We start from the raw sequence: 57,671 nt of genomic DNA on the forward strand, positions 1-57,671 counted from the left end.
AGTCCGGGCCGTCGAGGATAAGCTGGTTCCAACGCGGGGCGATCAGCGTGCCGGGCGTGTAGATGTAGTAGCGGTAGGTGTCCTCGGTCATTTCCGAGATCACCGGCAGCGTTTTCAGCGTATCGTAATCGTCGGGTATGCGGTCTACGGTTGCGGTGGTGAACAGGTATTCCCCACGCCGTGGACCATCCGCCTGCCGCTCGATCGTCAAGCTTGTGCCGGGAAGAATCCACTTGTCCCGCAAGGCCCCGTTCTCGACCGTTTCCGCCGCGCCTGCGCCAACGCCGGGGATTTCGACCAGTTCGGGCAAGTGGATGCGGCTCAGGATCTCTTGCAACTGCAACACAAGCTCGATGACGGATTGTTCACGGTTGGAGGCGGAAATCTGGGAAAGGTCGAGCGTCTGTGCGGCTTTCTCGAACAATGCCCGGACCTTGGCGACGTTTTCCTCCTCCTCCGGGCTCATCCACAGGCTGTGCCGCGCCAGATAGCGGTCACGGGTGGCGAACCAAAGCTCGTTGGCCTCGGCCATGATCACGAGGAAGCTGCTCAGCGTCGCCCTTGGGCTGCGCGTATCGGGCGGTGAAATGGGGTTATGGACAATGCTGTCGAGTCTGCTGCGCAGAGCCTGGCTCTGCTCAGACCGGTCATGGATCATCCGGACAAGACTCGACCATGTGGTGGTGGCATTTTCTTCACCGGACGCGGCCAGGACGGGAGGATCGCCCGAACCGGCGCTCTGTGCGTGCGCGATGACGGGAGCCTGCATGCAGGTCAGCAACAGGATGGCAGCAAGCGCGGAAAACAGGTGCGTCCGGCGGGACCATAGCGCCGACATCATTCGCCAGCCTGCAAAAACACATTTCATCCTTGGTCCTCGTTTACTTGGAATGACCCGTTTTGCCGCAGGATATAGGCCCTGTCGTCATTCCCGTTGATAGGTCGCGATCCGATTGACAAAGAGACTGAGCCTTACACTTTGTTGCAGGGATCGAACAGAGCGTTGCACCGGTCATTGCCGGTTCGACACGAACCGCGCAGACCAGGCGTCGACACTGAACCAACCTTCGATGGACCGGCAGAAATTCACTGTCACATGGGGCTGCGCGAACGCCTGAGAATGACGCATCCGGTCAAAAACAGCCACATTGTTCTATTTTCGTGACAAGTGAAGTCGAGATTTGCGTCAGCTACACGCTCTTACAGTGGCGCTTCTTTTGCATATCATGATCACGGCAAGCGTCGCGCTAAATGGAGCCGGCAAAACAGTCCGTAGCCCCAACGAATACCGCGACTTCGACGGAAATAGCCAAGAACGAAGGAATATCCATGCTTTCATCCCTTCTGACCCGGTTGGCTCCGGCCGAGGCGCTGCGGACGCGTGCGGGCGGCCATGTCCGGGTCACAAATCTGGAGCTGTTCTTCGACCTGGTCTATGTCTTCTCGATCATCCAGCTGTCGCATTTCCTGCTGGAGCATCAGACATGGACCGGCGCGCTTCAGGCCGCAACGATCTTTGCCGCCGTTTGGTGGGCATGGAATTACACCGCCTGGGCCACGAACTGGATTGATCCCGATCATACCGCCGGACGGTTTCTGATGATCGCGCTGATGGGCTGCGCGATCCTGATGGCCATCGCCATTCCTCATGCCTTCGACGGGCGGGCGGGTCTGTTTGTGGGTGCCTACGTCATCATGGCATTGGTTCGCGCGGGCTATATGGCGGCTATCTTTCGGGGCCAACAGATGGGGAAGAACTATGCCCAACTGTGCGCATGGAGCGCGTTGTCCGGTCTGTTCTGGGTTGCCGGTGCGTTGGTCCCTGCCCTGCGACTGGAGCTTTGGATCGTTGCGGTGCTGATCGACTACGGCGCACCCTATGTCGGGTTCTGGCTGCCGCGCGTCGGGGCGACGCCGATGGAAAGCTGGCCTCTGGCCGGGTTGCATCTGTTGGAACGCAACCAGCAGGTTTTCATCATCTCGCTTGGGGAATCCATTCTTCTGCTGGGCGGGACGCTTGTCGGTGCGGCGCTGTTGGGGTCGACCCTGCTTGCTGCCGCTCTCGGCTTTGGCATCATCGTGACGCTGTGGTGGCTTTATTTCGTGCATACGACGAACACGGGCGAACACGCCTTCGAACGCGGCGGTGATCACACGAAACTCGCCCGCAGCGGTCTTGCCTATGCGCACGGCATCATGGTGGCAGGGGCCATCGTCGTCGCTGTCGCAATCGAGGAGATCATCGCGCATCCATCCGACCCCGCGCACCTGCCCACGATCCTTGTCGCGGTCTTCGGTCCCGCAATCTATCTGGCGGGCAGCGCGCTTTTCTATCGCACGATGGCGGAACGTATCCCGCTTGCCTATCTCGGTGGCTTAGCGGCGCTCATCATCGTTGGTTGGGTGGTCCACACATCCCACGCCTCGGGCCTTGTTCTGGGCGCGGGTGTGCTGGCCGTCATGATCGGACTGACAATCATGGCCGCACGCGAACCCCGTCCGTGAGACGAATTGGAAACCACCCCACGCGCCAGTTCTCGGAAGTCGCAAAGACCGGCGCGCTGCTTGCAGCCATCGTGTTGCACAACCTGATCTATCCGCTGTCGACCGGCGGCGGGGTCGGTCCGCTGATTTTCTATGCCGTCTATGCCTCGATCTTCGTCGCCGGAACATGGGCTTTGACCGCTGATGCCCGCTGGCGGGTCGCGGCGCTCGGCTCCGGCGTGGCCGTCTTTGCCGCCGGGGTGGTCAATTCCTATGCCGGGTCAAGCGGCGTGGCCCTTGCCGTCTATCTGACCTCCATCGCGTATCACGCCGTCATGATTGTCGTGCTCGTGCGCTATACCTTTACCGCGCGCACCGTGATGACCGAGGTGATCCTCGCCGCGACATCGCTTTACCTTGTGCTGGGGTCGATATTCGCCGCCGTGTTCGGCCTGGTCCTGTGGCTGGAGCCGGGCGCTTTCATCGCCTCGTCCGGGGCCGAGGTGCAATGGCAGCAGCTTCTCTACTACAGCTACGTCACGCTGACGACGCTGGGATATGGCGACATCGTGCCCGTCGGCTTTTACGCGCAGGCATTTGCAGCCTTCGAAGCGATCATCGGCACGCTTTATACCGTCATCCTGCTGTCGCGTCTGGTCGGACTGCACGCCTCATCGCAGCAGGTCACCTGAAGGGGTTGCAGGACGATTTCATCGAACGACACCTGCTTTGGAAAGGCAGGCCAAAACGGGGTCTCGCGGTGCCATTCGCCCCTGACCCCTTCTATATCTCGTAACCCTAAGAAAGGACGTTTCCATGCGAACTCCCCTCATCCTTCTCGCAGCAGCCGGCTTCATGGCTTCTGCAACCTCAGCGATGGCAGAACCCACTGTCGAATGCGTTTCACATAACCATAACTACAACGAATGCAAAGCCGGGCCGTTGAAAAGCCCCGTTCTCATTCGGCAGACGTCCAATTCGACCTGCATCATGAACCGGACGTGGGGCTTTAATTCCAAGACACGCCATATCTGGGTTGGAGATGGTTGCAGCGGTATCTTTGCCGACAACCACGGCTATCACCACGGAAAGACCAACACATCGGATCAAGGTGCCCGTCACTATGATAGGCACGGACACGACAATGGTGCGGCCGTCGGCGCGCTTTTGGGTGAGGTAATCATCGGCGCGATTCTGGATGATGGGAAAAAACACCATCACAAGCACCATAGCAGCAACCGTTACCCTTCAGACGGACCGGGCTTTACGGTGCCGAACGACTATAATGGCTGTCACGACATGGGTTGCCTGGTTGATCGGCCAGACTGATCTTGAAAGACCTTTGACAGAAGATCAGGGGTCCGGATCGAGATAAGGTCCAGTCCCGGGCAGGCACATGGGCGCTCTGCGCGCTATGTTCGGGACGGACCGGCAAACCTCTCAGCCATGTATTCATCCATCAGCGTACTCAACCAGTCCGCAAACGCGCTGATCATCGGGCTGGCGCTTGGTCTCTCCGGCGAGACAACGGCAATCGGCATGGCTGCGGTGCGCTGGTCCGACATGACTTCGACCAGCGAGCCGTCCTGAAGCATCAACTGCACGTCATATGCGGGTATCTGGATGAGGCCCATTCCGGCCTTGCAGCACGCGATAAAAAGCTCGGCGCTGTTCACGCTGACCAGGCACCTCATCCGGATCGACGATTCAACACCGTTCTCGACAATCGTCCACGGTTGGTCCCGGCTGGCACGCCGCGAGGAATATCCAACCGTGATATGCCGATGCAGGTCATCCACGGTCTGCGGCACTCCGTAGCGTTGCAGATAGGCAGGGCTGGCACAGTTGAGCATTTCAAGCTCGCCGATCTTGCGTGACATCAGGTTGGAGTCCTTTTGCCGGCCCACCCGGACGACGCAATCGAACCCCTCGCCCAACAGATCGACGGGGCGGTCGGTCGAGACCAGATCGAGTTCGATATCCGGATATCGCGCGAAGAAATCCGGCAGCGCCGGAGCAACGATGTGGTGCGCGATCCGGCTGGGCAGGCTGACGCGCAGCGCCCCCCTGGGTGCCGGACCATCCCGTGCGAACATCTGCTGCATGGATTCCGCTTCGCAGATCAGGGCGATACATCGCTCGCGGAACGCGTGCCCGTCCGGTGTCAAGGATACCTGGCGCGTCGAGCGTTGGATCAGGCGCGTGCCCAGTTCATCTTCGAGATCCTGAATCAGCTTGGACACCGATGAACGCGCTATTTGAAGCGAGGCCGCAGCCTCGCTGAAATTCAGGGTATCCGCCACCCTCACGAATGCCCGCAGGTTCAGAAGTCTGTCCATCGGGTCCCCATTGTTCGATCATTCCGACAAGAGTTGCCGATTTTGTGGCGCGAACGTCCCTCGTAAACCACAGGTTGCAATGTCACAATGACCAATGTGTTCGTGAAGGACATGATCCGCTTGTGCTGCTGGACGCCTGAACAGCGACGCGATGCGCGTCGATGAAACAGCCCGACCGCAATTGATGAAGGCGGGTGCGATTGAGGGATCGAGGGCACGGGATGCCCAGACTGCCAGAGGTGACCCACGCGACCAATGACGAAAGGCGTCAGATGTCGGCCCTGCCCGGACAGTGTTTTCGGAAAAGCCAATTTTGATTGCTCTTGAATGAGAGCCGTTCGACGAGGTTTCGGACATCGAAATTTCGATCGAATGGAAACAACTGAATAACGAGGATACGAATAATGATGAAATTGGTTGCCATCACGGCAATTCTTGCGCTTCCATTGGCTTTAAGTGCCTGCGACGAGATCAACGAGTGGGAGGCAGAGATAGACGCGGAACAGCAGGCCGCAGATCTCAAAAAATGCAACAGCCAGGGCTTCGTAACCGGAACCAACGCAATGGCAACGTGCATGGCCACCATATCGAATGAACGCCAGGCCGCACAGGCGCGTGCCGAGGCAAGCTATCAGGCATCCGAAGCCAGAAAAAAGGCCAAGAAGAAAACGGATATTTCGCGCGTTCCCGCGTCGACGCGACCAACCGCTGAAAGCATGGGTGTTGATCCCGGAACAGCGAATATGACCAGATGCTCGGATGGCGCATTGCGTGAAGACTGTAGCTTCGCTCCGCTCGGTTATTAAAGCATCGGATGGGACCAATCGAATTTAGCGATGTGCCGGACCTTTTCGGCAGGTCGTCAATTCGCTCCCGGAACCTTCGGGGTTCAAATCGTTTTCTTCGGGTCCACCCCGACACAGACGCGGCAACAAAAGCGGATGACGGCATGACGACCAGCGACCAAATACCGATGACAGCAAAAAACCGGCGGGGGCCGTTGCGGCAATACACCGTCACCGCGCTGGCTCTTTGCCTGTTGGCGCTGATTGTCCTGCCGGGGTTTGCCTTCGCGCAGAATGCTACCGGGGTTACGCGGGAGACCGTCAAGATAGGGCTTTACGAAAGCCCGCCCTTCGTGATGGCAGGCTCCGCCGAAAACCCAAGCGGCATGGCGGTCGACCTTTGGGAGAAGCTCGCCGAAGGCCTTGAGATCACGTCCGACTATACCGTCTATCCATCAATGTCCGAACTGAGGAAGGCGACGCAGCGCGGCGACGTTGGTGTCGCCGTCACGAATATGACCGTGACCCATGAACGCGCGAAAACCGTCGATTTCACCCATCCGTGGTTCGACGGGGGCATGAGGATCCTGACGAACCAGACAGCCGATACCGGTCTGGCCGCAGTTATCCGGGGCTTGTCGTCGGCGGGACACCTCAAGGCCTATGGCTGGCTGGCCCTTGTGATCGTCCTGTCCACGCTGGGACTAACGTTCTTCGACCGCCGTTTCGATCCCGAGTTTCCCAAGCGGTGGCGCGACGGGGTCGCCAACAGCTTTCACAACGTGATGTCCGTGGTCACCTCGGGGCGTATTCCGTCGCGCAAGAACCTGTTCGGCTGGGTCGGACGCATCTGGTCCGCGATCTGGCTGGTCTGCGGGATCGGCGTGCTTGCCTATGTCACGTCCACCGTGACCAGCGTGATGACCACGCTTGCCATCACCGGAACGATCACCGGGCCGGGTGACCTTCCCGGCCTGACGGTGGGTGTTTTCGAAGGCACCGTGGAGGAAGAATTTGCCGGGACCATGGGGCTGGACGCGCGTTCCTATCCGGGGATCGAGGCCGCGGTCAAGGCGCTTGATGCTGGCACGATTTCAGCGATCATCGGCGATGCACCGGTTCTGGAATACTTCGTCAAGATCAACCCCGGTCTGGGTCTGGACGTCGTTGGCCCGATATTCGAGCCGGACAAATACGCATTTGCATTGGAGCCGGGCAGCCCCTTGCGAAAGCCGATTACCGTCCAGCTGCTGGCCCTCAAGGAAGATGGAACGATCGACCAGTTGAAGCGCGACTATTTCGGGGATGCGTGGTGAGAAATCCGCGGTGCAAGACGTGAGCCACAGCGCGGATGCCTATTTCCATGTGCGGGTTCTGATCGGCCTTGTCACCGGCCTTGGCCTGACACGATTGCTGAACGGTCTGTCACGGTTCGTCCAGCATCCCGGCCATCCGGCGCATCTGGCATGGACCTTGTTCATGCTGATCTACATCATCCATTTCTGGTGGTTCGAATTCGGCCTCTCGGTCATCGCGCGCTGGAATTTCGAGCATTACGCCTTTGTCATTGGTTACGCAGCGTTGCTGTTTTTCATAACAACGCTGCTGTTTCCGGACCGGATGGAGGACTATTCCGGGTTCGCGGAATATTTCACATCCCGCGCCGGGTGGTTCTTCGCCTTGCTCGCGCTGGTTTTTGTCGTCGACATGCTCGACACATTGGTGAAAGGACGCGCCCATTTCACCGGGCTTGGGCCCTGGTATCCGGTGCGGCAGATCGGCCTGGCGATGCTGTGCTGTATTGCCATCTTCATCCGGAACGGACGGCTTCACCTGGTATTCGGCTTGATCGCCATCCTTGCCGAGCTTTGGTGGATCGGTTCCAAATTCCGGTTTCTTTAACTGTCCGACGACTGGTCAAGGAGAAAGAGTATGGCAAGCCTGCACGATCTGAAAGGCACCAAGGTGGCCATTGCCCTCGCGCTGCTGACCGCCATTGCGGCCTCTGCGGCAGACCCGGAAACGATCCGCATCGGGATTTCCCACTCGGACGCCACGATGGAAAGGCTCGACCAATCGTCAGAGCGGGTGAACTAAGCGAAATCTATTCGGCAGCCCCCGCAGGCGACGGCAAATTGGAAACGAACGATACCGGCATGATCAGCTTTGGAGCGGACACGTTGCAGATCTCGCCGCCGCAGGGCGATTTGGCCGTCTCTATCGCCGGGCTCATTCTTCCGGATCCCGTCGACATCAAAGGTGCCATCGCGGTCAACATCAACATCTTTTCGGCGCGCCGAAGCGGCGCCGGACATGATGACTGGCAACGCGGCGGTTGTTGCGGATTGATCCGATCGGACAATAGCGACATCCACGCTGCGCTCACTTAGGAAAGGACACTGAAAAATGACGAGAACCCGGCTTGCCATCGCCTTCGCGGCGGCCCTTTTTTCAACCGGTGCCAATGCCCAATCGAACTGTAGCTATGCGGCCGATCAAGCCAGCCTCAATCGGTGCGCGGACCAGGCATTGAAAGCCGCCGATGCGACTCTCAACCGGACTTACAAGGCGCTCATGCGACAGCTTGATGCGCCCAGCCAGCAAAGGTTGAAAAAGGCGCAACGGGCATGGATTGCCTACAAGGATGCACAATGTGCCTTCGAGGCAGAACCTTATCTTGGCGGCAGCATCCAGCCGATGGTTCTCGCCAACTGTCTGGAGGCGGTCACAACGTCGCAAACCGACTTGTTGGAGAAACATCTTTATTGTGAAGAAGGCGATGTTTTCTGTGTCCGTCAGTAGCGGAAAGGAATAGTCCTGATCGGGTTCTCACGCAGGTCCTCAAGTGGAATGCGCCCCAGAAAAGTCGTTCTCTACTTGAGGAATTTCCCCGGTTTTTTTGCGAAGGGCTGTCCAAAGCCGAACGCAGACGCCGCTTGGTCGAGACAATCCGCCTCTACGCACGGGCGTCCCTGCTGATCGTGGTCGAGATCGGCTACCTGCCCATTCCCCAGGGCCGCGCTAACCTGTTCTTCCAGCTCGGTCAACGCGCGCTAAGAAAAAGACGCCATGGTCCTCAAATCCAAGCGCGGCTTCGCCGACCTGGGGCGAGGTCGTTGGCGGTCCGGTCGTCGCCACTGCGCTTCTGGATCGGCTCCTGGGACACCGACACTTACCGTCCAACAGGAGCTAAGACGCCGCATCGAAAAGGTCGGGCGGTTTCCGAACGAGGATTCTCCGGCACGGCTGACAAGCGCCATGCTGGTCGAGATCGCCGATAAAATGAGCCGCCGAAACCAAAGCCTACATCAAATGGGAATGCCAGCATGCACGATCACGCCCGCGCCGAATTTCCAGACAACAGGTTGCTCAATCGGTTTGCTCTCGGGCGTGGATACTGAAAAACAGTGGGGCAAAGGTCAGTCGGCCCTCACATCATAATGAGGGATTTGGGGAGGCAGGTCAGCGGCTCTTTGATAACCCGTGCTGCCTGACATGGTGATTAACAGATCGGTCAGGCGTTATCAAAGGCCCCAATCGTCGATAGCGCTGTAAGGATCAGGCCTGTTGACCCAGCTCTTCGATGACTTTGGTCCATAGCTCCGCCGATTGCGCGCCCGGTACGGCATGTTTGCGGTCCACGATGAAAGTCGGCACCGAAGTCACGCCCATCTCGCGGGCTGCCGCGTCACGGTTGCGGATCTCGTCCACATCGGCGTCGGAATTCATCAACCGCATAACAACGGATGCGTCCATGCCGCATGCGTCAGCAATATCCGCCAGCACTTCGCGGTTGCCAATATCACGGCCCTCTTGGAAATAAGCTCGGAACAACGAGGAGACGATGGCGGTCTGCCGTCCTTCGATGCCACCCCAATGGATCAAGCGATGCGCATCCAGCGTGTTGGGCGTGCGGGTGATGCCTTCGAGGTTCAGATCCAGCCCCGCGGCCTTGGCATGTTCGCCAACCGGCATATAGGCCTTCACCGCGCCTTCCTTGCCGCCAAACTTGCCCTCCAGGTACGCGCGCCGGTCCATCCCTTCTGCGGGCATGTCAGGATTCAGCTGGAACGGATGCCACTCAATCTCGAACGGGTGGTTGAGGTTTTTCTCCAACGCGCGATCCAGTTGCGCCTTGCCGATATAGCACCAGGGGCAGATCGGATCGGACATAATATCGAGCTTAACCATCCAGTTGGCCTTGAATTGGTCGGGCAGCGCACGACGCAGGATCTTTCCATTGACCCCGCCGGGAAGCGCGACCATGTGCCGATAAAGGCGCTGCTGCTTGTAACCTGCAAGACAAGATAGCGCAAACTGAATGGCCGCTATGAAAGCAAGACACCTTGCAGCGTAAAGATTTGAAGCAAGAAGGTTGCGATTTCAGGAATACCTACACAGGAAAATTCAAATATGTTGAAGTATCGCATGTGAAAGAACGAGCATGAGCGCATGGAAAGTTTCCGGAATTTGCACCGTTCATCTCTTGTGCTCTTGTCATATGTGCCGGGGAATACCGCGAGGGACGTCAAAGTGCTGCACTCGCAACTGATCGTTGTTGTCGTATTGGCATCGCTTCCTTGATCAAGCGGGTCATGTGCTTGACCTGGCGGTGCGTCGTAAAAATCGTCGTCCGGACTGTTTTCTGATCTGCACGGCTCCACGGAGGGTTTGGTGTCGTCAAATGCAGGTGACGGGCAGCGCCTACACGAAGGTCCGCGAGAACAGCTACGCGCAGAAATGGGCGCATCTGACGACATTCGAGAGATGCGCGAATATCATTGGCGCGGCGGATTCGCCGGACACCGACCTTTTTTCCGAACTGCAACAATACTGGATTGCCCTATGAATACCCGCGTGAGGCGGTGGCCACGGACAGCCAGCGCGGCCCGATGCTGGATCGCCCCCGCCACCGTGTGGGCCATGGCCGACCCGGACATTGGCCCGGACGGACTGCGCGCCCCTGAGCGCTTACATGGCCCGCTACACTCCGCGCCGCGCTTCGGTGTCGTGCGGGGACAATCCCTTGAAAGGCCAGTGAAAGGGGTGATCGCAGATCAGAATTCACCGGATCTTAAAAACCGTTTGCTGTAAATATCTCTGTAAAGCACTGCCAATATCTTTGTCACGCTACACACGCTTTCGTCGGAATCGGTCCGCGCGGCACAAAGCGTTGACCCAAAACGGGAACAAGGGTAGAACAAATCAAGATAAACGAGGTGGAGTGGCAAGAAATGCTCACGAAGAAGCAACTGGACCTGCTGGAGTTCATTAACAAACGGATGCTGCGCGATGGCGTCCCACCCAGTTTCGACGAGATGAAAGAGGCGCTGGATCTGCGCTCGAAATCCGGAATACACCGACTGATCACGGCACTGGAAGAGCGCGGCTTTATCCGCCGTCTGGCCCACCGCGCCCGTGCGATCGAGATCGTGAAACTGCCCGACAGCATGAATTCGACGCCCGCAGGCTTTACACCCCGCGTGATCGACGGCGGTTCGAACGGGCAGCCGGCAAATGCCCAACCGATCGAGCCTGTGCACGCGATGGACCTGCCATTGATGGGCCGCATCGCCGCCGGTGTCCCGATCGAGGCCGTGTCGGACAGCCCGCCAAACATCGCTGTGCCCGGGCAGATGCTGAATGGCTCTGCGCGGCACTATGCGCTTGAAGTCAAAGGTGATTCCATGATCGAAGCCGGGATCAATGATGGCGACGTGGTGGTGATCCGCGAAACCAGCCAGGCCGATAATGGCGATATCGTCGTCGCCCAGGTCGATGGGTACGAGGCAACGCTGAAACGCTTTCAGCGCAAGGGCGACATGATCGTTCTGGAACCCGCCAACCCTGCCTATGAACCGCGCGTCTTGCCGACCGGACAGGTCAAGGTTCAGGGCAAGCTTGTCGGTCTGATCCGCACTTACTAAACCTTACCGCTCTGCCTCTTTTCCGGCAGGGCGAGCTTTGCGGGCGCGCGGCTTGTAGATACGCTTTGTCACCGGTCCCATGTCCGAGACAAACGAACGTTTCCGTTCGGGCCCTGTGTCTGACGAAAACGGGATGCGGTGCGCGCCTGTTGGTTGTCTCTGCATTGCGCTTATTTGGCAGTGGCGAGATTCAGGGATTTGCGCGCACCGCCAGTCCACGGTCTTTGTCCGGCATGTTCCGTTGCGGTGCGGCGCTCCATCCGCCCGTTTACAACGTCGAAAGACAGCGCACCGGTCCGGCGCAGTCTTTTGGGGCCGTACACCTCGCAAGGCAGTTTCTGGCCCTCAAGATCAACTGTCATCACCACGATGTCATTCGGCGCACAGCCCGCTTTTAGCAAAGCCGCCAGCCCGCGTTTGCCCTGCGCGTGCCGGAACAGCCGGTCGCCGAACATCAGGTCGCGCAGCACTCCGGTGCCGGGCCAGCGCTTGGCGGCCTGCGGTTGCTCTACCGCATCGCCGTCGTTTTCCAGCCAGACCCCGGCGACGAATCCCGCGCCTTTCGGCTTGCTCAGCGCCCGGCCCTGCGGCCCGAGGATGCCAACCAGCCCGCCATTCTCGGCCACCAGCACACCCGGCCGTTCCGCCCCGGCCCACAGCACCAGACCCAGCGCCACCGGTGCCAGACCCGCCCAGCGAAACCGCCCGTGCCAGAGCATCATCAGCAGCATGCCGCAGGCCAGCAGGGGCAGCACCCTGGGGCCGGGGCTGATCACCTGCCCCACCGCGCCATCCCACCCCGACACCGTCCCCGCGACCAGCAGGATCCAGTCCAGCCCCAGCCCCATCACCCAAAGTGCCAACCCCTCCAGCCCCAGCGGCAAAAGGCACGCCGCAACGACCGCCGCCGGCATGACCAACAGCCCCATCAAAGGCACGGAAACGAGGTTCGCCATCAGCCCGTAATGCGCCGCCTGATTGAAATGCGCCATGCCGACGGGCGCGGTCGCGGCCCCTGCCACGGCCGACGAGATCACGACCGCCAGAACCGGCCGCACCCAGCGCGGCATCCAATCCATGTCGATGTTCCGCAACGCCCCGAACACCGCGACAAGCGCGGTGGTGGCCGCAAAGGACATCTGAAACCCCGGCCCCAGCAACGCTTCGGGCCGCAAAAGCAACACGATCAGCGCGGCCATCGCCACGGCCCGCAGGCTAAGCGCGCGGCGGTCGACGATCACCGCCCCCAGCGCCACCGCGACCATCACGAAGGCACGCTCGGTCGCGACATTGCCGCCCGACAATGCCAGATAGCCCCCCGCCGCCAGCATCGCCCCCGCCGCCGCAAATTTCTTGACCGGCAGGCGCAGGGCCATGGCGGGCCAAAGCAGAAACCCAAGACGCAGCGCCGCGAAGACGAACCCCGCCAGCAGCCCCATATGCAAACCGGAAATCGCCAGAAGATGCGCAAGGTTGGTGCGGCGCAGATCGTCCAGGGTGCCCTGCCCCATGCCGGACCGGTCCCCGGTCATCACGGCGGCGGCAAAGGCCCCGGTTTCGCCCGGCAGCGCCGCCTGCACCCGCGCCGACAAGGCCATGCGGGCACGGAACACATGCAGCCCGCCCGCTGGCGGCTCCAGCATCAGAACGGGCGTACGGGTGTAGCCCACCGCCCCCAACCGCAAAAACCAAGAATGGCGACGGAAATCGAAACCGCCCGGCTCTACCGCGCCTTGGGGCGGCGACAGATGCCCGGTCAGGATCACCGTCATGCCGGGCGTGGGGGTGATGAACCCCTGCTCTCCGTGCAGAGACACCCGCACGCGGTCAGGCGTGCGCGCGGGCGAGGTGCGCCGCAGCACGACAGTGTCGAGCGTCAGCCGCACCGCGTCCGAGGCCGAGCGGTCAATCCCGACGATCCGCCCTTCGATGGGCCCGTAATAGCGAAAGCTCAACACAGGGGCAGACACCTGATGCGTCCGCGCCCCCGCCACGGCAAGGCCCAGCAGGACCAGCGCCAGTGCCGCCAGCACCGGCCCGGACGCGGCCCCAAGCCGCCTTTGCAGCATCAGCAGCCCCAGACCGGTTCCGCCGCACAGCCACAGCATCCAAGAAGCAGGCTCCACCCGCAGCAGGAAATACCCGCCGATCCCCAGCGCCAGGAAAACCGGTGCCCAGGCGAAGAGCTGGCCGCGCTGTTCCAGCATGGCGGCTTCGATCCGGTCCAGGGCGCGCATCTTGTCCTTCGCGTGTGTGACGTTTAAGGATGCCTCAACGCTATCCCTCCCAAGGTTTACAGAAGGTAAATATTGCCCATGACCGGCCAAGTCGTGACCCGTTTCGCGCCCTCTCCCACCGGCTACCTGCATATTGGCGGGGCGCGCACGGCGCTGTTCAACTGGCTGTTCGCGCGCGGACGCGACGGGCGCTTTCTGCTGCGGATCGAGGATACGGACCGCGAACGCTCTACCCCCGAGGCGACAGCCGCCATCCTGAAGGGTCTGGACTGGCTGGGGCTGGACCATGACGGCGAGGCGATCAGCCAGGCCGCGGGGGCCGCGCGCCATGCCGAGGTTGCGCATGAGTTGCTGGCCAAGGGGGCCGCGTATAAATGCTTTGCCACGCAGGATGATATCGCGGCCTTCCGCGAGACCGCCAAGGCCGAAGGCAAATCCACCCTGTTCCAAAGCCCCTGGCGCGACGCCGACCCGGCCACCCAGCCCGATGCGCCCTTCGTGATCCGCCTCAAGACACCCGCCGAGGGCACAACCGTGATCGACGATCAGGTGCAGGGCAAGGTCACGATCCGCAACGACCAGCTTGACGACATGATCCTGCTCCGGTCGGACGGCACGCCCGTCTACATGCTCGCCGTGGTGGTGGACGACCATGACATGGGCGTGACCCATGTCATCCGGGGCGACGATCACCTCAACAATGCCGCGCGCCAGATGGGAATCTATACCGCGATGGGCTGGGATGTACCGGTCTGGGCGCATATCCCGCTGATCCATGGACCAGACGGCAAGAAACTGTCGAAACGCCACGGCGCATTGGGCGTCGAGGAATATCAGGCGATGGGCTATCCGTCGGCAGGTATGCGCAACTACCTGGCCCGTTTGGGCTGGAGCCATGGCGACGACGAATTTTTCACCGACGAACAGGCGCAGCAGTGGTTCGGGCTGGATGGAATCGGCAAAAGCCCGGCGCGTCTGGACTTCAAGAAGCTGGAGAATCTCTGCGGCCAGCACATCGCGGCTGCCGACGATGCTGCGCTGCTGCACGAAATTGACGCTTACCTTAAGGCAGCCGAACAGCCCGCCTTGACATCCGCGCAGCGCGACGGATTGGGACGTGCGATGTATTGCCTCAAGGATCGCGCAAAAACATTCCCACAGCTCATTGAAAAGGCAGAGTTTATTCTGGCGAAATCTCCGATCGTTCCGGATGAGAAAGCCGCCGGACAACTTGATGCGGTATCCCGTGGTATACTGGCTGCATTGACGCCGCAATTGCAAAATGCTAGCTGGTCCCGAGACGAATTGGAGGGTGTCTTGTCCCGGTTTACCGAGGAGAATGAACTGAAATTCGGTAAACTTGCAGGTCCGCTTCGGGCCGCACTTGCCGGACGTTCAGTGACACCCAGCGTATTCGACATGATGCTCGTTTTGGGCCGGGACGAAACACTCGTCCGGCTGGATCAGGCTGCGGCCATTGGGAAAAGCTGACCAGATCATCTTGTCTCAATGCCTGTTGACATAGGAAGCCGTTGCATTCGCTCAACGGCATTGAGACGAAGGGACCACTTCATGGCAGAAAGTACCAAGAACGCTACCCTGCAACTGGATGGCAAAAGCTTTGATTTGCCGATCTTTAGCCCAACCGTGGGCCCCGACGTGATAGACATCCGCAAGCTATATGCCAATGCAGGTGTGTTCACCTACGACCCCGGCTTCACCTCTACTGCGGCCTGCGACAGCACGATCACCTTCATTGATGGCGACAAGGGCGAGCTTTTGCACCGCGGCTATCCGATCGACCAGTTGGCCGAGAAATCGCATTATCTCGAAGTCTGCTACCTGCTGCTTTACGGCGAGCTGCCCTCGGCGCAAGAGCTTGAGGATTTCGAAAACCGCGTGACCAACCACACGATGCTGCACGAGCAGATGCAGTATTTCTTCCGCGGGTTCCGCCGCGACGCGCATCCGATGGCGATCATGGTCGGCGTCGTGGGGGCGATGTCGGCCTTCTACCATGACAGCACCGACATCACCGATGCCTGGCAGCGCGAGGTCGCCTCTATCCGGCTGATCGCCAAGATGCCGACGATTGCCGCCTGGGCCTACAAATATCACACTGGTCAACCATTTGTGTATCCGCGCAACGATCTGGATTACGCGTCCAACTTCCTGCGCATGTGCTTTTCCGTTCCGGCCGAGGAATACGAGGTCAACCCGATCCTGAGCCGCGCGATGGACCGGATCTTCACCCTGCATGCCGATCACGAACAGAACGCCTCGACTTCGACGGTGCGGCTGGCGTCATCCTCGGGCGCCAACCCCTTTGCCTGTATCGCCGCCGGCGTTGCGTGTCTTTGGGGTCCGGCACATGGTGGGGCCAACCAGGCCTGTCTTGAAATGCTGCGCGAGATTGGCACCCCGGACCGCATTCCCGAATTCATCGAACGCGCCAAGGACAAGAACGACCCATTCCGCCTGATGGGCTTTGGCCACCGCGTCTACAAGAACTTCGACCCGCGCGCCAAGGTGATGAAACAATCCGCAGACGAGGTGCTGGACCTGCTGGGGATCGAGAACAATCCCACATTGCAGGTTGCCAAGGAACTCGAAGCTGCTGCCCTTGCGGACCCCTACTTCACCGAGAAGAAGCTGTTCCCGAATGTCGACTTCTATTCCGGCATCATCCTCGAAGCGATGGGTTTTCCCACCTCGATGTTCACCCCGATCTTCGCGCTGTCGCGCACCGTCGGCTGGGTTTCGCAGTGGAAGGAAATGATCGGCGATCCGCAGAACAAGATCGGCCGTCCGCGTCAGCTTTACCTGGGCAGCACCGCGCGCGACTACACCGATATCGAAAAGCGCTAAGTCTGCTCAGCGACGCAAACCGCAAGCCCGTCCCTTACAGGGGCGGGCTTTTTTCATTTGCCAGAGTTGCCACCCCGGCCGGGCCGGTGCGTGTCTTGCTGTGGTCTTCAGGGGATCTGTCGTTGGGGATAAAATATGCCGCGAAATGAATGCCACGCACTCCTACATGGGATCCACTTCGCGACATGAGAAGAATCAGGGCCACTCACCCGTTTCCCGCCGTCATAAAAAACCTCCTCTTGCAAAGAGATCTTTGATAAAATTGTTGCAGACCCGAAAATCCTTCGAATTACAGGTCGATATATATGAATAAAGTGTAGACATTGTATACGATATACATTGAGACAATTTCAACAATTAAGTTGAAGAAAAAACCCTGTAGAATCAACGAATGAAATTAAATGAATGCAATTCAAATGCGTCGGGAATCAACTTACCCAACGTCATTCGACTTGTGGCAGCCTGCACGCCCTGCGGTGCGCTTCGAGAGCGTGGCCGCAAAACACGCTCTGCACGGATGCCTAGCGCCTGAAACCCACGGCATCAGGTGAACGCCTCAAGCGTGCCGAACTATGGTCCGGCACGGGTCAATCCGGTGGTTGCGCTTCAGCGCCCTTCGTAATTGGCCGGGCGTTTTTCAAGAAAAGCCACGACACCTTCTTTGAAATCACGGGTCTGACCGCATTTGCCTTGCAATTGCGCCTCCAGCGCCAATTGTTCGTCCAGCGTATTGTCAAAGCTGCCGCGAATTGCCTGTTTCAGCGCATTATATGCGGCCGTTGGACCATTTGCCAAATGCGCCGCGCGTTTGCGCCAATGGGTCTCAAACCCGTCATCCGCCACGGCCTCGTAGATCATGCCCCAGTCATCGGCCTGTCGGGCGGAAATCTTGTCGGCGAACAGCGCCGCCCCCATCGCCTTGGCCATGCCCATCTGGCGCGGCAGGTAATAGCTGCCGCCTGCATCCGGGATCAGGCCGATCCGGGTGAAGGCCTGAATGAAGGCAGCGCTTTCCGTGGCAATGACAACATCCGCCGCAAGCGCAAGATTCGCCCCCGCCCCCGCAGCCGCACCGTTCACGGCACAGATCGTCGGCACCGGGCATTCGTAGATCGCCTTGAGCATCGGTTCGTATTCGTCGCGCAGCACGCGTTCCAGATCCAGATTGGCCGCATTGGCCCGGTCGCCCAGATCCTGCCCGGAACAGAAGGCCCGCCCGCCCGCGCCTGTCAGGACCACGACGCGCGCCTCTTTACCGCCTTGGCGCACGGCTTGCGTGATCTCGGCACGCATCTGCGTGTCCAGAGCGTTCATCACGTCGGGCCGGTTCAGCGTCACGACGCAGATGTTGTCGCTGACCTCATAGGTGATGGTTTCGTAATGCACGGGCGCTGTCTCCTTGTTGAGCAATCTTTGCGCCGCATCAAACACGCAGCCGCCGGAAATGGCAAAGCCCAACGCAACGTCACGGGTCGTTGCGATCAAGGATCTCTTTCAGCCGCGCGCTTTCGTCAGCGTTCAGCCCCTGCTCAGCCGGTGCCCGCGCGTGTGACCGGCGGCGGATATAAACGACACCCACCCCAAGCGCGGTGACCAGCATCAAGGGGCCTGCCGCCCAAAGCAACCAGTTCGCGCCCCCGGTCGTGGGTTTCAGCAGCACGAACTCGCCATAGCGATCGACGATAAAGGCCAGCGCCTCTGCGTCGCTGTCGCCCTCGACCAGACGTTCGCGCACCAGAAGGCGCAGATCCCGCGCCAGCGAGGCATTGGATTCGTCGATGCTCTCGTTCTGACACACCAGACAGCGCAGCCCCTTGGACAGTTCGCGCGCACGCAACTCCAGCGCCGGGTCGTCCAGCACCTCGTCCGGTTGCACAGCCCAGACCGGTGCGGCCAGCAGCGCAAGGCAAAGCACAAGGATGTAGGGTGGGGTTTTACCCCACCATTCCCGGAACCGCCTCATTCCGCAGGCACGCCCGCAGGTGCAGGCGCTTTGCGCGCCCCCGCGGCCACCCGGTAGCGGCGGTCCGTCAGGGACAATCCGCCGCCAAGTGCCATGATCAGGCACCCGGCCCAGATCCAGCCCGCCAGCGGCTTGACATAGGTGCGCATGGTCCACGCGTCATTGCCCTGCGCATCCCCGATCACCACATAGACATCGCGCAAAAACCGGTAATCGATGGCCGCTTCGGTCGTGGGCATCTTGGCCACCGGATAGCTGCGCTTTTCGGGATAAAGCGTCGCGATCTGCTGTCCGTCCTGTGCCAGGGTGACATTTGCCGTGGTCGAGAAATAATTCGGTCCGCGCACCCTTTCGACGCTGTTCAGGGTCAATTCATAGCCCGACACCTCGAAAGGCTCGCCGATATTCGCGACGCGGATATCCTCGGTCTGCCAGGCGGTCAGACCGGCAATGCCGAAGATGGTGATGCCCAGCCCGGCATGGGCCACCGATTTGCCCCAATCGGCGCGCGGCAGGCGCATCAGGCGGCGCAGATCACGCGATCGGCCCGTGCGGGTCCACAGATCCGTCAAAGACCCGAAAACCAGCCAACTCCCCAGGAACAGCCCCACCGGCCCCAGCAGGCTGCGCCCGGACTGCATGGCCCAGGTCAGCCCCGCCAGCGCCAAGGCCAGCACCAGCGCGGGAAGTAGTTGACGGGTCACCCGGCCAGGCTTGGCACGTTTCCAGGGCAGCATTGCGCCCAGCGGCAGGATCAGCCCCAGCACCACCATGAACGGCGTGAAGGCCATGTCGAAGAAGGGCGCACCGACGCTCAGCTTGCGGTCAAAGAACATCTCGGCGGCCAGCGGCCAGATCGTGCCGACAAACACCACCAGCGACGCCACCGACAGCAGGATGTTGTTCGCCACCAACGCGCTTTCGCGGCTGACAACGGCAAACACCCCCTTCGCCTCCATGGTTCCGGCGCGCGCGGCAAACAGCGTCAACGCACCTCCGGTAAAGACGGCAAGGATCATCAGGATGAACACGCCGCGTTCGGGGTCATTGGCGAAGGCGTGTACACTGGTCAGCACGCCGGAACGCACGATGAATGTGCCGATCATTGAGAAGCCGAACGCCATGATCGCCAACAGGATGGTCCAGCTTTTCAGCGCCTCGCGCTTTTCCACGACAATGGAACTGTGCAGCAGCGCCGCCGCAAAGAGCCACGGCATGAAGCTGGCATTTTCCACCGGATCCCAGAACCAGAACCCGCCCCAGCCAAGCTCGTAATAGGCCCACCAGGACCCGAGCGCGATGCCGATGGTCAGGAAGATCCACGCCGCCAGCGTCCAGGGCCGCACCCAGCGACCCCATGCGGCATCCACGCGCCCCTCGATCAGGGCGGCGACGGCGAAACTGAAGCAGACGCTCAGGCCGACATAGCCGAGGTAGAGAAAGGGCGGATGGAAGGCCAATCCCGGATCCTGCAACAGCGGATTCAGGTCCTGCCCGTCAAAGGGCGGCACCGCGAGGCGCAGGAACGGGTTGGAGGTAAACAGGATGAACGCCAGAAACGCCACGCCAATCGCGGCCTGCACCGACAGCACCCGCGCGCGCAATGTGGGTGGCAGTTGCGCCCCGAACCACGCCACCATCGCGCCGAAAAGGCTGAGAATCAGAACCCAGAGCAGCATGGAGCCTTCGTGATTCCCCCAAACGCCCGAAATCTTGTAAAGCATCGGCTTGGCCGAATGACTGTTCAACACCACAAGGCGCAGGCTGAAATCGCTGGTCACGAATGCATAGGTCAGCGCCGCAAAGGCAAAGCCCAGCAGCAAAAACTGCGTGGTGGCGGCCGGTTCGGCAACCGACATCCAGCCCGGCCAGCGCCTGTGCGCACCGATGATGGGGACAACAGTCTGCACGATGGCGACGAGGAAGGCGAGGATGAGGGCGAAATGCCCGAGCTCTGTAATCATGCAAGGGTTATATTCGCGTAAAGCGGGGCGGGCCAATGGTTTTCCCCGCCCCGCCCCGTTCACATTGTCGCGCCCTACCCGGTTTTGCTGGCCCGCCACTCTGCAAGCGCGGGATTTTCTGCATTTCTTTCGACCAAAGGCACCGGCTCGGGGGCCGGTGCGGGCGACGCCTGGCTCTGCCGCAACGACTCGATCTCTTCCACCGTGCGCATCACGCCGGGCGTCATGCCGACCGTGCGCGCCAGATCCGCCTGATAGGCCTGTCCCTTTGCCTGATGCCGCGCGCCGAAATAGAACGACACGATTGCGCCCAAAAGCCACCACATCGGTTCCGGCACCAGCGCAATCCCGGCCATGCGCGCGGCGAACCACACCGGGTCCACCATCGCCGCGCAGAACAGCCCCAGCGTGCCAAGCGCCAGCGCGGGCCGTGGCAGCCGGTTCACGCCATCCATGAACCTGTCGAAACCGCCACGTTTGGGTTGCACGAATTCCTGCCCGAACTGCCGCAAGGCATCGCCGCGCAGCGTCGCGCCGCGCGCAGCCTCGGCCTCGGCATTCACCCGGAAGATCTCGGCGGTTTGCGCCACGACATTGCGCCCGCCGCCAAAGACGACGCCCAACAGCCTTTCAATCAACCCCATGCCGACACCCGTGCCCGAAACGCGTTTTCGCTCAGATGAAACCGGGGTGAGATGAACTCTTCGGCGCGTTTGATCCAGCCGCCCTTGCCGCCCTTCCGGCTGCGCGCATATTTGCGCGAGCTGGGCCGCGCATCGGCCAGGCCGAAATAGTAATTCCGCCGGGCAATCCCGTAGGCATCCACCATATAGGCCGGGGCCGCGACCATGCACCGCGCCGTCGCAGCGATGGTCTGCGGCCCCAAAGCCCCGTCAACCGCGACGGTGTCACCCATCTCGCAGAGCAGCCGTTGCAGGATCTTGACCGCATTGGCCCCGGCATTAACATACATATCGAAAACCGAGGGCTGAAGCGCCTCGGGAAGCTCTGCCAATCGCGGCTCGACGAAATAGTGCCGCAGGAAGATCTCGACCGCCTGGGCGCGATCAAGCTGCCGAACATCCGCCGCATCAACCTTTCCGTCTTGGGTCAGATCCAACCCCAACCGCCGCATCGTGTGGATCGTCACACCATGGTTCGTGGCCCCGCCGGGATCGTCGGGGTCGTTCACATAGCCGCCTTCACGGGCGACAATCTGCTCTGCAATCTGCCTGACATTGGGCATGTGGGCTGCCTCTCGCTTGCCTGAAACCTCGGCACAAACGATTGCAGCAATTGGTTAATGCGGCCCGATCTGACCGTGCGCAGCCCCGCGCGTCAGCTTTCGGGGGCCTGGTAGACGCCTTGTTCCTTCAGCGCGTCCACAACCTCTTTCGGCATGTAGGTCTCGTCATGTTTTGCAAGAATTTCAGAGGCTTCGAAGACACCGTTGATGTATTTTCCAGTGCCCACCATGCCTTGCTTCTCGCCGAACAGATCCGGCAGGACGCCGCCGAACACCACCGGAACGGTCGCGCCCCCATCGGTCACGCGAAAGCGGATCAGCTCTCCCTGGCCGCGTTGCAGCGATCCTTCCTCGACCAATCCGCCAATCCGGAATGTCTCATTCGGGGCGGGTGGTTCCGCCATCACCTGACTGGGTGAGCGGAAAAAGTTGATCCCGTCCTGCATCCCGTATCCGATCAGCACGGTGCTGGCCGCAAGCGCGACCACGGCCACGGCGACAACCTGAATACGACGCTTTTTCTTGAGGCTCTTCATGCGTCCTCTCCTTTGGAACAGGCAAAACCTACCCGAAAAATTCTGCCGGGACAGAGGTCAAATCGTCCCGGCTGCACGCATTTACGGGAAACAGGGCACCAGAGTCAGCCCTGCGGCCTCATCCTCACCCAACATCAGGTTCGCATTTTGCAATGCTTGACCCGAAGACCCTTTGGTCAGGTTGTCCAACGCGGCCACAACGATGGCCCGCCCCGGTTTGCGATCCCCCGTCACGCCGATATGGCAGAAATTCGACCCGCGCACATGATGCGTCGACGGTGTCTCGCCAAAGGGAAGCACTTGCAGGAACGGCTCGTCGGCATAGGCATCGCGCAACGCCGCATAGACCTCTTGCGGATCGCCGCTGACATAGGTGGTGGCCAGGATACCACGGTTCGCAGGCATCAGATGCGGCGTGAACTGCACCTCTACGGGACGTCCTGCGAGTTTGGAAAATTCCTGATCAAACTCGCCCAGATGCCGGTGCGTGCCACCCACGGCATAGGCGTTGTAGCCTTCGGACAATTCGGCATGCATCAGGTTTTCCTTCAGCGCCCGGCCCGCGCCCGACACGGCACATTTCAGATCAAGGATAATATCGTCCAGCCCGATCACCCCACTCGAGATCAGCGGCCGAAGCGCATATTGCCCGGTCGCCGCATTGCAGCCGGTGCCGGCCACAAGCCGCGCTTCCCGAATCTCGTCGCGGTAGAATTCGGTCAGACCGTAAACCGCCTCTTTCTGCACCTCGACCGCAGCATGCGGGTTGCCGTACCACTTTTGGTATTCCGCCGGATCGCGCAGCCGGAAATCCGCCGACAGATCGACGATCTTCAGGTCTTTCGGCAGATCGCGGATCACCTCCTGGCTGGTCTTGTGCGGCAAAGCGCAAAAGCACAGGTCGATCTTGGCAAAGTCGATCTCATCCGCCGTCACCAGATCCGGCAGGTCGAGATGGCGCAAATGCGGATAAACCGTCGCCATGCTTTGTCCGGCCTTGGCATTGGCTCCAAGAGCAGCAATCTGCATCGAGGGATGGGTGGCGATCAGGCGGATCAGTTCCGCACCGGTATAGCCAGAGGCACCGAGGATCGCGATTTTATGAGTCATGTCGTTTCCCTTCAGGGGGCATTTGTACAAATTCGGGGGGCAAATGTCACAAAAGGCACCAAACGCGGCGCGTCAGGCGCTTTGAAACTCGACCTGTCGTCGCAGGAAATGCGTCGCCTGATCGGACACTTTGCGCGGGTTGCCACTGGTCAGGCAAATCGCGTTTTCACCACGCCCCAACATTCCCGGATGACGCTCCAGATAGTCGGCAAGGCTGGCGGCCACCAGATCGGCTTGGCTGTAAACCGTCACGTCCGGGCCAAGCGCTGCCTGAAACACATCCTGCATCAACGGGTAGTGCGTGCAGCCCAGAATGGCCGCCTGCGGTTCGGGCATTTTCCGTTTCAAAGCATCGACATGGCTGCGCACCAAAGCCTCGGCCAGGATCATGTCACCCTCTTCGATGGCATCGACCAACCCGCCGCAGGCCTGCGCCTCGACATCCACACCAATGGCGCGAAACGCCAGTTCACGCTGAAACGCACGGCTGCGCACCGTGGCGGGCGTCGCAAACAACGCAACATGCTTGACCGCGACTTCGCGCGGCGGGCTATTATCGCCCCATTGCCGTTCTGTAAGTGCCTCGATCAATGGGACAAAAACGCCCAGCACGCGCTTTTCAGGCGGTATCCAGCTTTCTTGCATCCGCCGCAACGCCGCAGCGCTCGCGGTATTACAGGCCAGGATGACCAGATCGCAGCCTTCCTCCCAAAGCCGCGACACGGCGGCGGTTGTCAGGTTGTAGACATCCTCGGCATCCCGGACACCGTAGGGCGCGTTCTTGTTGTCGCCCAGATAGACGAAAGGCACGTCCGGCAACCGCCTGGACACCGCGTCGAGGACCGTCAACCCCCCAAGACCACTGTCAAAAATTCCTACCGCCATGCGGATACCCCGGCCGTCAGCCCTTGCGTTTGTCTTAAATCTCGAACCCGCAGTCATAAGACCGAAGCGGGATCGGTGAAAGCTCTTACGTCTCTTTTCGCAAGAAATCCACAAGTGCGCGAGTCCCATTCCGGACGGCGCCGCTGAGCTTGCCGACCACGCGGTGCGCCGGATCTATTCCGCTGCCTTGGACATCGGCGCGCCGCCCGCGCGCAGCATCGCCAACAGTTCTTCGCGTCGTTTGGCAGCCTTGGTCTCATTCGCCATCTTTACCGGCCCGAACCCTTTGATCTGCAACGGCAATTCCGCCAATGCGACCGCCACATCCATCGTGTCGGCGCTCAGATGCTTTTCGACCTCGTCCATATCCGCCTGATATTGCGCGATCAGCGCGCGTTCCATCTTGCGTTCCGCGGTATAGCCGAACGGATCGAACGGCGTGCCGCGCAACCCTTTGAACCGCGCCATCAACCGCAACGGACGTTCCAGCCAAGGCCCGAATTCACGCTTCTGAGGACGGCCATCCGCGCCCATGCGAGCAAGCATCGGCGGCGCGAGGTGAAAGCTCATCTTGAAATCGCCGTCAAACTCTTCCCTGGCCTTGTCGCGGCTGGTCAAAAGCAGACGGGCGACCTCGTACTCATCCTTGTATGAAAATAGCTTATGATAGCCTTTTGCCACGGCCTCGCGCAGGGCGGGATCGGTGAAGCGGTCAACCATCTGCATATAGCGCTTGGCCAGTCGCTTGCCCTGATAGGCGGTAAGATGTTCGACACGAAATGCAATCTTCTCGTCCAGCGATTGCGGCCGGCCGACGACATTCGGCTCTATCAACTGTCTGGCCTGTTCCGGATTCAGCACGGCCCAACGTCCGATCTGGAAGGCGCGCTGATTGCGCTCCACCGCCGCACCGTTCAGCTCTATCGCCTGATTTATCGCATCCAGGCTAAGGGGCACCAGCCCGCGCTGCCACGCGGCCCCGAGGATCATCATGTTGGAAAAGATCGAGTCGCCCATCGTGGCGCGCGCAAGTTCGGTCGCGTCGAACAGATCGACCCGGTCTTTCATCCTTGCTTCAAGAGCGAGCCGCAACCTGTCGCTGGGCAACGTAAAATCCGTGTCGCGCGTGAAGTCCCCGGTGATGATCTCATGGCTGTTCACGACCGCGCCGCTGCGGCCCGTGCGGGTCAGGCCAAGCGTCTTGGCACCCGCACTGACCACCAGATCGCCGCCGATCAGGGCATCCGCTTCACCCGTGGCCACGCGGATCGCATTGATATCTTCGGGCCGTTCGGCGATGCGGCAATGGATGTGCACCGCGCCGCCCTTTTGGGCAAGGCCTGCCATTTCCATCATGCCTGCGCCCTTGCCGTCGATCTGCGCGGCCTGGGCAAGCACTGCTCCGATGGTCACGACCCCGGTGCCACCAACGCCCGTGATGACAACATTATAGGTTCCGTTGATCGCCGGGATCTGCTGGTCAGGCAGGTCCGGCAAGTCCAGAGCGGCCGTCGCGCCCTTCTTGAGCTGCGCCCCTTCCAGCGTCACGAAAGACGGGCAAAACCCTTTCAGACAAGAGAAATCCTTGTTGCACGCGGATTGGTCAATCGCGCGCTTTCGGCCCAGCTCTGTCTCTTCGGGAACAATCGCCACGCAGTTCGACTGCACTCCGCAATCGCCGCAGCCTTCGCAGACATCGGTGTTGATGAACACGCGCTTGTCGGGATCGGGAAACTTGCCCCGCTTGCGTCGGCGGCGTTTCTCGGCCGCGCAGGTCTGGACATAGATGATTGCCGAGACGCCTTCGTGCTTCGTGAACGCCTCCTGTATCGCAGGCATGTCAGAACGCTCATGTAATTCAATGCCTTGCGGAAAGGATTTAAGGTCAATATCTTCCTTTTCGTCGTAGACCACGGCGATATTTCGGCATCCCATCGCCTTGACTTCGGCGGCAATACGCTGCGGGGAAAGGCCGCCTTCGTTGGGCTGGCCACCCGTCATGGCAACGGCGTCGTTATAGAGGATCTTGTAGGTGATATTTGTCCCAGCCGCCAAGGCTGCCCGGATCGCCTGCACGCCTGAATGGTTGTAGGTGCCGTCGCCAAGATTCTGAAACACATGGGGCCGGTTAGAGAACGGTGCCTCTCCGATCCAGTTCGCCCCTTCGCCGCCCATATGGGTAAAGCCTGTGGTTTCACGGTCCATCCACTGTACCATGTAGTGACAGCCGATGCCCGCATAGGCACGGCTGCCCTCGGGTACTTTGGTAGAGGTGTTGTGCGGGCAACCGGCGCAATAGTAAGGCAGACGAGCCGCAATATCTTCGGCATTGTCGGCGCGGCGCGCCTCGTCCAGCGCCTGCATCCCGGCCTTGACACCATCTGTGCCGCGCCCTTCGTCGATCAGGATGCCACCGATTTTCTCGGCAATCAGGATCGGGTCGAGGGCGGCGCGTGTCGGGAACAACTCGTCGTCATGCATGCCCCCTGCACCGCTTTTGTACCAGCCATAGACGCGGCGTCCCTGTCGGTCGTCAAAGATCGCCTCCTTGATCTGTACCTCGATCAGCTTGCGCTTTTCCTCGACCACGACAATCAGATCCAACCCCTCTGCCCAGTCGTGAAAGCCTTTCATGTCCAGCGGCCAGGTCTGCCCGACCTTGTATGTGGTCAGGCCTAGGCGCAGCGCCTCATCCGCGTCAATATTCAGCAGGCTGAACGCATGCACCAGATCCAGCCAGTTCTTGCCAGCCGCGACAAAGCCGATCTTGGCACCGGGCTTGCCCCAGACGCGCTTGTCCATCTTGTTGACATGGCTGAACTCTTCGGCGGCAAAGCGCTTATAGTCAATCATCCGCGCTTCTTGCGCGTGCGGCGTGTCCCCAAGCCGAATGTTCAGCCCATCCTTGGGCATCACAAAATTCGGCAGGCTCAGCTGCATCCGGTCCGGACGGCCATCCACCACCGAGGTCGCCTCGATCGTGTCTTTCATCGTCTTGAGACCAACCCAGAGGCCGGAAAACCGCGACAGGGCATAGCCGTAGATGCCGTAATCCAGCACTTCCTGCACACCGGCGGGGCTGACCACCGGCATATAGGCATCGACCATCGCCCATTCCGATTGGTGCAACACGGTAGAGCTTTCGCCGGTGTGGTCATCGCCCATCGCCATCAGCACACCGCCATGCTTTGACGATCCGGCCATATTGGCGTGGCGCATCACGTCTCCGGACCGATCCACCCCCGGCCCTTTGCCGTACCACAGACCGAAAACGCCATCATATTTGCCCTCGCCGCGCAGTTCGGCCTGCTGGCTGCCCCAAAGCGCCGTCGCGGCCAGATCTTCGTTCAGTCCGGGCTGGAAAGTGACGTCATACTTGTTCAACACCTTTCCGGCACGGGTCATTTGCAGATCGACGGCCCCCAGCGGCGATCCTCGATAGCCGGTGACAAATCCCGCAGTGTTCAATCCTGCCGCGCGGTCACGCTCTTTCTGCATGAGCATCAAGCGCACCAGCGCCTGCGTCCCGTTCAGCAGAACCGGTGACTTTTCCAGATCGAATCTGTCGTTAAGGGTGATCTCGGTCTTGCCCATCTCGCGTCTCCCGTCGCCAGTTGATGCATCATTTAGCGCTATATTAGGTCATAACAACTGACCTGCATAGCAAATTATTTCTGATTTTTCCGTGATCTCCGGATGTAACTTGCGTAAGAGACTGTATTTCACAATACGATCAACAACAGAGTGAAAGTTGCCGACATGGACTGGGACAAGCTCAGAATATTTCACGCAGTGGCGGATGCTGGCAGTCTAACCCATGCGGGCGACGTCTTGCACCTGTCGCAATCAGCCGTCAGCCGCCAGGTGCGCGCGCTGGAGGAATCGCTCAACACGACGCTGTTCCGCCGGCATGCCCGAGGACTGATTCTGACCGAACAGGGTGAATTGCTGTTCGAAGCCACGAATGCGATGATCAAACGACTTGATGCCGCCTCTGCGCGGATACGCGACAGCGAAGAAGAAGCCTTCGGTGACCTCAAGGTCACCACCACGACCGGGTTCGGCTCGCTCTGGCTGGCCCCGCGCCTGACGAAGCTGTACGAGAAATACCCCAATCTCAAGATCGACCTGATGTTGGAAGAACGCGTGCTAGACCTGCCGATGCGCGAGGCCGATGTGGCGATCCGCATGAAAGAACCCAGTCAGGCCGATCTGATCCGCAAGCGCTTGATGAGCGTGCGGATGCGGCTTTACGCGTCATCGGAATACCTGAAACAGAACGGCGTGCCGGTTGAGATGTCCGATATGTCGAACCACCGGCTGATTTGCCAGAACACCACGTCTGCGCAGGTCGGGGCCGGCCTGAACCTCGTGCAGGAACTGCTGACGCATGACATCAGGTCGATGCTGGCCGTGAACAACTATTTCGGCGTTTTACAGGGCGTCATTAATCATCTCGGCATCGGCGTTCTGCCCGATTACATCATCGAGGACTTCCCACAGGCGGTCCGCGTTCTTCCGGATGTCCAATCAATCGAAGTGCCGGTGTTCCTCGCCTATCCCGAAGAGATGAGACACTCCAAACGGATCTCTGTGTTCCGCGATTTTGTCGAAGAAGAGATCTTTGCCCACCGCAAACAGTTGAAAATGCTCGCCAGCACTTCAGCCATGCAATAATCGCATACCGGCAATGCTGCAACTGCGGCATTGCGGGGCTTGCCCGACTCAACTTCGATGACTAATTGAGCTTTTGAAGATGACGCGCCCAACAGCGCATCATTTTCACCTCCCTGTTGGACTTCGGCCGAGCTTTATGCTCGGCCTTTTTTTTGCAGATGTTTGCGCAAACGTCGGACGAATCATGGCTGTTGCGTTGCTGTGCAGCACGGCCCCGTTTGGCGATGCACCTTTGGCCGGGCCTAAGCATTTGTAACTGCGCGACCCACCAATCTGTCTGCCTGCCCAGGGTCCGCCAACCGCGCGTATATGGGTCTTCCAGGCGACGCCTATTGGCAAAATTGGTACAGACCGTTTACCTAGGCATCCATGATTGACGTCTTGTTTGGTGCCGCCCCCTTTCCCCCATGCGCCCCTTGCCCTAATAGAGACGCCAACCCGCAGCCTTGGATATATGACCGATGCAAGATCCCGTGATCACCCCTGATCTGATCGAGGCCCACGGCCTGAAAGAAAACGAATATGCCGAGATTCTGCGGCTGTTGAACCGAGAGCCGACATTCACCGAGCTTGGCATATTCTCGGCGATGTGGAACGAGCATTGTTCCTACAAGTCCTCCAAGAAGTGGCTGCGCACCTTGCCCACGACAGGCCCGCAGGTGATCTGCGGCCCCGGCGAGAATGCCGGCGTCGTCGATATTGGCGATGGTCAGGCCGTGGTCTTCAAAATGGAAAGCCACAACCACCCATCCTATATTGAACCCTATCAGGGCGCTGCGACAGGTGTCGGTGGCATCCTCCGCGACGTGTTCACCATGGGCGCGCGTCCAATTGCGGCGATGAACTCGCTCAGCTTTGGCGAGACGGCTCACCCCAAGACGCGCCAGCTTGTGCATGGCGTGGTCGAAGGCGTCGGCGGCTATGGCAACTGCTTCGGTGTGCCGACCGTCGGCGGTGAGGTGCGTTTTCACTCCGCCTATAATGGCAACTGTCTGGTGAACGCCTTTGCTGCGGGCCTTGCCGATGCGGACAAGATTTTCTATTCGGCAGCGTCGGGCGTTGGCATGCCTGTCGTCTATCTGGGTGCCAAGACCGGGCGCGACGGCGTCGGCGGGGCCACGATGGCCAGCGCGGAATTCGACGAGACCATCGAGGAAAAGCGTCCCACTGTTCAGGTCGGCGATCCGTTCACCGAAAAGCGCCTGATGGAGGCCACGCTGGAGCTGATGCAGACCGGCGCGGTGATCTCCATTCAGGATATGGGCGCGGCCGGTCTGACCTGTTCTGCGGTAGAGATGGGCGACAAGGGCGGGCTTGGCGTGCGGCTGGATCTGGAAAAAGTCCCCTGCCGCGAACGCAACATGACAGCCTATGAGATGATGCTGTCGGAATCCCAGGAACGCATGCTGATGGTGCTGCGCCCCGAGAAAGAGGCAGAGGCCAAGGCCGTGTTCGACAAATGGGACCTTGATTTCGCCATTGTCGGCGAAACCCTGCCCGAAGATCGCTTTCTGATTCAGCTGAACGGTGAGACGAAGGCCGATCTGCCGCTCAAGGCGCTGTCCGGCACCGCGCCCGAATATGATCGTCCCTGGGTTCCGACCCCCGCAGTCGAGCCGCTGGCGGATGTCCCCGAGATCGATCCGATCGATGGGCTGAAGGCCCTGCTTTCCAGCCCGAATTACGCGTCCAAGCAATGGGTCTACGAACAATATGACAGCCAGGTCATGGCCGACACCAATCGCGGGCCGGGGCTTGGCGCGGGCATCATCCGCGTGCATGGCACCGACAAGGCGCTGGCCTTCACGTCCGACGTGACACCGCGCTACGTCCGCGCAAACCCCGTTGAAGGCGGCAAGCAGGCGGTGGCCGAAGCGTATCGCAACCTGACCGCCGTCGGTGCGCTGCCGCTTGCCACGACCGACAACCTCAACTTCGGCAACCCCGAAAAGCCCGAGATCATGGGCCAGTTCGTAGGGGCCATCCAGGGTATTGGCGAGGCTTGTTCGGCGCTGGATATGCCGATCGTGTCGGGCAACGTCTCGCTTTATAACGAGACCGACGGTCAGGGCATCCTGCCCACGCCGACCATCGGCGCCGTTGGCCTGATTGACCATATCGACCATGTGATCGGCAAGGATGTGCGCGAAGGCCATGTTGCGCTGCTTTTGGGCGAGACCAAGGGCCATCTGGGGCAATCCGCCCTGCTGGCCGAGGTGTTCAACCGCGAGGACGGCGACGCGCCGCATGTTGATCTTGCCGCCGAAAAAAGCCACGGCGATTTCATCCGCGCCAACCGTGACTACATCACCGCTTGCACGGATCTGTCCGATGGCGGCCTGGCGCTGGCCGCGTTCGAATTGGCCGAGGCGGCGGGCGTCGGTCTGGTGCTGGACTCGGGCGATATGACGACATTGTTCGGCGAGGATCAGGCCCGCTATCTGATCGCGTGCAATTTCGATCAGGCAGAGGCTTTGATCGTCGCGGCGGGGCAAGCGGGTGTGCCGCTCAACTCGGTCGGCAAGTTCACCGGCGATACGGTCTCGCTTGGCCGCTCCTCTGCCCCTCTGGAAGAGCTGTCAGCGATCTACCGCGACAGCTTTGCCAACACCTTCGCCTGAACAACACAGTGCGCCGCCGCCGGATTACTTTCCTGATCGGGGCGCACAAGACCGCGACAACGCATCTGCAACGCAGTCTTCAGGCCAGCGCCGAACTGCTCGCGGAACATGGTATCGCGGCGGTCGGGCCTATGCCGCTGGGTGCCGATCTGATCCCGTTTGCCGAACTTGCAGGCAATCGCACGGACCATGCCTTTCTTCAAATGGTGGCCGAGGCGTTCCTGTCCAAATACTGCGGCTCTGCCTCGCATGCGGTGCTGATGAATGAAAACATCATGGGGCAACTCAGGCCAAAGCCGCTTTTGCGCGGTAGCCGGCTTTACGCCCCCGCGCCAGACCGGCTGGAACGGCTCTGTGCCCTATTTCCGGATCACGATCTGGACTTTGGTCTGGCAATCCGAAACCCCGCCGATTTCCTTGTCTCTGCCTGGGGCGAGGATATGAAAGGCGGAGCTTTTTATCCGATGCGTGACTATATTCGGGGTGTCGACCTGACCCGGCTCAGCTGGGCCGATCTTGTCACTCGCCTACAAAATGCCGCAGGCGGGTGCCCGTTCACTATCTGGCAATACGAAGAGTATCCCGCCATGGTGCCCGCTTTGCTGAAACACCTCTTGGGCGAAGAGGCCGCCCGCAACGTACATCTGAAAGGCAGTCGTCTGAACCCGGGCCTGTCCTCAGACGCGGTCGCCCTGTTGCGCAAAGGGGGCGACGCGGGACAACAGGCGTTCAAGGCCGCGCAGGCCGCTTTTCCCAAATCGGCGACGCACCCGGCTTTCGATCCCTGGGACGCTGCGACCAGACAGTGCTTCAATGCAAGCTACGCCCGCGATATTGCGGCAATCCGCGCCCTGCCCGGCGTGACGATTCCGGGTTAGGCCCCACTTGTCATCCGTGCCCGCGCTGCTTAGTTTCCGGGACAAGAGAAGGAACACGCCATGCCCATGCAAGCTCAGGAAATCGAGGATTTGATCCGCACCGAATTTCCACATGCCCAGATCACCATCACGGATCTTGCCGGCGACGGAAACCACTATGCCGCCGAGGTCATCGACGAGAGCTTTCGCGGCAAGAACCGGGTGCAGCAACAGCGCGCGGTCTATGCAGCCCTCAAGGGCAGTATGGATGGCAACCACGGCGAACTGCACGCGCTGGCTCTGACGACAAAGTCGCCGGAATGACCGGGACGGCTCGAATTTCGACATGCCTGCCAGGCAACAAACGAAATCTGGCCGAGACACACTGACACCAAGAGGCAGTCCGCAGAGCGGCACCTCATGCCCAGAAACGGAGCAAGACATGACCGACGCGAAAACCAGCATCGACGAAACAGTAAAAGCCAATGACGTGGTGCTTTACATGAAAGGCACCAAATCGATGCCGCAATGTGGCTTCTCCAGCCGGGTCGCGGGTGTGCTGAATTACATGGGCGTCGACTTCACCGATGTGAACGTTTTGGCGGATGACGCCATTCGCCAGGGGATCAAGGATTATTCCGAATGGCCGACCATTCCGCAGCTTTATGTGAAGGGTGAATTTGTGGGCGGCTGCGACATCATCACCGAAATGACCCTGTCAGGGGAGCTCGACCAGTTGTTTGAAAGCAACGGCGTAACCTATGACAAGGACGCCGCAGAGAAGATCCGCGAAGCCAACGGCTGACACAGTTTCAACACCGCTCCATTGCGGCTGACAAATTTAATACCCCAAGGAAGTGTTTCCTTGGGGTATTGTGTTAAAGCTGTTGGGAAGTTCAAGCGGCGTCAATGGATAGCGCCGCTCAAGCCAACCAGTTCAGTCGTTCATGGCAGCACATTCTTCTTTAGCCTGCCAGACTTCGATTGTGACTCTCACAAGCATGTTATGATCGATTGCACGCCAGACATTCCCCGCACGAACGAATTGCTGCGTCTCAGCCACCCGTTTTCACGTTGAGCTTTTCTTCGACATCCGCCGCAAGGGATTCTGCCCGCGCCGCTATTTCGGCCAATTGATCGGTCACCGATGACGGCACAACAGGAACCTCGACACGCTCTGGCTGCGGTTCGGGTCGTTGCTGCAAGTCTCGCAACTCCGCCTCAAGGGCGGAACACCGGTCTTCGGCGTCGCGCAGCTTGTCTTCCAAACCGGCTGTTTTGTCGGCCAGCATCAGACCGGCCATCAACAGCATCTGCGCTTCCGGCATCCGGCCGATTTGTTCGGACAGTACACTGGCTTCGCTATCCAGCATCCTGGCGGCGGAGTGCAGGAAGTGTTCTTCGCCTTCCTGACAGGCGACTTCGAATGTGCGGCCACCGATAACGACGTTCACTTCGGGCATCAGACGCCTCCTTTTGGCGCTACGTTGGCATCATTGTCGCCGTTCACGTTGTTCGCAGCGTCGATGAGCAACGGCTCCAGCGCCGCGAGAATAGCGCGGTTTTCGGCCGTCTCTGCCGCGCGTGTCGCGCGCAGGCCTTCCAATTCTGCCAACATCGCCGTGTCTATCAGATCCGTGTCGGCCACTCCGTCTTCCAGAGCGCGGCGCAGAGTGTCGTTGCTGTCTCGCAAAAGATCGTTGGCTTTGCGCAGGCGCTGCAAATCCCGGTCGATCTGTTCGGCAGCGGCGCGTTTGCTTTCAAGCTCTGCACGCAAGGCGTGGACCTCGCCCTGCTGTTTCTCGTGAATGGCACGCACGCGTTCTTCAAGCTTGGCATTTGCCTGCCGCTCGTTTTCCAGCGCGTCTTGCAGCTTTGCCATATCTTCCGGGTCATGCGCCGTCGCGGCGGCGGGTTCAGCAGTCTGGGCTGCGTCAAGCGCCACGACCCCCTGCCCGATCCTGTCCAGCGCCGCAACGATCCGGCGTTCCAACTCTTGAATCTGCGTCATCGGCCTCAAACCTCCGTCTATCGCGGGGCTTGACTGGTTGGTCTGTTACGAATCAGCCGCGCCCCGTTGTTGCGTAACTTTAGCAACCAAAAAGCGCAATTGCGCCCCCTTATGTGTCAAGGTGTTACAGGCGGTGCTTGAACTTCAATCCCGGACTGGTATGAGCAGGGCGACATTTCTCACGCAAGGGACAGACAACGTGGATATCCAGGCTCTCCGCTCCACCAACCCCGATCATTGGATGCGCGCAGCCGCGATCCGCGCCCTGACGCTGGACGCCGTGGCCGCCGCCAATTCCGGCCATTCCGGCATGCCGATGGGCATGGCCGATGTGGCGACTGTGCTATATGAAAAACACCTGAAATTTGACGCCGCAGATCCGACATGGCCCGACCGTGACCGGTTCATCCTGTCCGCCGGCCACGGCTCTATGCTGCTATACTCGCTGCTGTATCTCACGGGCGACGCGGAAATCACGCTGGATCAGATCAAGAACTTCCGCCAGTTGGGTGCCAAGACAGCCGGACATCCGGAGAACTTCCTTGCCAAGGGGATCGAGACCACCACCGGCCCACTGGGTCAGGGCATTGCCAATTCCGTCGGCTTCGCCATTGCCGAGGAATCCTTGCGCGCGCGGTTCGGCAAGAAGGTCGTCGATCACTACACCTATGTCATTGCAGGTGACGGTTGCCTGATGGAAGGCATCAGCCACGAGGCCATCGGCCTTGCCGGGCGTCAGCAACTGTCGCGGCTTGTGGTGTTCTGGGACAACAACAACATCACCATTGACGGCAAGGTAGAACTGTCCGACCGCACCGATCAGGTTGCGCGCTTTGAAGCCGCGGGTTGGCATGTGCAGGAAATCGACGGCCATGATCCGCAAGCGATCGACGCCGCGATCACGGCCGCCAAGAAGGCCGACGCGCCCTCGATGATTGCCTGCAAAACCCATATCGCCCTGGGCCACGCGGCGCAGGACACCTCCAAGGGGCATGGCGCGCTGACCGACGCGGATCAGATGGCCGCCGCAAAAGAGGCCTATGGCTGGACCACCGGCCCGTTCGAGGTGCCCGCCGACATCAAGACGCAGTGGGAAGAGATCGGCAGCCGTGGTGCCGCCGACCGCGCAGAGTGGCAAAGCCGCTTCGACGCCCTGTCGGAACAGCGCCGCAACGAGTTCACGCGCACGATGACCGGTGCCGCGCCCAAGCGTCTTTCCGCCACGATCAAGGCGCTGAAGAAGCAGAATTCCGAAGCCGCCCCCAAGGTCGCGACGCGCAAATCCTCGGAAATGGTTCTGGAAGTGGTCAATCCGCTCATGCCAGAAACCATCGGTGGCTCTGCCGACCTGACGGGATCGAACAACACCAATGCGGGCGATCTGGGCGTGTTCGACGTGGATAACCGCAAGGGCCGCTACATTTATTTCGGCATCCGCGAACACGGCATGGCCTCGGCGATGAACGGCATGGCGCTGCATGGCGGCATCCGACCCTATGGCGGCACGTTCATGTGCTTCACCGACTATGCCCGCCCCGCGATGCGTCTGGCGGCACTAATGCAGGTGCCGTCGGTCTTCGTGATGACGCATGACAGCATCGGTCTGGGCGAAGACGGCCCGACCCACCAACCGGTCGAGCATCTCGCGATCAGCCGGTCGACGCCCAACACCTATGTCTTCCGCCCCGCCGACACGATTGAAACGGCAGAAGCCTGGGAAATCGCGCTGACCTCCAACAGCACGCCGTCTGTTCTGGCGCTGTCGCGTCAGGGTCTGCCGACCGTGCGCACTGAACACAAGAACGCCAACCTGACCGCCAAGGGCGGCTATGTGCTGGCCGATGCGGAAGGCAAGCGTCAGGTGATCCTGATCGCCACCGGCTCTGAGGTGTCTGTTGCCATGGCCGCGCGCGAGGCATTGCAGGCCGAAGGTATCGGCGTCCGTGTCGTCTCCATGCCTTGCATGGAACTGTTTGCCGCACAGGATGATGCCTATCGCAAGCGCGTGTTGCCCGGAGGCCCGATCCGGATCGCCATCGAGGCGGGCGTGCGGCAAGGCTGGGACCGTTGGCTGCTGGGCGAACGTGGTCGCGAGGCCAAGGCCGGCTTCATCGGCATGAACAGCTTCGGTGCCTCCGCCCCTGCGGAAGAGCTGTACGAGCATTTCGGCATCACGTCTGAAGCGACGGTAGAACTGGCAAAATCGCTGCTTTGATCCGCCGTTGAGCGAGAAAACGTCGAAAGGGAGCCATTTATGGCTCCCTTTTTTGTGCCGCGCGCCAGGCCTTGCGCGCAACGATCACAACGGTCGTCATTCACGCGACCCCGCCAAGCGTTACCGACTTCTCTGGATCCGGTTCGGGTAGCTCAAACTATATTGTGTCGAATTTCGCAACGATAGGTAGCGCTTCAAACGCTATTTCCTCGGTGCCTTTGCCGGTGCTATTGCGCCTCGGAATGCAAGCTTCAGGCGACGACAAGAGCCGCCTTTTGATCTGCAATGATACATTGTTCGCGGTGGCGCCGCGCAAGTTGCAATGAGCAGTCGTCAAGGGGATGGTTTGCCATAGACACGTTGCGCAGCCTCGGTCGTGATCCGCCCCAGCCGGACATCCTCAGCCACCGATGCCGGGTCGCGTTCAGCAGGCGGGCCATAACCGCCGCCGCCGGGGGTGCGGACGCGCACACGGTCGCCTGCCGACAGTGCAATATCCTGCGCCTTGGACAGATGTTCGGGGACGAAAGATTTTCCGCCCTGTGTCACCTCCACCCGGTTGACGCCGCCATCTTCGCCGCCCAATGCGCCTTGCGGACCAGTGCGGCCGTGATCCATCACGAAACTCGCCCGCGCCGTGCCTTTCAGCACCTCGACCTCGTAATCCAAGCCAAACCCGCCGCGATGTTTTCCCGCCCCGGCAGAGCCTTCATGCAGCGCGTAGCGATGATAAAGCACCGGGAATTGCTGCTCCATGATCTCGACCGGGGGTGCCTTGGAGATACCGATGGTCGAACACCCGTTCGAGATGCCATCCCCTCCCGCATAACCGCCATAGCCGCCGCCCGAGATCTGGTACATCACATAGGAGCGCCCCTCTTCCGGCACTTCGCCGCCAAGCGCGAAATTGCCCGAGGACCCGGCGGGCGAGGCCGTCACCAGATCCGGCAGCGGGCCGACCAATGCGGCAAACACCGCCTCGGCGATGCGTTGGCTGACCTCGGCGGCGCAGCCCGAAACCGGGCGCGGATAGCGCGCGTCAAGGAACGTGCCTTCGGGGCTGAGGATGTTCAGCGGCTCGAACGCGCCCGCGCTGATCGGCACGTCGGGAAAGATGTGCCGCATGGCGAGGTAAACAGAGCTGTGCGTCGTCGCCAGAACCGAATTCATCGGACCTGCACAGGGCGCGGAAGAGCCGGTGAAATCGAAGGTCAGCCCGTCGCCATCCGCCGTGATCGCCAGCCGGATATCCAGCGGTTCGTTGACCACCCCGTCACTGTCGATATAGGCGCTGGCGCGGTAGGTGCCGGGCGGGATCTGCGCGATATGGGCACGCATCTGCCGGGCGGCGCGGGCACGCAGTTCGGCAATGGCCTCGCGTACCGTGTCGTCGCCGTAGCGGTCCAGCAGTCGGGTCAGCCGGGATTGCCCGACATACAGCGCCGCCGCCTGCGCCTTGACATCGCCGATACGCTGATCGGCAACGCGGATGTTGGAGCAGATAATGGCGTAAATCTCGGGATCCAGCTTGCCCTGCTTGAAAAGACGGACGGGCGGCAGCCGCAGCCCTTCCTGTTCGACCGCTGTGGCTGAAGCCGAGAACCCGCCCGGTACCGCGCCGCCGGTATCAGGCCAGTGGCCGGTATTGCTGAGCCAACAGAAAATTTTGCCATTCCGCCAGACCGGCATGGCAAAGCGGACATCCATCAGATGCGTGCCGCCAAGATAGGGATCGTTGACGATATAGATGTCACCCGGTTCGGGCGCGATCACGCTGCCTGCCGCGATCATCTTTATGATCTGTGCGGTCGAGAATTGCATCACCCCGACAAAGACCGGCAGGCCCATGCTGCCCTGTGCGATCAGGCTGCCATCCTCAGCCGAGTAGATCCCGTCGGAACGGTCATTCGCCTCGGCGATCACCGGCGAGAAGGCGGCGCGCGAAAAGCTGAGATCCATCTCGTCGCAGACCTGTTGCAGGCCGGACTGGATGACGGTGAGGGTAATGGGATCGAGGGTCATTGCATTGCCTCTGACTGCGGCGCGACGGGATGGTTCGGGAGCCTCCGGCGGGAGTATTTTGACCGAGAAGAAGCGCAAGAGCCGGGTATGCCGATGTCTGGTCCAGTTGCTTGGGAAAGCATTGGAGGGACGGCACGGGCAAGACGTTCTTTGCCAGGATGTATGCGCCGGGTCATGTCTGTGCCGCCACGGTCACGATCAGATTGCCGTCCGCGTCCTGAACGGCGCTGTCACCGGGTTCTAGCACCAACGTGCAGTCCATCTGCTCGACAATCGCCGGACCGGTCAGGCTTGCCTGCGCTGGCAGGTGGTCGCGCCAGAAGATGGGCGTGTCGATCCAGTCATCGAACCAGACGGGCCGGGTGCCGGCTTGCGCCTCGGCGAGGGTATTCCTGCGGCCACCGGCGTCGATCAGCAGCGACAGGTCCACTTCGGGCCGACGCCCGATCACCGAGGTGTTGACGTTCACCAGGGCCGCGCGGATCTCTGGCAATGTGACCTGAAATCGTTTGAAATAGGCATCTTCGAAGCGTGTCTGGAGATCGTCGCGGGTTGGAGCCGGGCCGGGCAGCGGCACCCGCAAAAGATGGGTCTGGCCGATGAACCTCATGTCGACCGAGTGAACGATGCGCAATTCTGCAATCTCCACCTTTTCCCGGCCTATCGCGTCGCGCCCCTCTTGTGTCTGGTGGGTAAAGGCCTGATGGACCGCGGCCATGTCACACACATCGAGTGGCGCGTTGATCGTCTGAACGTAATCGTGACGCAGATCGGCCACGATACATCCCAGCGCGTTGGTGATACCGGGACGCGCGGGCACCAGCACGCGGGGCACGCCCAGTTCCCGCGCAATCGCACAGGCATGCAACGGCCCTGCCCCGCCAAAGGCGAAGAGCGCGAAATCGCGGGGGTCCTCGCCCAGCGAGATCGACACCATGCGCACCGCATCGGCCATCTTGGCATTGGCCACCCGCAAGACGGCTGCGGCGGCGTTTTGTGCATCCAGCCCCAGCGGCTCGCCCAGCTTGGCGGCAAAGGCGTCGCGGATCGCGGTGATGGAAATGTCGCCGGAAATGCTGTTGAGTTTGCCGGGATCCATCCGGCCCAGCACCATATTGGCGTCCGAGATCGTCGGCTCCGTGCCGCCCTTGCCATAGCAGATCGGTCCCGGCGTGCTGCCCGCGCTGTCGGGGCCGACCTCTAGCAGGCCCGCGGCATTGACCCGCGCGATGGAGCCGCCCCCTGCCCCCACGGTGCGCACATCGACCATCGGCACATGGATGGGCATGGCGTATTCGACCTCGATCTCGTGGCTGACGGCGGGATCGGCGCCACGGATCATCGCGACGTCGGTCGAGGTGCCGCCCATATCGTAGGTCAACAGATCCGCAATGCCCGCGCGGCGGCCGGTAAACGCCGCCGCCATCACGCCCGAAGCCGGGCCTGACATGACGGTCTTGGCCGCCTCTTCGGCGACAATTCTGGCCGAGACCATCCCGCCATTGCCGGTCATCACCAGCAGATCGCGTGCGTAGCCGCGCGCCGCCAGCCGGTCGGCCAGACGTTCGACATATCGGCGCAGCAATGGCTGGACCGAGGCATTGACGGCCGCCGTCACGCCGCGTTCGTATTCGCGGCTTTCCGACAGCAGCGCGTGGCCGAGCGTCAGGTTGACCTCCGGCCAGACTTCACGCGCGATCTGGCCTGCGCGCAATTCATGCGCGGGGTTGGCGTAGGCATGCAGGAAATGGATCACCAGCGACTCGCAGCCTTCGTTCCGCAACTGGCGCAGGGCGGCGCGCAGGGCGTGTTCGTCCAGGGCGCGATATTCCGAGCCATCGGCCAGCATACGCTCCGGTATTTCCAGCCGCAGATCGCGCGGGATCAGCGGGCGAAACTGCCCCGACATGCCGTAAGCCTGCGGGCGGGTGCGACGGCCAAGCTCCAGCACATCGCGGAACCCCAATGTGGTGATCAGGCCGGTCTTGCACAGCCGCCGTTCCAGCACGGCGTTGGTGGTGGTCGTCGTGCCATGCACGATCAGGTCAAGCGCCGCCGCATCGACCGAGGCCGCGTCGAGCGCGGCCAGCACCCCATCGGCCTGATTGTCCTGGGTGGTCGGTACCTTGGCAAGCCGCACCTGCCGGGCCGCGCTGTCGTAATGCAGCAGGTCGGTGAAGGTCCCGCCCACGTCGATGCCAGCAAAGCGGCCGCCAAGCCTGTTGGTCCCCGTCATTCAAACTGCCCTGTCATAGATCGGTGAAATGCCCCGTGCCATTGCGGTGAAACTGCTCAACGGCCCGCTCCGCCGGTCTGCGCCAGGATCGCCGCGCGCACCCTGTCGGGTGTGGCGGGCAGATGATGAAGGCGCGCGCCGCAAGCATGGGTGATGGCGTTCAGGATCGCCGGTGCGGTGGGGATCAGACAATGCTCGCCCAGCCCTTTCGCACCATAGGGGCCGTGGGGGTCGCCTTGCTCGATCAGGATCGAGGTGATCGGCGGGACATCCCCGATTGTCGGGATCAGGTAGTCGTGCAGATTTTCAGTGCGGCCGGGCAGGAATTCCTCCATCAGCGCAAGCCCGATGCCCTGCGCGATACCGCCTTCGATCTGCCCTTGGGCAAGCGCGGGGTTGATCGCGCGCCCCACATCATGCGCCGCGATGATCCGCACCAGTTTGACGGTGCCCAGTTCGCAATCAACCTCGACCTCGGCCATCTGCGCGGCGCTGCCGAACACGGCGTAGGGCGCGCCCTGCCCGTTTGCGTCCAGCGGGGTTGTAGGCGGATCATAGCCTTCGGTGGCCTCAAGCGCGTATCCCTCCACCCGTGGCAGAGCCACCCTGTGCGTCGTGCCGTTTTCAGTCAGTTCCAGCGCGCCATCGGCCAGATGGATCGTGGCACCCTCACCCACATTGCCCAGCCGAAGGATTTGCGCGCGCAGGGCCTCGCCGCACAGTTTCGCAGCGTTGCCGGTGATAAAGGTCTGGCGGCTGGCAGAGGTTTTGCCCGCATCGGGTGTCAGGTCGGTATCCGCGCCCAGCAGAGTGACGGCCCCCAGCGGCACGCCCAGGGCTTCGGCAAAGATCTGCGCGATCACGGTGTTTGACCCCTGGCCGATATCCACCGCCCCTTGATGCAGACGCAGGTCTCCGGCAGAGGTGATGCCCGCACGGATGGTCGACGGGTTCGACATCGAGGTGTTGCCGCAGCCATACCACCCGCCGGCAATGCCAACGCCGCAGCGCCGACGACGCGTGCCGCCCGCATTGCAGGCCGCAATCTCGCGCAGGGCGCGCTGCCAATGCGGGCGCAGCGCATCGAAACAGGCGTCGATGGCCATGCCTGTATCGAATACCTGTCCGGTAACTGTCGGATCGCCATTGCGCAGGCAGTTCAGGGCGCGAAACTCCAGCCGGTCCATGCCCAGCTTCTCGGCCAGGCGGTCATAAAGCTGTTCCTGCGCGACGGCCGATTGCGGCACGCCAAAGCCACGAAAGGCCCCTGCCGGGGCGGTGTTGGTGTGAATGCCGGTGCTGTTGGCCTCGTAATTCGGCGTCAGATAAGGGCCCGACGCATGGATCGGCACGCGGTTGGCGACGGTGGGGCCCCAACTGGCATACGCGCCGGTGTTGAACGTGCCGTCGAACCGTGCCCCGATCAGCCGCCCGTCCGCATCGGTGCCGATCTCCATGCGGATCTGCGACGGGTGGCGCTTTGTCGTGCTGGCGATGCTCTCGGCGCGGGTATAGGTGATGCGGACGGGGCGGCGCAGCAGCCATGCGGCAAGCGCCACGAAGGGCTGCGCGGAAAGGTCGAGTTTCGAGCCAAAGCCGCCCCCCGTCGCCGTTGGCAGAATGCGCACGGATGCGGGCGCGACACCAAGGATGCGCGCCAGCCCGTCGCGGTTCATATAGGGGGCCTGCGTGCAGCACTGCACCTCTATCCGGTCGCCGACGCGGCGGGCGCTGGCGGCTTCGGGCTCGATATAGCCATGCTCGATAAACCCGGTGGAAAAGTCGCCCGACACCACATGCGCCGCATCCTGAAGTGCCGCACCCGCATCCCCGCGCGCGACATAACCACGGCACATGACATTGCCCGCGCGCTCAGAATGCAGCAGGGCCGCCTGCTGCGCGTCGTCCGGTGTCAGGGCCGCGGGCAGTTCTTCCCAAGTGACCGGGAAATCCGGCAACCTGTCCAGTTTGTCGGCTTGGCCAATGACGGCGGCGATGGCCTCTCCCCTGAAGCGGGTTTCGCCCTCGGCAAAGACCGGTTGATCCTCGAAGCCGGGAATGACGCCGAACCGGTTTTCGCCCGGCACATCCTTGCCCGTCAGGATCAGGTCCAGCCCATTGGCATCGCGGAACCGGTCCAGATCGCCAAATCGGAACCGCGCGCGGTGAAAGGGCGACCGGATCACCCGCAGCGTCAGCGCATCCTCCGGCACCACGTCATCGCCAAACCGCTCGGTCCCCGACACCTTGGGCCAGCCGTCCAGCCGCTCGACAGAGGCACCGACGCCGCCTTCGGTCTCGGGCGCGCTGTCGCCCATGTCCAGCACCGCCGCGATGATGCTGCGATAGCCGGTGCACCGGCACAACACGCCGCCGAGCGCGTCCGAGACGGACGCCTCTGTCAGCACCGCACCGGAGCGCAGGAAAGCCACCGCCGCGACCATCATGCCGGGCGTGCAAATTCCGCATTGCGCGGCGTGATGGCGCTGGAACGCCCGCGCCAGCCGCGCGGCCAGCGGATCGTTGGCGACCAGCCCCGCCTGTGTGTCGATCCGGCGGCCGTCGGCCTGACCGGCGGCGACAAGACAGGCGCAGACCGGCACACCGTCCAGCAGCACCGTGCAGGCCCCGCAATCGCCCGCGTAGCATCCGACCTTGACGTCGCGCGCCCCGGCCTGCTCGCGCAACACCTGCGACAGGCGCGCGGTGGGTGCGGCCTGCACATGGATCGCGGCCCCGTTGAGGGTAAATCCGATCTGCCCTTCCGGGTCGTCAAGCGACATCGCACGCCTCCATCGCTTGCAGGACCGTGCGGGTCACCAGCGTGCGCACGGCCTCGGACCGGTAGGCTGCCGTGGCCCGCACATCGCTGATCGGCGCAAGGGATGGCATCGCGGCAGAGCCGACGATTTCGGCTATGTCGCGCGGTCCCGCGCCGCGCAGCGCGGTCTCAAGCGCCGGCAGGCGGCACGCTACCGCAGAGCAGGCGCCAACGGCAATACGGGCGCCGGAAATACGACCATCCTCAACGGCAATCACCGCACCGACCATGGCAATGGAAATCACCAGATATTTCCGCGCGCCAAGCTTCAGAAAGGCCCCCTGCCCCGGCGTGTCGGCAATCACGATTGCCGTGACCAGCTCGCCGGGTTTCAGCGCCGTATCGCGCGGCCCCCGGATGAAGTCGGTCAAGGCCAGTCGGCGCACGCCCTCTGGCCCCGACAGGTCGACCTCGGCGTCCAAAGCCATCAGCGGCGGCACCCCATCGGCGGCGGGCGACGCGTTGCAGATATTGCCGACGACGGTCCCGGTATTCTGGATCTGGACCGATCCCACCTCGCGCGCAGCCAGCTTCAGCCCGTCGAAGAGCGGCGGCACATCCGCGCGGATCACATCGGTCCATGTTGTCGCCGCCCCGATACGCCAGACGCCGTCCGCCCGCGTGATCCCGCGAAATCCGGGCAGAGCCGACAGGTCCACCATCGTCGCGGGCGGCGGCCCGTCCCGCAGACCGGGATAAACATCGGTGCCCCCGGCCAGGATCACCACATCTTCGCCCGACAGCAGCGAAAGTGCCGCGTCAAGCGATTGGGGGCGATGAAGCATTGCGCGGGCCTTTCATCTTCACATCTGGCATCGTTTGTATGCGAACGACATGGGTCCACCGTAAGAACTTGGCGGAAAAGTTGTCAATCACAGAAACAGATGAACGTGTGATCGGCATAGCGGGAAACAAGACCTTCGCGGCGCAGGCGGATATGGCGCGGGGGCTGCCCGAACCTGCGCCATATGCCCGTCCCTGACGACAAAACCACAGACCCCAAAACGCCGGTCACCACGGTGAGACGCGCTTTGAGTGGCCAAATCAGTTGACTCGCAAACCGCTCTTGTGCGTTCGTATACAAACAACCTGTCGGGCTGCGATCCCGCGCCAGTCCCCAGATCGGAGCAAATGACGTGACCGAGCCTACCGCCCCGCGCAGCCGGACGGATCGCCCCGAGAAGATCCGCTGCGACGCCTGCCCGGTGATGTGCTACATCGCCGACGGCCGGTCCGGTGCCTGCGACCGCTACGCCAATGAGGGCGGCGCGCTGGTCCGTCTCGATCCGCTGACCATTCTGGAAAACCGCGCCGACGACGCGCCTGTGGTGCCGTTTCTGGACCGCGAATGGGATGGCGATCTGCTGACCGGCGAGGAGACGTTCCTTACCGCGGTGGGGTCCGGCACGACCTATCCCGACTACAAGCCCGCGCCCTTCATCGTCGCCTCCAAGACCGCCGATGCCGATATGATCACCGTCGTGACCGAGGGCATCTTTTCCTATTGCGGTGCCAAGGTGAAGATCGACACGGACCGGCATCTGGGGTCGGAATGCGCGCCCGTCCGGGCCGAGGGCGAGGTGATCGGCCATGTCACCACCTCGGAATATGGCTCGCAGATGTTGTCGCTTGGCGGGGTCAACCACCTGACCGGCGGATCGAAGAAAGAGGGCCGTGTCACCTGCGCGTCGCTTCTGGCGCTGTGCAATGGCGGATCTGTCGCCATGACCATCGACGGCGGCGCGGACCTGGAGGTGACGGCCGGACAGGCCCCCATCGTCGATGGCAAGAAAGAAGAGCGGATGCGCGTCGGCTGCGGCTCTGCCACCGTGGGAATGTTCGCCGCGCAATGGCAAGGTCTGGTGGACGAGGTCGTGGTGGTGGACGATCACATCACCGGCGTCATGTCCGAGCATCAGGCCGGCAAGGTCATCGGCTGGGCCCCTTCGGGCATTCGCATCAAGGGCCGTCGGTCCACCCCCGGACGCTATTTTCAGGTGGCAGAGCCGGGCACCGGTTGGGGCGGCACCGATCTTACCGATCCGCTGACCATCCTTGGTGACTGGAAGCCGGATCAGGCCCGCCCCGGCCTGTCGCTGCTGATGGTGTCCACCACCGGCGAGAACGCGGCCTATTACGAGTTGAACGACGATCTGGTGCCGGTGCAGCAGGAAATGCCGACCCGGCTGATCCCCTCCGTCCGCCGGATCGAGGAGAATTGCGAACCATCGCTGGCCTCTGTCCTGTTCATGGCGGGGGCCGGCGGCTCGCTACGCTCCGGCGTGACGGAAAACCCGGTCAGCCTGACGCGTTCGGTGCAATCGCGGCTGACACGGGTGACATGTGGCGGTGCGCCGGTTTTCATGTGGCCGGGCGGCGGCATCACCTTCATGGCGGATGTCACGCAGATGCCGACGAACGCGTTTGGCTATGTGCCAACGCCAGCCCTTGTGGCCCCGATCGAGTTCACCATGAGCGCCACCGATTACGCGGCCTTGGGCGGCCATATGGACTATGTCATGCCGCTGGAGGATGCCTTGCGCGGTGTGCATAGTCGGCAGAATGACCACCAGCTTTCCGGGCAACGGGCAGAGCCACGCAAATCCTGCGCGCCATGGCCGGTCGGCCGGGCGGGCAAGCCATGAACTGGGCTGAGACCGCCCGCGCGCATCTTTTGCCGGATGGCAGGTTGCGGCTGACCCACGGGCCGATTGACGTGATCATCTGCGCAGAGGGGCCAGAAGATGCGATCCGCGCCGCATATCTGCGCGCCCGAGACGCGTTCCAGCCGCTGCTGGAGGATCTGGTCGCAGAACTGCCCCGGTTGCGCGCGTCCGCGGGTCCGGCCCCACAGGGCGAGGTGGCAACGCGGATGCAGAGGGCCGTGTCGCGCTTTCCGGACGTTTTCATCACGCCGATGGCCGCCGTCGCCGGATCTGTTGCCGATCATCTGCTCGCGGCGCTGCTGATGCCGGAGCATGGACTGACCCATGCCCATGTCAATAACGGTGGCGATATCGCGCTTTGGACGTCGGGGGCGCCGTTTCGGCTGGCGATCTGCGAGGATCCGCTGATGCGCCACATGGGCGCGCGGGCCGTGATCGGGCCGGATGACGGGATCGGCGGGGTGGCGACCTCTGGCTGGCGCGGGCGGTCGCATTCGTTGGGCATTGCCGATGCGGTGACGGTTCTGGCCGCAGACGCGGCCACCGCAGACGCTGCGGCGACGCTGATCGCCAATGCCGTCGATCTGCCCGGCCATCCCGGCGTTTCCCGCGCGCGCGCCGACAGCCTGTCGCCGGACAGCGACCTTGGCGCGCGGCTTGTGACGACCGATGTCGGCCCCCTGCCCCTGCGCGACCGACAAACCGCGCTTGCCCACGGATCGAACCTTGCGCAACGCTATATTGCGGACGGGCTGATCGCCGCTGCCTGCCTGACCTGTCAGGCAGAGCGGGTGGTGCTGGGCCGTGCCGTGACAAACCCCGAAAACCCGGCCATACACGGCGCGAACAGCCGCCAGAAGGACCTGACCCATGCCTGAACCGCAGATCCGCAAATCCGCAACACTGGTCGAGACGATCTACCACGAAGGCGGGCCCGCGCCGGAGACACCCTTGCGCCGCGCGGCCTGCATGACGGTCATCGCGAACCCCTTTGCCGGTCGCTATGTCGAAGAGATCGAAGGCTTCATGAAGGATCTCGAACCGCTGGGCATTCAGATGGCGCAGCACTGCATCGACGCGCTTGGCGGCGATGCGTCGCTGGTTGAAGGCTACGGAAAGGGTGCCATCGTCGGCACGAATGGAGAGTTGGAGCATGGCGCGCTGTGGCATGTCCCCGGCGGTTACGCGATGCGCGACAAGATTGCCGAGAGCATGGCGATCGTCCCGTCGACCAAGAAGGTCGGCGCGCCGGGGGCGCGTCTGGACGTGCCGGTGACCCATACCAACGCCTCGTATGTGCGCTCGCATTTCGACGCGATGGAGGTCGGGCTGAACGACGCGCCCAAGGCCGACGAGATCCTGCTGGTATTGGTGATGACCACCGGCCCGCGCATCCATGCCCGCGTCGGCGGGCTGAAAGCACAAGACGTGGCGGGCAAGGACGGCTTGCGGTGAAGTTGCGCCGGATCATCACTCTGGTCGAGGAGACTCGGCGCGAGATGGGACAGGAAATCCTGCCACCTGCGCGGCGTGCCCTCGCCGCGGCCGTGATCGAGAACCCCTTCGCCGGGCGCTACGCAGAGGATCTGGACGACTTGATCCAGACAGGCGCCGAGCTTGGGCAACGTCTGGGCGAAGAGGCGCTTGTTGCGCTTGGATGTGACGCGGGTGACGTGCAGGGCTACGGCAAGGCCGCACTTGTCGGAGAGGCCGGAGAATTGGAACATGCCGCAGCCCTGCTGCACCCGAAGCTTGGCGCACCGCTGCGCGAGGTGCTGGGCGGCGGCAAGGCTTTGGTGCCCTCGTCCAAGGCGATGGGTGGTCCGGGCGCTGTGATCGACGTGCCGTTGGGCCACAAGGATGCGGCCTATGTCCGGAGCCATTTTGATGGAGTGCGGCTGGAACTGCCCGACGCGCCGCGCGCGAATGAAATCGTGGTGGCCGTGGCGCTGCAACAAGGGGGCAGGCCCAATCCACGGGTCGGCGGGCTGACCCATGCAGAGGTGCTGGGCACGGACGGGCTGCGCTAAGGAAAGGACGGAGGCAGACAGATGGGCAATTTCATACGCAATGCCTGGTATGTCGCGGGCTGGTCGTCAGAGATAGACGACGAGCTGCGCCGCTTTACCATTCTGGGAGATCACGTTGTCATGTACCGCAAATCGGATGGCGGCGTCGTGGCGCTGGAAGACCGCTGCCCGCACCGGCTGCTGCCACTGTCCAAGGGCAAGCGCATCGGGGACGACATTCAATGCGGCTATCACGGGCTGACATTCGATTGTTCGGGTGCCTGTATCCGCGTGCCCGGTCAGACCAACCAACCCAAAAGCGCCTATGTTCTGGCCTTCCCGACATTCGAACGCTACGGCATCGTCTGGATCTGGATGGGCGACCCGGACAAGGCCGATACCGAAAAGGTGTTTGACCTGCCGCAATTCAGCGATCCCGGCTGGGCCACCCATCACGGTGACGCGCTGTATCTGAAGTCGAATTACCTCAACGTCGCGGAAAACCTTGTCGATCCTGCGCATGTCAGCTTTGTCCACCCCACCACACTGGGCAATGCCGCGTCGGAAAACGTGCCGGTGCATGTCCAGACCGAAGGCGAGGCCATTGTCGCCTGGCGCTGGATCCGCGATGCCGAACCCATCGGGTTTTTCAAGGGCTTCGGCGGGTTCACCGGCAATGTGGACCGCTGGCATTACTACTACCTCTATACCCCCTGCACGGCGGTGATCGATTTCGGGTCCGCCCCGGTCGAGGATGCCATCGCCGAGGATGAGCGGGATCGCGGCGTGCGCATCTTTGCCCTGCATTTCATCACGCCGGTGACCGAGACGACCTCCATCGACCGCTGGATGCATGTGCGCAACACAGCACTTGACGACGCGGATGCAGAGGCCACGATGGACGCGATGTTCCGCAAGGCGTTTGCCGAGGACAAGGCGATCCTGGAGGCCGTGCAGGAAGAAGAGCTCCGCCCGGCCAAACGACGCCCCATCCGCATCGCCATCGACAAGGGACCGCTTGTCTATCGCAAACGGATAAGCGAACTTCTGGAATTGGAACGTACCGAAGATCTGGCGGGCAACATTTCGCCCGCCTTTGTCTACCACGATTGACCGGCGTCAGACCGGACCAAATGGCAGCCCTAGGCCTGCCGACCAACAGGAGACCGACCCCATGACCTTCACGCGACGCACCCTGCTTGCCATGGCCACGGCGCTTGCCCCGATTGCGATGCTGACCCCGGTGGCTGCGCTGGCGCAGGACAGCATCAAGATCGGCGAGATCAACCACTACAAGCGCCTTGCCGCCTTTGCCGAACCCTACAAGCTTGGCATTGAACTGGCCGTCGAAGAGGTCAACGCCAAGGGCGGCGTACTGGGCAAGCCGCTGGAGTTCATCTTCCGCGACGACCAGGGCGATCCGGCCGAAGCGATCAAGATCGCTGAAGAGCTGATGACCCGCGACGGTGCGGTGATGCTGACCGGCACGATCCTCAGCAATGTCGGTCTGGCGCTGTCATCCTTTGCCGCAGAAAAGGGCTATCTGTATCTCGCGTCGGAACCGTTGGCCGACAGCCTTGTCTGGGCCTCCGGCAATCCGCAGACCTTCCGGCTGCGCACCTCTACCTGGGTGCAGGCCGCGATGCTGGCGGAAGAGGCCGCGAAGACCGACGCCCTGCGCTATGCCACCATTGCCCCCAACTATGCCTACGGGCAGGATGCCGTAGCCGCCTTCAAGGAAAACCTGCTGCGGTTGAAGCCTGACGTCGAGTTTGTCGCCGAACAATGGCCTGCACTGTTCAAGATCGACGCAGGCGCTGAGGTGCAGGCGCTTGAACGCGCCAAGCCTGACGCGATCTACAATGTTACCTTCGGCACCGATCTTGCCAAATTCGTGCGCGACGGCGGCGACCGGGGCCTGTTTGATGGTCGCAATGTCTACGGCCTGCTGACCGGCGAGCCGGAATACCTTGATCCGCTTGGGGATGAAGCGCCCGAAGGTTGGTTCGTAACCGGCTACCCCTGGTACGCGCTTGAGGATGGCACGCCCGGCAAGGTCTTTGTCGACGCCTATATGGACACGACAGGCGAGACACCCAAGATCGGGTCGCTGGTGGGCTACATGACCGTATTGTCGATTGCCGCCGCGATCGAAAAAGCGGGCGCAACAGACACCGCATCCCTGATCGCTGCCTTCGAGGGGCTGGAGATCGAGGATACGCCGATTGGCCTGCTCAGCTACCGTGAGATAGACAACCAGTCGACCATGGGGGCCTATGTCGGCACGCTTGCGGTGGAGGACGGCAAGGGCGTGATGGTGGACTGGTCTTACAAAGATCCCGCGCCCTATATGCCCACTGACGACGAAATCCGCGCAATGCGTCCTGCCGAGTGATCCGCAGGCGCATGGCCGCAAGGCCCCGGATCAAGTCCGGGGCAGGTATCCTTCCGTCTCAGCGGTGCGCTTCCCGCCCCGGGCCTGACCCGGGGCCTCCACCTCGGCGTCCATCTGCCGCCGAGACTGCCTTCTCCCCGTCAGACAGAGGACCGACATGGCCTTCTTCTTCGCCCAGTTCCTGACCGGGCTTGCCAATGCCGCAGCACTTTTTCTCGTCGCCTCCGGCCTGTCGCTGATCTTCGGTGTCACGCGGATCGTGAATTTCGCGCATGGGTCATTCTACATGCTGGGTGCTTTCGTGGGCGTTACTCTCATGGAGGTTTTGCCGGGCGCCGTTGGCTTCTGGGGCGCAATCATTTTGACCGGCGTTGCGGTTGGCGCAATCGGTGCCTTTGTGGAAATGGTGGTTTTGCGGCCTATCTACCGCGCACCGGAGCTGTTCCAGCTTGTCGCCACGTTCGGCGTGATCCTCGTCATTCAGGACCTCGCCCTGATGATCTGGGGTGCCGAGGACCGGCTTGGCCCGCGCGCCCCCGGCCTGCGCGGCGTCTGGCGCATCTTCGGAGAGCCGGTGCCGAAATACGACATCATCCTGATCGCCATCACGCCCTTCATCCTGTTCGCCTTGTGGTATCTCATCACCCGCACGCGTGTTGGCGTGTTGGTCCGCGCGGCCACGCAGGACCGAGAGATGGTGGGCGCTCTGGGTGTGAATCAGGCGTGGCTTTTCACCGGGGTCTTCGCGCTTGGGTCTGCCCTTGCCAGCTGGGGCGGCGCATTGCAACTGCCCAAAGGTGGCGCGGATCTGCTGATGGATTTCAACATCATCGGGGCGGTCTTCGTGGTGGTGGTAATCGGCGGCATGGGCTCCCTGCCCGGTGCGTTCATCGCCGCCGTTCTGATCTCTGTCCTCAGCGTCTTCGGCGTGACCTACCTGCCGCAATCGACGCTGGTGCTGATGTTCGTGGTCATGGCCATCGTGCTGATCGTGCGGCCCTACGGCCTGTTGGGGCGCGAGGAAGTCGCGGGCGAGCACGGGCAAGTGGGCGCGCCCGAAACACCGATCCGTCCCTATGGCCGTGTCGGCAAGATGCTGGTGGCGGGCTTGCTGATCGTACTGGCCGCCCTGCCGCTCCTTGCCGAACAATTCGTGCTGACACTGACCGTCGACATGATCGTCTTCGCGCTATTCGCCGCGTCGCTGCACTTCATCCTTGGCACCGGCGGGCTGGTCAGCTTTGGCCATGCCGCGTTCTTCGGTGGCGGCGCTTATGCGGCGGCGCTGCTGGTGTTTCACACCGACACGCGCATGGAACTGGCTTTTCTGTTCGCGCCCTTCGCCGCCGGCCTTCTGGCGCTTGGCATCGGCTGGTTCTGCATCCGTCTGACGGGCGTCTATTTCGCCATGCTGACGCTGGCGTTTTCGCAGCTGGTCTGGAGCCTCGCCTTCCAGTGGCGTGATGTGACGCGCGGCGATGACGGGTTGGTCAATATCTGGCCCGCCGACTGGCTGAACAACCCGGCGGCTTACTATTACTTCACCCTCGCACTTGGTGTCGGCGGCATCCTGTTTCTGCGTCACGTCATCCACGCGCCGTTCGGCTATGCCCTGCGCGCGGGACGTGACAGCCCACGACAGGCCGAGGCGACTGGCATCGACGTCAAGCGCATCCAATACGCGGCTTTTGCCTTGGCAGGCGCGATGGCGGGCCTTGCGGGCGGCATCTTCGTCTTTTCCAAAGGCTCGGTCTTTCCGACCGAACTGGAGATCGGCGCAAGCTTCGACGCACTGATCGTGGTCTTCCTTGGCGGCGTCAAAACGCTTGCCGGCGGGGTTGTCGGCGCGGGCTTTATGACAGTGGTTGAGGATTGGCTGACACGGCTGGAATACTGGCGGTTACTGCTTGGGCTGCTCATCATCGCCGTTGTCATCATCGCGCCGGAAGGCATCGTTGGTTCACTGCGCAGCCTCTGGACGCGGATACGCGGCACCGAAAGCGAGGTGACGAAATGAGCGAAATCCTGCGCGTTGAACACCTGAAGAAAAGCTATGACGGGTTTCTTGCCGTCAACGACGTGTCTTTTTCCGTGGCCAAAGGCGAGTTGAAAGCCCTGATCGGTCCCAACGGAGCGGGCAAATCCACCTGTTTCAATATGCTGATGGGTCAGTTGAAACCGACCGCAGGCACTGTCTGGCTGGACGGCAAGAAGATCACCGGCCTGCGCCCGCGCGAGATCTGGCGGCGCGGCGTCGGGCGCACCTTCCAGATCACCGGCACCTATCCGTCGATGACCGTGATCGAGAATGTGCAGATGGCGCTGATGAGCCATCATCGCAAACTATATGCCATCGCCCCGCGCGCCTGGCGGCTCTACCGCGACGAGGCATTCGAGTTCCTGACAACCGTGGAGATGGAAGATCAGGCCGACCGTCCCTGCTCTGTTCTGGCCTATGGCGATCTGAAGCGGCTGGAACTGGCGATCGCGCTATGTCACCGTCCGCGTCTTTTGCTGATGGATGAACCCACGGCGGGCATGGCCCCCAGCGCGCGGATTGCGCTGATGCAACTGGTGGCGGACATCGTGCGCGATCAGGGTGTTTCGGTCCTGTTCACCGAACATGACATGGATGTGGTCTTTGCCCATTCGCATCACATCATGGTGTTAAACCGGGGCGAGCTGATCACCGAAGGCAGCGCCGAAGAAGTCCGCAACGACGCCCGTGTGCAAGAGGTCTATCTGGGTGGCGGCACGCTGTTTGCGGAGGCGCGGAATGCTTAACGTCAACGACATCCACAGCTATTACGGCAAGGCGCATATCCTTGGTGGGCTGAGCTTTGACGTGCCGCGCGGCGAGGTGGTTGCCCTGCTGGGCCGCAACGGCGCGGGCAAATCCACGACGATGAAATCGGTGATGCAGCTTGTGCGCCCACGTCAGGGATCGGTCAGCTTTCAGGGGCAGGAGCTGATCGGGAAACCTGCCTTTCGGGTGGCCAAGGCGGGCTTGGGCTATGTCCCCGAAGACCGCCGCATCTTTACCGATCTCACCGTATTGGAAAACCTCGAAGTCGGCCGTCAGCCGCCCCGAGACGGTGCCCCGGAATGGACGATGGAACAGCTTTTCGAGATATTTCCCAATCTTGCCGAGCGGCGCACCAATCGCGGAAAGCACCTGTCCGGCGGCGAACAGCAGATGCTGACCATCGGACGCACGCTGATGGGCAATCCACTGCTGCTGCTGTTGGATGAACCGTCGGAGGGCATCGCGCCGGTCATCGTCGAGGAAATGGCAGAGACCATTCTGAAGCTGAAATCCGAAGGGCTGACGGTGATGATCTCTGAACAGAACCTGCATTTCGCCCGCGCCGTGGCGGACCGCGCGATCATCATCGAAGGCGGCGAAAAGAAGTTCGACGGCAGCTTTACCGAGCTTGAAGCCCATCCGGAAATCCGTGATGCCTATCTGTCGGTCTGACCCGATCGTAGCCGCCGTGAGGCTGGCATGAGTCGGGACAATGTCGATGGGGCCAACGGAGGCCATGGCTATGTGCTGGACGACCAGATCGGCTTTCTTCTGCGCCGGGCCTATCAGCGCAACTCCACCCTCTTCGCGGCTCTGGTGCCGGGCAAGTTGACGGCGATGCAGTTCGCGGTTCTGTTCAGGCTGGCCGAGAACGGCCCCGCTTCGCAGAACCTGCTGGGCCGCTCCGTGGCGATGGATGCGGCCACCACGAAAGGTGTCGTCGACCGGCTGATCGCACGGTCGCTGTTACAGGTCGGCCCCGACCCTGATGACCGCCGCCGCCATCTCGTGTCGCTCACTCCTGCCGGGACGACGTTGATTGACAAGGCTGTCGCCGCTGCGGTGGAGGTCAGTGAGACCACGCTTGCACCGCTGCGCGAGAAGGAACGCGAAACCCTGCTAAGGCTGCTGCGCAAGATTTCCTGATACCCGCCGCTTGCCCAGCCGGTCATCCGTTCTGGCCTGTTTGCGAAAACGGTTAGCGCCACCATGTGCCCGCTTGTCACGTTTAACGCTAACACATTGCCAAAAAACGTTTTTTACCTTTGCGGTCGCAGTATTGGTGGCTATAGCCGGGGGAACCCGACCGCTGAACAGGAACCGCCCCATGACCGTGACACTTGGCATCAACGGATTTGGCCGTATTGGCCGCAGCACCCTTGCCCATATCACAGAGGCCGCGCGCAACGACGTTCAGGTGGTCAAGATCAACGCCACCGGCCCGATCGAGACGAACGCTCACCTGCTGCGTTATGACAGCGTGCATGGCCGCTTTGGCGGTGAGGTCCACGTCGAGGGAAACACGATGGATCTGGGCCGTGGCCCGATGCAGGTCTATTCGACCTACGACCCGGCAGAACTGGACTGGTCCGGTTGCGACGTGGTTCTGGAATGCACCGGAAAATTCAACGACGGGCAGAAATCCTCGGTCCATCTGGAACGCGGCGCCAAGAAAGTCCTCATTTCAGCGCCTGCCAAGAATGTTGACCGCACCGTGGTCTACGGCGTCAACCACCGCGACCTTCTGGCAAACGAGCGCATGGTCTCCAACGGGTCCTGCACAACCAACTGCCTTGCCCCGCTGGCGAAGGTATTGCACGAGGCGATCGGCATCGAGCGCGGCATCATGACCACGATCCACAGCTATACCGGCGATCAGCCGACGCTGGACCGGCGTCACGATGACCTGTACCGCGCCCGCGCCGCCGCTTTGGCGATGATTCCCACCTCCACCGGCGCAGCCAAAGCACTGGCAGAGGTTCTGCCGGAAATGGAGGGCCGTCTGGATGGCACCGCCCTTCGCGTCCCCACACCGAACGTCTCGGCCGTGGATTTGACCTTTGAGGCAGGCCGCGATGTCACCGTCGATGACGTGAACGAGGTCATGGCAGAGGCCGCCGCAGGCCGCATGGGCAGCGTGCTGTCCTATGATGCCGCCCCCAAGGTATCGATAGATTTCAACCACACCACGCATTCGTGCATCTTTGCACCCGACCAGACCAAGGTTGTGGGGGGGCGCACCGTCCGTGTGCTGGCATGGTACGACAATGAATGGGGTTTCTCGGCACGCATGGCCGACGTGGCCGCCTGCATGGGTCGCCTGCTGCACTAATCCTTCAAGAGGTCAGCATCATGTTTTCCGCCCGGTCGGCCCCGTGCCAGCTGGGCGGTTTTGCGTTTAGCGAAGACGCAAATAGAACGTGACAGCAACGCAGCCATCTGCCATCCCGTTTTCGGGGCCTGGCTGCCCGCGCCCGAACTGCTAAACGACGACAAGGCTGGCATGACCAATACGCTTTCCATCATCCTTGGTATCATACTGGTTGCCTGCATCGGCGTGGATGTGGTCCTGAACGACGGCATTGGCCTCGTTTTTCTTGCGAGAAAATTCGCAACCCTGATCGATTGGCTTGCCTTCTGGCGCTAGGGTAAGGAAACCTGTGGTGACAGCCCGGTTGACTTTTTTGCTCAGGTGCGGTTGTTACCGCTAACAAAGATTACGCCAAATCAAGGAGCGCAGACATGACAGTCAAAGTTGCTATCAACGGGTTCGGACGGATCGGACGCAATGTGCTGCGTGCCATCGTAGAATCCGGTCGTACCGATATCGAGGTGATCGCGATCAACGATCTCGGCCCTGTCGAGACCAACGCCCATCTGGTGCGTTATGACAGCGTTCATGGCCGGTTCCCCGGCACCGTGACCGTCAATGGCGACACGATTGACGTGGGCCGTGGCCCGATCAAGGTCACTGCGATGCGCAACCCCGCCGACCTGCCCTGGGGTGACGTGGACATCGTACTGGAATGCACCGGGATTTTCACCTCGAAGGACGCCTGTCAGGCGCATCTGGAAAACGGTGCCAGCCGCGTTCTGATTTCTGCCCCCGGCAAGGATGCAGACAAGACCATCGTTTACGGTGTGAACCACGATTCGCTGAGCGCGGCTGACCTGATCGTGTCGAACGCGTCCTGCACCACCAACTGCCTGTCACCCGTCGCCAAGGTTCTGAACGACGCCATCGGCATCAAGCGCGGCTTCATGACCACGGTGCACAGCTATACCGGTGACCAGCCGACGCTGGACACGATGCACAAGGATCTGTACCGCGCACGCGCTGCGGCCATGTCGATGATCCCAACCTCGACCGGCGCGGCCAAGGCCGTGGGTCTGGTTCTGCCGGAATTGAACGGCAAGCTGGACGGCGTCGCCATCCGTGTTCCCACCCCCAACGTGTCGGTCGTCGATCTGACATTCGAAGCGGATCGCGACACGTCAGTCGAGGAGATCAATGAAGCGATCCGCAAGGCGGCCGCGTCCGGTCCTCTCAAGGGCATTCTGGCAGGCACGGATGAGCCGCTGGTCAGCTCTGACTTCAACCATGACCCGCACAGCTCTACCTTTGCTTATGATCAGACCAAGGTGATGGACGGCAACATGTGCCGCATCCTGACCTGGTATGACAACGAATGGGGATTTTCCAACCGCATGGCCGACACGGCCGTTGCGATGGGCAAGTTCATCTAAGCGACAGCTTTGATAGAATGAACGAAACGCCTCGGGGTTAAATCCGGGGCGTTTCCTTTTGCAAGAGGATGCCCGACCTCGACACGGATGCACAAGATCAGAGATTTCCGAAGCCTAGCGTGGGTATACGTCACCGACGTCGCTTTGACCGGCACCGCGCTGTGACGTTATAGAGCATATAGATTTCAATATCTTATTCAGTCAGACGCAAGATATTCATCCCTGATCGAACCTGGATATCAGC

53 protein-coding genes (2 of these 53 cut by a window edge) are annotated in these 57,671 nt (G+C 61.5%); 33 read left to right on the forward strand and 20 right to left on the reverse strand.

The genetic code is table 11. The annotated features are described in order from the left end of the window. On the reverse strand, positions 1-841 hold the 5' portion of the coding sequence (locus ACN0WV_RS08170; protein WP_417604945.1) for a mechanosensitive ion channel family protein. It extends 1,043 nt beyond the left edge of the window; only the first 841 of its 1,884 coding nucleotides appear in the window; it begins with the start codon at positions 839-841; its stop codon lies off the left edge, out of view. Between the two features lie 488 nt (positions 842-1,329). On the opposite strand from ACN0WV_RS08170, the gene ACN0WV_RS08175 reads away from it, so the two are divergent. From ACN0WV_RS08175 to ACN0WV_RS08185, 3 genes are all read left to right on the forward strand, one after another. Then, the gene (locus tag ACN0WV_RS08175) at positions 1,330-2,505 is read left to right on the forward strand and encodes a low temperature requirement protein A (RefSeq protein ID WP_417604947.1); all 1,176 of its coding nucleotides are present in this window, start codon (positions 1,330-1,332) and stop codon (positions 2,503-2,505) included. Continuing rightward, on the forward strand, positions 2,502-3,176 hold the full coding sequence (locus tag ACN0WV_RS08180) for a potassium channel family protein (RefSeq protein ID WP_417604949.1): 675 nt from the start codon (positions 2,502-2,504) through the stop codon (positions 3,174-3,176). Before ACN0WV_RS08175 ends, ACN0WV_RS08180 begins: the two co-directional genes overlap by 4 nt. Before the next feature lie 124 nt (positions 3,177-3,300). Then, complete coding sequence (locus ACN0WV_RS08185) at positions 3,301-3,813, forward strand: DUF3011 domain-containing protein (RefSeq protein WP_084350096.1); 513 nt, start codon at positions 3,301-3,303, stop codon at positions 3,811-3,813. A gap of 83 nt (positions 3,814-3,896) precedes the next feature. Here ACN0WV_RS08185 and ACN0WV_RS08190 read toward each other — a convergent pair whose 3' ends face one another. Continuing rightward, on the reverse strand, positions 3,897-4,823 hold the full coding sequence (locus tag ACN0WV_RS08190; protein WP_417604951.1) for a LysR family transcriptional regulator: 927 nt from the start codon (positions 4,821-4,823) through the stop codon (positions 3,897-3,899). A gap of 404 nt (positions 4,824-5,227) precedes the next feature. Between ACN0WV_RS08190 and ACN0WV_RS08195 the strand changes: the two genes are divergently transcribed. The 7 genes from ACN0WV_RS08195 (at position 5,228) to ACN0WV_RS08225 (ending at position 9,049) form a co-directional block, all read left to right on the forward strand. Further along, positions 5,228-5,629, forward strand: a complete 402-nt coding sequence (locus ACN0WV_RS08195) for a hypothetical protein (RefSeq protein WP_417604953.1) — start codon at positions 5,228-5,230, stop codon at positions 5,627-5,629. Positions 5,630-5,796: 167 nt separating this feature from the next. Then, positions 5,797-6,924: a transporter substrate-binding domain-containing protein gene (locus tag ACN0WV_RS08200; protein ID WP_417604955.1), complete on the forward strand. Its 1,128-nt coding sequence runs from the start codon at positions 5,797-5,799 to the stop codon at positions 6,922-6,924. A gap of 19 nt (positions 6,925-6,943) precedes the next feature. Beyond that, positions 6,944-7,510 carry a hypothetical protein gene (locus tag ACN0WV_RS08205; protein WP_417604956.1) on the forward strand — a complete coding sequence of 189 codons (567 nt, stop codon included), beginning with the start codon at positions 6,944-6,946 and terminating at the stop codon, positions 7,508-7,510. A gap of 30 nt (positions 7,511-7,540) precedes the next feature. Continuing rightward, a complete protein-coding gene (locus ACN0WV_RS08210) occupies positions 7,541-7,705 on the forward strand; it encodes a hypothetical protein (protein ID WP_417604958.1) in 165 nt (54 codons plus the stop codon). 83 nt (positions 7,706-7,788) lie between these two features. Then, a complete protein-coding gene (locus ACN0WV_RS08215; RefSeq protein WP_417604960.1) occupies positions 7,789-7,998 on the forward strand; it encodes a hypothetical protein in 210 nt (69 codons plus the stop codon). A gap of 16 nt (positions 7,999-8,014) precedes the next feature. Further along, complete coding sequence (locus ACN0WV_RS08220; protein WP_417604961.1) at positions 8,015-8,410, forward strand: lysozyme inhibitor LprI family protein; 396 nt, start codon at positions 8,015-8,017, stop codon at positions 8,408-8,410. A 267-nt stretch (positions 8,411-8,677) separates the two neighbouring features. Continuing rightward, positions 8,678-9,049 carry a hypothetical protein gene (locus ACN0WV_RS08225; protein ID WP_417604963.1) on the forward strand — a complete coding sequence of 124 codons (372 nt, stop codon included), beginning with the start codon at positions 8,678-8,680 and terminating at the stop codon, positions 9,047-9,049. A gap of 117 nt (positions 9,050-9,166) precedes the next feature. On the opposite strand, the gene ACN0WV_RS08230 is transcribed toward ACN0WV_RS08225, so the two are convergent. Further along, complete coding sequence (locus tag ACN0WV_RS08230) at positions 9,167-9,799, reverse strand: DsbA family oxidoreductase (protein WP_417605104.1); 633 nt, start codon at positions 9,797-9,799, stop codon at positions 9,167-9,169. 406 nt (positions 9,800-10,205) lie between these two features. Here ACN0WV_RS08230 and ACN0WV_RS08235 point away from each other — a divergent pair, with 406 nt between their 5' ends. Together ACN0WV_RS08235 and lexA are read left to right on the forward strand one after the other, a co-directional pair. After that, positions 10,206-10,457 (forward strand): hypothetical protein, encoded by a 252-nt coding sequence (locus ACN0WV_RS08235; RefSeq protein ID WP_417604965.1) that lies wholly within the window; start codon positions 10,206-10,208, stop codon positions 10,455-10,457. A 385-nt stretch (positions 10,458-10,842) separates the two neighbouring features. After that, the gene (lexA, locus tag ACN0WV_RS08240) at positions 10,843-11,535 is read left to right on the forward strand and encodes a transcriptional repressor LexA (protein WP_084350104.1); all 693 of its coding nucleotides are present in this window, start codon (positions 10,843-10,845) and stop codon (positions 11,533-11,535) included. Between the two features lie 170 nt (positions 11,536-11,705). Here lexA and ACN0WV_RS08245 read toward each other — a convergent pair whose 3' ends face one another. Further along, the gene (locus tag ACN0WV_RS08245; protein WP_417604966.1) at positions 11,706-13,772 is read right to left on the reverse strand and encodes a ComEC/Rec2 family competence protein; all 2,067 of its coding nucleotides are present in this window, start codon (positions 13,770-13,772) and stop codon (positions 11,706-11,708) included. 78 nt (positions 13,773-13,850) lie between these two features. Here ACN0WV_RS08245 and gltX point away from each other — a divergent pair, with 78 nt between their 5' ends. Both gltX and gltA read left to right on the forward strand, forming a co-directional pair. Continuing rightward, on the forward strand, positions 13,851-15,263 hold the full coding sequence (gene gltX, locus ACN0WV_RS08250; protein ID WP_417604967.1) for a glutamate--tRNA ligase: 1,413 nt from the start codon (positions 13,851-13,853) through the stop codon (positions 15,261-15,263). A gap of 81 nt (positions 15,264-15,344) precedes the next feature. Then, the gene (gene gltA, locus ACN0WV_RS08255) at positions 15,345-16,640 is read left to right on the forward strand and encodes a citrate synthase (RefSeq protein ID WP_417604968.1); all 1,296 of its coding nucleotides are present in this window, start codon (positions 15,345-15,347) and stop codon (positions 16,638-16,640) included. A 606-nt stretch (positions 16,641-17,246) separates the two neighbouring features. On the opposite strand, the gene ACN0WV_RS08260 is transcribed toward gltA, so the two are convergent. The 9 genes from ACN0WV_RS08260 to ACN0WV_RS08300 form a co-directional block, all read right to left on the reverse strand. After that, a complete protein-coding gene (locus ACN0WV_RS08260) occupies positions 17,247-18,026 on the reverse strand; it encodes an enoyl-CoA hydratase-related protein (protein ID WP_417605106.1) in 780 nt (259 codons plus the stop codon). 79 nt (positions 18,027-18,105) lie between these two features. Next, positions 18,106-18,603: a cytochrome c-type biogenesis protein gene (locus ACN0WV_RS08265; protein WP_417604970.1), complete on the reverse strand. Its 498-nt coding sequence runs from the start codon at positions 18,601-18,603 to the stop codon at positions 18,106-18,108. Next, positions 18,600-20,567, reverse strand: coding sequence for a heme lyase CcmF/NrfE family subunit (locus ACN0WV_RS08270; protein WP_417604971.1), 1,968 nt, complete (start codon positions 20,565-20,567; stop codon positions 18,600-18,602). The genes ACN0WV_RS08265 and ACN0WV_RS08270 overlap by 4 nt, the downstream gene beginning before the upstream one ends. Before the next feature lie 74 nt (positions 20,568-20,641). Beyond that, positions 20,642-21,211 carry a holin family protein gene (locus ACN0WV_RS08275; protein WP_417604972.1) on the reverse strand — a complete coding sequence of 190 codons (570 nt, stop codon included), beginning with the start codon at positions 21,209-21,211 and terminating at the stop codon, positions 20,642-20,644. Then, positions 21,202-21,813, reverse strand: coding sequence for a holin-associated N-acetylmuramidase (locus ACN0WV_RS08280; RefSeq protein WP_417604974.1), 612 nt, complete (start codon positions 21,811-21,813; stop codon positions 21,202-21,204). Before ACN0WV_RS08280 ends, ACN0WV_RS08275 begins: the two co-directional genes overlap by 10 nt. A gap of 92 nt (positions 21,814-21,905) precedes the next feature. Then, positions 21,906-22,349 (reverse strand): cytochrome c maturation protein CcmE, encoded by a 444-nt coding sequence (gene ccmE, locus ACN0WV_RS08285; RefSeq protein WP_417604975.1) that lies wholly within the window; start codon positions 22,347-22,349, stop codon positions 21,906-21,908. Positions 22,350-22,430: 81 nt separating this feature from the next. Beyond that, entirely contained in the window at positions 22,431-23,459 is a 1,029-nt protein-coding gene (gene argC, locus ACN0WV_RS08290) for an N-acetyl-gamma-glutamyl-phosphate reductase (RefSeq protein ID WP_417604977.1), read from the reverse strand. A 72-nt stretch (positions 23,460-23,531) separates the two neighbouring features. Continuing rightward, on the reverse strand, positions 23,532-24,344 hold the full coding sequence (murI, locus tag ACN0WV_RS08295) for a glutamate racemase (RefSeq protein ID WP_084350114.1): 813 nt from the start codon (positions 24,342-24,344) through the stop codon (positions 23,532-23,534). Positions 24,345-24,518: 174 nt separating this feature from the next. Continuing rightward, on the reverse strand, positions 24,519-27,938 hold the full coding sequence (locus ACN0WV_RS08300; protein ID WP_417604979.1) for an indolepyruvate ferredoxin oxidoreductase family protein: 3,420 nt from the start codon (positions 27,936-27,938) through the stop codon (positions 24,519-24,521). Between the two features lie 165 nt (positions 27,939-28,103). Here ACN0WV_RS08300 and ACN0WV_RS08305 point away from each other — a divergent pair, with 165 nt between their 5' ends. The 5 genes from ACN0WV_RS08305 to grxD all read left to right on the forward strand — a co-directional run bounded on the left by ACN0WV_RS08305 (position 28,104) and on the right by grxD (position 33,304). After that, the gene (locus tag ACN0WV_RS08305; RefSeq protein WP_084350116.1) at positions 28,104-29,021 is read left to right on the forward strand and encodes a LysR family transcriptional regulator; all 918 of its coding nucleotides are present in this window, start codon (positions 28,104-28,106) and stop codon (positions 29,019-29,021) included. A gap of 461 nt (positions 29,022-29,482) precedes the next feature. Continuing rightward, on the forward strand, positions 29,483-31,642 hold the full coding sequence (gene purL, locus ACN0WV_RS08310) for a phosphoribosylformylglycinamidine synthase subunit PurL (RefSeq protein ID WP_417604980.1): 2,160 nt from the start codon (positions 29,483-29,485) through the stop codon (positions 31,640-31,642). 8 nt (positions 31,643-31,650) lie between these two features. Next, positions 31,651-32,520, forward strand: coding sequence for a hypothetical protein (locus tag ACN0WV_RS08315; RefSeq protein ID WP_417604982.1), 870 nt, complete (start codon positions 31,651-31,653; stop codon positions 32,518-32,520). A 60-nt stretch (positions 32,521-32,580) separates the two neighbouring features. After that, positions 32,581-32,823 (forward strand): BolA/IbaG family iron-sulfur metabolism protein, encoded by a 243-nt coding sequence (locus tag ACN0WV_RS08320; protein ID WP_084350119.1) that lies wholly within the window; start codon positions 32,581-32,583, stop codon positions 32,821-32,823. A gap of 118 nt (positions 32,824-32,941) precedes the next feature. Then, complete coding sequence (gene grxD, locus ACN0WV_RS08325) at positions 32,942-33,304, forward strand: Grx4 family monothiol glutaredoxin (protein ID WP_084350120.1); 363 nt, start codon at positions 32,942-32,944, stop codon at positions 33,302-33,304. A 250-nt stretch (positions 33,305-33,554) separates the two neighbouring features. On the opposite strand, the gene ACN0WV_RS08330 is transcribed toward grxD, so the two are convergent. Both ACN0WV_RS08330 and ACN0WV_RS08335 read right to left on the reverse strand, forming a co-directional pair. Further along, the gene (locus ACN0WV_RS08330; RefSeq protein WP_417604985.1) at positions 33,555-33,962 is read right to left on the reverse strand and encodes a cell division protein ZapA; all 408 of its coding nucleotides are present in this window, start codon (positions 33,960-33,962) and stop codon (positions 33,555-33,557) included. Further along, positions 33,962-34,510 (reverse strand): hypothetical protein, encoded by a 549-nt coding sequence (locus ACN0WV_RS08335; RefSeq protein WP_417604987.1) that lies wholly within the window; start codon positions 34,508-34,510, stop codon positions 33,962-33,964. Before ACN0WV_RS08335 ends, ACN0WV_RS08330 begins: the two co-directional genes overlap by 1 nt. A 199-nt stretch (positions 34,511-34,709) precedes the next feature. Here ACN0WV_RS08335 and tkt point away from each other — a divergent pair, with 199 nt between their 5' ends. Further along, entirely contained in the window at positions 34,710-36,725 is a 2,016-nt protein-coding gene (gene tkt / locus ACN0WV_RS08340) for a transketolase (protein ID WP_417604989.1), read from the forward strand. 333 nt (positions 36,726-37,058) lie between these two features. Here the strand turns inward: tkt and ACN0WV_RS08345 are convergent, their stop codons facing one another. From ACN0WV_RS08345 to ACN0WV_RS08360, 4 genes are all read right to left on the reverse strand, one after another. Further along, entirely contained in the window at positions 37,059-38,747 is a 1,689-nt protein-coding gene (locus ACN0WV_RS08345) for a hydantoinase B/oxoprolinase family protein (RefSeq protein WP_417604991.1), read from the reverse strand. Positions 38,748-38,919: 172 nt separating this feature from the next. After that, positions 38,920-40,983, reverse strand: a complete 2,064-nt coding sequence (locus tag ACN0WV_RS08350) for a hydantoinase/oxoprolinase family protein (protein ID WP_417604992.1) — start codon at positions 40,981-40,983, stop codon at positions 38,920-38,922. A 56-nt stretch (positions 40,984-41,039) separates the two neighbouring features. Then, positions 41,040-43,766 carry a molybdopterin-dependent oxidoreductase gene (locus ACN0WV_RS08355; protein WP_417604994.1) on the reverse strand — a complete coding sequence of 909 codons (2,727 nt, stop codon included), beginning with the start codon at positions 43,764-43,766 and terminating at the stop codon, positions 41,040-41,042. Next, positions 43,756-44,589 (reverse strand): FAD binding domain-containing protein, encoded by an 834-nt coding sequence (locus ACN0WV_RS08360; RefSeq protein ID WP_417604996.1) that lies wholly within the window; start codon positions 44,587-44,589, stop codon positions 43,756-43,758. Before ACN0WV_RS08360 ends, ACN0WV_RS08355 begins: the two co-directional genes overlap by 11 nt. Positions 44,590-45,012: 423 nt before the next feature. Between ACN0WV_RS08360 and ACN0WV_RS08365 the strand changes: the two genes are divergently transcribed. The 13 genes from ACN0WV_RS08365 to gap (ACN0WV_RS08425) all read left to right on the forward strand — a co-directional run bounded on the left by ACN0WV_RS08365 (position 45,013) and on the right by gap (ACN0WV_RS08425) (position 57,427). Continuing rightward, on the forward strand, positions 45,013-46,449 hold the full coding sequence (locus ACN0WV_RS08365) for a 6-hydroxynicotinate reductase (protein WP_417605108.1): 1,437 nt from the start codon (positions 45,013-45,015) through the stop codon (positions 46,447-46,449). Beyond that, a complete protein-coding gene (locus tag ACN0WV_RS08370; RefSeq protein ID WP_417604998.1) occupies positions 46,446-47,348 on the forward strand; it encodes a UPF0280 family protein in 903 nt (300 codons plus the stop codon). The genes ACN0WV_RS08365 and ACN0WV_RS08370 overlap by 4 nt, the downstream gene beginning before the upstream one ends. Further along, a complete protein-coding gene (locus ACN0WV_RS08375; RefSeq protein WP_417605000.1) occupies positions 47,341-47,925 on the forward strand; it encodes an amino acid synthesis family protein in 585 nt (194 codons plus the stop codon). Before ACN0WV_RS08370 ends, ACN0WV_RS08375 begins: the two co-directional genes overlap by 8 nt. Then, positions 47,922-48,500, forward strand: a complete 579-nt coding sequence (locus tag ACN0WV_RS08380) for an amino acid synthesis family protein (protein ID WP_417605002.1) — start codon at positions 47,922-47,924, stop codon at positions 48,498-48,500. Before ACN0WV_RS08375 ends, ACN0WV_RS08380 begins: the two co-directional genes overlap by 4 nt. A 21-nt stretch (positions 48,501-48,521) precedes the next feature. Further along, positions 48,522-49,592 carry an aromatic ring-hydroxylating dioxygenase subunit alpha gene (locus ACN0WV_RS08385; RefSeq protein ID WP_417605004.1) on the forward strand — a complete coding sequence of 357 codons (1,071 nt, stop codon included), beginning with the start codon at positions 48,522-48,524 and terminating at the stop codon, positions 49,590-49,592. A 61-nt stretch (positions 49,593-49,653) separates the two neighbouring features. Further along, entirely contained in the window at positions 49,654-50,874 is a 1,221-nt protein-coding gene (locus tag ACN0WV_RS08390; protein WP_417605006.1) for an ABC transporter substrate-binding protein, read from the forward strand. Between the two features lie 157 nt (positions 50,875-51,031). Beyond that, positions 51,032-52,891 (forward strand): ABC transporter permease, encoded by a 1,860-nt coding sequence (locus ACN0WV_RS08395; RefSeq protein WP_417605008.1) that lies wholly within the window; start codon positions 51,032-51,034, stop codon positions 52,889-52,891. Further along, the gene (locus ACN0WV_RS08400) at positions 52,888-53,658 is read left to right on the forward strand and encodes an ABC transporter ATP-binding protein (protein WP_417605010.1); all 771 of its coding nucleotides are present in this window, start codon (positions 52,888-52,890) and stop codon (positions 53,656-53,658) included. The genes ACN0WV_RS08395 and ACN0WV_RS08400 overlap by 4 nt, the downstream gene beginning before the upstream one ends. Beyond that, entirely contained in the window at positions 53,651-54,352 is a 702-nt protein-coding gene (locus tag ACN0WV_RS08405; protein ID WP_084350134.1) for an ABC transporter ATP-binding protein, read from the forward strand. Before ACN0WV_RS08400 ends, ACN0WV_RS08405 begins: the two co-directional genes overlap by 8 nt. Before the next feature lie 27 nt (positions 54,353-54,379). After that, a complete protein-coding gene (locus ACN0WV_RS08410) occupies positions 54,380-54,826 on the forward strand; it encodes a MarR family winged helix-turn-helix transcriptional regulator (protein WP_417605012.1) in 447 nt (148 codons plus the stop codon). Between the two features lie 181 nt (positions 54,827-55,007). Then, positions 55,008-56,012 (forward strand): type I glyceraldehyde-3-phosphate dehydrogenase, encoded by a 1,005-nt coding sequence (gap, locus tag ACN0WV_RS08415; protein WP_417605014.1) that lies wholly within the window; start codon positions 55,008-55,010, stop codon positions 56,010-56,012. 60 nt (positions 56,013-56,072) lie between these two features. Continuing rightward, the gene (locus ACN0WV_RS08420) at positions 56,073-56,327 is read left to right on the forward strand and encodes a hypothetical protein (protein WP_417605016.1); all 255 of its coding nucleotides are present in this window, start codon (positions 56,073-56,075) and stop codon (positions 56,325-56,327) included. Between the two features lie 95 nt (positions 56,328-56,422). Beyond that, positions 56,423-57,427, forward strand: coding sequence for a type I glyceraldehyde-3-phosphate dehydrogenase (gene gap, locus ACN0WV_RS08425; protein WP_084350138.1), 1,005 nt, complete (start codon positions 56,423-56,425; stop codon positions 57,425-57,427). Between the two features lie 216 nt (positions 57,428-57,643). On the opposite strand, the gene coaD is transcribed toward gap (ACN0WV_RS08425), so the two are convergent. Continuing rightward, positions 57,644-57,671: the 3' portion of a pantetheine-phosphate adenylyltransferase gene (gene coaD, locus ACN0WV_RS08430; RefSeq protein WP_084350139.1), read on the reverse strand. It continues 470 nt past the right edge of the window; 28 of the gene's 498 nt are visible here — the last part of the coding sequence; its start codon lies beyond the right edge, outside the window; the stop codon is at positions 57,644-57,646.

Source organism: Primorskyibacter flagellatus, assembly GCF_048268605.1.
Taxonomy (GTDB): Bacteria; Pseudomonadota; Alphaproteobacteria; order Rhodobacterales; family Rhodobacteraceae; genus Primorskyibacter; species Primorskyibacter flagellatus.

Bases quoted from the DNA above. Each gene is read 5' to 3' on its own strand.
- ACN0WV_RS08175 (WP_417604947.1), top strand. From the start codon at position 1,330: ATGCTTTCATCCCTTCTGACCCGGTTGGCTCCGGCCGAGGCGCTGCGG.
- ACN0WV_RS08185 (WP_084350096.1), top strand. From the start codon at position 3,301: ATGCGAACTCCCCTCATCCTTCTCGCAGCAGCCGGCTTCATGGCTTCT.
- ACN0WV_RS08190 (WP_417604951.1), bottom strand. From the start codon at position 4,823: ATGGACAGACTTCTGAACCTGCGGGCATTCGTGAGGGTGGCGGATACC.
- ACN0WV_RS08195 (WP_417604953.1), top strand. From the start codon at position 5,228: ATGATGAAATTGGTTGCCATCACGGCAATTCTTGCGCTTCCATTGGCT.
- ACN0WV_RS08200 (WP_417604955.1), top strand. From the start codon at position 5,797: ATGACAGCAAAAAACCGGCGGGGGCCGTTGCGGCAATACACCGTCACC.
- ACN0WV_RS08210 (WP_417604958.1), top strand. From the start codon at position 7,541: ATGGCAAGCCTGCACGATCTGAAAGGCACCAAGGTGGCCATTGCCCTC.
- ACN0WV_RS08220 (WP_417604961.1), top strand. From the start codon at position 8,015: ATGACGAGAACCCGGCTTGCCATCGCCTTCGCGGCGGCCCTTTTTTCA.
- ACN0WV_RS08225 (WP_417604963.1), top strand. From the start codon at position 8,678: ATGGTCCTCAAATCCAAGCGCGGCTTCGCCGACCTGGGGCGAGGTCGT.
- ACN0WV_RS08230 (WP_417605104.1), bottom strand. From the start codon at position 9,799: ATGGTTAAGCTCGATATTATGTCCGATCCGATCTGCCCCTGGTGCTAT.
- lexA (WP_084350104.1), top strand. From the start codon at position 10,843: ATGCTCACGAAGAAGCAACTGGACCTGCTGGAGTTCATTAACAAACGG.
- ACN0WV_RS08245 (WP_417604966.1), bottom strand. From the start codon at position 13,772: ATGCGCGCCCTGGACCGGATCGAAGCCGCCATGCTGGAACAGCGCGGC.
- gltX (WP_417604967.1), top strand. From the start codon at position 13,851: ATGACCGGCCAAGTCGTGACCCGTTTCGCGCCCTCTCCCACCGGCTAC.
- gltA (WP_417604968.1), top strand. From the start codon at position 15,345: ATGGCAGAAAGTACCAAGAACGCTACCCTGCAACTGGATGGCAAAAGC.
- ACN0WV_RS08265 (WP_417604970.1), bottom strand. From the start codon at position 18,603: ATGAGGCGGTTCCGGGAATGGTGGGGTAAAACCCCACCCTACATCCTT.
- ACN0WV_RS08270 (WP_417604971.1), bottom strand. From the start codon at position 20,567: ATGATTACAGAGCTCGGGCATTTCGCCCTCATCCTCGCCTTCCTCGTC.
- ACN0WV_RS08275 (WP_417604972.1), bottom strand. From the start codon at position 21,211: ATGGGGTTGATTGAAAGGCTGTTGGGCGTCGTCTTTGGCGGCGGGCGC.
- ACN0WV_RS08280 (WP_417604974.1), bottom strand. From the start codon at position 21,813: ATGCCCAATGTCAGGCAGATTGCAGAGCAGATTGTCGCCCGTGAAGGC.
- ccmE (WP_417604975.1), bottom strand. From the start codon at position 22,349: ATGAAGAGCCTCAAGAAAAAGCGTCGTATTCAGGTTGTCGCCGTGGCC.
- argC (WP_417604977.1), bottom strand. From the start codon at position 23,459: ATGACTCATAAAATCGCGATCCTCGGTGCCTCTGGCTATACCGGTGCG.
- murI (WP_084350114.1), bottom strand. From the start codon at position 24,344: ATGGCGGTAGGAATTTTTGACAGTGGTCTTGGGGGGTTGACGGTCCTC.
- ACN0WV_RS08300 (WP_417604979.1), bottom strand. From the start codon at position 27,938: ATGGGCAAGACCGAGATCACCCTTAACGACAGATTCGATCTGGAAAAG.
- ACN0WV_RS08305 (WP_084350116.1), top strand. From the start codon at position 28,104: ATGGACTGGGACAAGCTCAGAATATTTCACGCAGTGGCGGATGCTGGC.
- purL (WP_417604980.1), top strand. From the start codon at position 29,483: ATGCAAGATCCCGTGATCACCCCTGATCTGATCGAGGCCCACGGCCTG.
- ACN0WV_RS08320 (WP_084350119.1), top strand. From the start codon at position 32,581: ATGCCCATGCAAGCTCAGGAAATCGAGGATTTGATCCGCACCGAATTT.
- grxD (WP_084350120.1), top strand. From the start codon at position 32,942: ATGACCGACGCGAAAACCAGCATCGACGAAACAGTAAAAGCCAATGAC.
- ACN0WV_RS08330 (WP_417604985.1), bottom strand. From the start codon at position 33,962: ATGCCCGAAGTGAACGTCGTTATCGGTGGCCGCACATTCGAAGTCGCC.
- ACN0WV_RS08335 (WP_417604987.1), bottom strand. From the start codon at position 34,510: ATGACGCAGATTCAAGAGTTGGAACGCCGGATCGTTGCGGCGCTGGAC.
- ACN0WV_RS08345 (WP_417604991.1), bottom strand. From the start codon at position 38,747: ATGACCCTCGATCCCATTACCCTCACCGTCATCCAGTCCGGCCTGCAA.
- ACN0WV_RS08350 (WP_417604992.1), bottom strand. From the start codon at position 40,983: ATGACGGGGACCAACAGGCTTGGCGGCCGCTTTGCTGGCATCGACGTG.
- ACN0WV_RS08355 (WP_417604994.1), bottom strand. From the start codon at position 43,766: ATGTCGCTTGACGACCCGGAAGGGCAGATCGGATTTACCCTCAACGGG.
- ACN0WV_RS08360 (WP_417604996.1), bottom strand. From the start codon at position 44,589: ATGCTTCATCGCCCCCAATCGCTTGACGCGGCACTTTCGCTGCTGTCG.
- ACN0WV_RS08365 (WP_417605108.1), top strand. From the start codon at position 45,013: ATGTGCTACATCGCCGACGGCCGGTCCGGTGCCTGCGACCGCTACGCC.
- ACN0WV_RS08370 (WP_417604998.1), top strand. From the start codon at position 46,446: ATGAACTGGGCTGAGACCGCCCGCGCGCATCTTTTGCCGGATGGCAGG.
- ACN0WV_RS08375 (WP_417605000.1), top strand. From the start codon at position 47,341: ATGCCTGAACCGCAGATCCGCAAATCCGCAACACTGGTCGAGACGATC.
- ACN0WV_RS08385 (WP_417605004.1), top strand. From the start codon at position 48,522: ATGGGCAATTTCATACGCAATGCCTGGTATGTCGCGGGCTGGTCGTCA.
- ACN0WV_RS08390 (WP_417605006.1), top strand. From the start codon at position 49,654: ATGACCTTCACGCGACGCACCCTGCTTGCCATGGCCACGGCGCTTGCC.
- ACN0WV_RS08395 (WP_417605008.1), top strand. From the start codon at position 51,032: ATGGCCTTCTTCTTCGCCCAGTTCCTGACCGGGCTTGCCAATGCCGCA.
- ACN0WV_RS08400 (WP_417605010.1), top strand. From the start codon at position 52,888: ATGAGCGAAATCCTGCGCGTTGAACACCTGAAGAAAAGCTATGACGGG.
- ACN0WV_RS08405 (WP_084350134.1), top strand. From the start codon at position 53,651: ATGCTTAACGTCAACGACATCCACAGCTATTACGGCAAGGCGCATATC.
- ACN0WV_RS08410 (WP_417605012.1), top strand. From the start codon at position 54,380: ATGAGTCGGGACAATGTCGATGGGGCCAACGGAGGCCATGGCTATGTG.
- gap (WP_417605014.1), top strand. From the start codon at position 55,008: ATGACCGTGACACTTGGCATCAACGGATTTGGCCGTATTGGCCGCAGC.
- gap (WP_084350138.1), top strand. From the start codon at position 56,423: ATGACAGTCAAAGTTGCTATCAACGGGTTCGGACGGATCGGACGCAAT.